This window comes from Streptomyces sichuanensis, from assembly GCF_020328095.1.
Classification (GTDB): domain Bacteria; phylum Actinomycetota; class Actinomycetes; order Streptomycetales; family Streptomycetaceae; genus Streptomyces; species Streptomyces cinnamoneus.
Map to the genome: position 1 here is coordinate 55,916 of NZ_JAIXMK010000028.1, position 51,087 is coordinate 107,002.

A 51,087-nucleotide genomic window follows, 5' to 3' on the forward strand; every position below is an offset into this window, starting at 1 on the left:
CCCCGCCGGGCAGCCGGTTCTCGAAGCGGTGGCCGAGGCCGTGGCCGACGACGCGCAGGGCGCAGGTGCGGTTGTCGGGGCCCCAGGCGACGGCGGTGGGGGCGAAGGAGCCGGGGCGGAAGCGCTTGTAGGAGTTGATGTTCGGTGCGTAGAGGAGGGTGAAGTCGCGCAGGGCGGCGAGCTGGCCGGCGAGGAAGTGGCGCATGGTCTTCGACATGCCGTACGGGCCGTCGTCGTCGGCGAGCACCGGCCGCCCCGCCTCGTCGCGCAGCGAGAGGTGGATGTGGCAGGAATTACCCTCGCGTTCGTCGTACTTGGCCATGAACGTGAGGGCCATGCCCTCCTGCGCGGCTATTTCCTTGGCGCCGGTCTTGTAGACGGCGTGCTGGTCACAGGTGGTGAGCGCCTCGTCGTAGCGGAAGGCGATCTCGTGCTGGCCGAGGTTGCACTCGCCCTTGGCGGACTCCACCGTCATTCCGGCGGCGCCCATCTCGTTGCGGATGCGGCGGAGCAGGGGCTCGACGCGGCCGGTGCCGAGGACGGAGTAGTCGATGTTGTACTGGTTGGCGGGTGTCATGCCGCGGTAGCCGCGGCTCCAGGCGTCCTCGTAGGTGTCCTTGAAGACCATGAACTCCAGCTCCGTGCCCGCGTAGGCACTCCAGCCGTGCTCGGCGAGCCGGTCGAGCTGGCGGCGCAGGATCTGGCGCGGTGAGGCGAGGACGGGCGATCCGTCGTGCCAGGCGAGGTCGGCGGTCATCAGGGCGGTGCCGGGGTTCCACGGGGTGCGGCGCAGGGTGCTGACGTCGCCGTGCAGGGCGAAGTCGCCGTAGCCGCGTTCCCAGGACGACATGGCGTAGCCGCCCACGGTGTTCATGTCGGTGTCCACGGCGAGGAGGTAGTTGCAGCCCTCGGTGCCGTGTTCGAGGGTGTCGTCGAGGAAGAACCTGGCGGCGAACCGCTTCCCCTGGAGCCGTCCTTGCATGTCCGTGAAGGCGAGGACGACAGTGTCGATCTCCCCGGTGTCGACGAGCCTGCGCAGCTCGTCGACCGTGAGCGGGGGCATGCGGTCTGCCACGGTGTTGCCTCCTGTCGGTGCGACCGGGGGTCTTAAGGTAGGGCCGTAGACCATTGATTGGGAAGGGGGAAGATGAACGAGCATGCGGCGGACCGGCTCTCACCGGTCCTGCGGCCGGTCCGTGCGGGCAACGGCTTCGAGGAGGCCCTGCAGCAGATACTCCAAGTCATGCGGCTGGGTCTGGTGGCGCAGGGGGAACGGCTGCCTGCGGAGCGCGAGTTGGCCGAGCGGTTGCAGATCAGCCGGGTGACGCTGCGCGAGGTGCTGAAGGTGCTGGCGGACCAGGGCCTGGTGGAGAGCCGGCGCGGCCGGTACGGGGGGACGTTCGTGCTGGCCAGGCCGGCGACGGCGGGCGAGGACGAGCTGCGCCGGCGCGTGGCGGCCGTGGACGTGGAGGACGTCCTGCGCTTCCGCGAGGTGCTGGAGGTGGGGGCGGCCGGGCTGTGCGCCGCGTACGGCCTGGGCGGCGAGGACGCCGGGCGGTTGCGGGCGGCGCTGGCCGCCACGCACGACGCGCCGCTGGCCGACTACCGCCGCCTGGACACGATGCTGCACCTGACCCTGGCCGAGCTGTCCGGCTCCGCGACGCTGGCGGCGCAGTACGCCGCGGTGCGGGCGACCGTCAACGACCTGCTGGACTGCATTCCGCTGCTGGTGCGGAACCTGGAGCACTCCCAGCAGCAGCACACCGCCCTGGTGGAGGCGGTGCTCGACGGCGATGCGGAAGGTGCGCGGGAAGTGATGCGGGAGCACTGCTGCGGCACGGCGGCGCTGCTGCGGGGGTTTCTGGCCTAAGTAACCCGGGTTTAACGCAAGGGGGTTGCCTTTCGGCCTCCGCCGAGGCAAAGGTATGGCGCAAAACCTTTGCCTCCCGGCACCTCCAGGCAGGAGCGGCTCATGGCCGATCGCACGGACACCCCCAGCGCGCCACCCGACCGGCCGGCACCCCCGGACGGCGCCCCCGGCTACCTGGAGAAGCGCACCCTGCGCCGGGGCAGCGCGGGCCCCCTCCTGCTGACCGGGCTGGGCGTCGCCTACGTCGTCTCCGGTGACTTCTCCGGCTGGAACTTCGGCCTCGCGCAGGGCGGTTTCGGCGGGCTGGCCGTCGCCGCCGCGCTCATGGGCCTGATGTACACGTGCATGGTCTTCGCCCTCGCCGAACTGGCCGCCATCCTCCCCACGGCCGGCGGCGGTTACGGCTTCGCCCGCCGCGCGCTGGGCCCCTGGGGCGGCTTCCTCACCGGCACGGCCATCCTCATCGAGTACGTCCTGGCCCCGGCCGCGATCTCCCTGTTCATCGGCGACTACGTCGAGTCGCTGCACCTGTTCGGGCTCACGTCGGGCTGGCCGGTGTACCTGGCGTGCTTCGTGATCTTCATCGGCATCCACCTGTGGGGCGTCGGCGAGGCCCTGCGCTTCAGCTTCGTGGTGACGGGCGTGGCGGTCGCCGCCCTGGTCGTCTTCGCCGCCGGCGCGTTCACCGAGTTCGACGCGGGGCGGCTGAACGACATCCCGGCCGACCCCGGTGCGTTCGGCTCCTCCTCCTGGCTGCCGTTCGGGCTGCTCGGCATCTGGGCGGCGTTCCCCTTCGGCATGTGGTTCTTCCTCGGCGTCGAGGGCGTGCCGCTCGCGGCCGAGGAGACCCGCGACCCGGCCCGCACGCTGCCGAGGGCCATGGCCACGTCCATGGGCATCCTGCTCGTCCTGGCGCTGCTGACGTTCCTCGCCGCGACCGGGGCCGGCGGGGCGGAGGCGATGAAGGACGCGGGGAACCCGCTGGTCGCCGCGCTGGAGGGCGACGGGCAGGGCCGCGTCCTGGCCCGCATCGTCAACTACGCCGGCCTGGCCGGTCTGGTGGCCTCCTTCTTCTCCCTGATCTACGCCGGCTCCCGGCAGCTGTTCGCCCTCTCCCGGGCCGGATACCTGCCCCGCTTCCTCTCCCTCACCAGCCGCCGCAAGGCTCCCTGGCTCGGGCTGGTGGTGCCGGGCGCGCTCGGCTTCACGCTGGCTGCGGCGACGGGCGACGGGGCGCGGATGCTCAACGTCGCGGTGTTCGGCGCCACCATCTCCTACGCCCTGATGTCGCTCTCCCACATCGTGCTGCGCCGCCGCGAACCGGGGCTGGAGCGCCCCTACCGGACGCCGGGCGGCGTGCTGACGTCGGCGGTGGCCTTCGTCCTCGCCTGCGCGGCGCTGGTGGCCACGTTCCTGGTGGACGTCACCGCCGCCCTCATCGCCCTGGGCGTCTACGCGGTCGCCGCCGCCTACTTCGCCCTCTACAGCCGGCACCGGCTCGTGGCGAGCGCGCCGGAGGAGGAGTTCGCGGCACTGGCCGCGGCGGAAGCGGAACTTGCCCGAGAATGAGTCACCGGGACGAAAGGACACGGCACGTGAGCACTCGGCCACGCCCCCTCATCGGCGTCACCACCTACCTCGTCCGGGCCCGCTGGGGAGTGGCCTGGGACCTGCCCGCCGCCCTGCTGCCGGCCGCCTACCACGAGCAGGTCCAGCGCTCCGGCGGCCTGGCGGCGATGCTGCCGCCGGACGACCCGGCCCTCGCCGCGTCGCTGGTACGGCGGCTGGACGGCCTGATCATCGCGGGTGGCGAGGACCTGGACCCCGCCCTGTACGGCGAGCGGCCGCATCCGCGCGCGGGGACGCCCGTACCGGCACGCGACCGCTGGGAACTGGCCCTGCTGGACGCCGCGCTGGAGCAGGGTCTGCCGGTGCTGGGCATCTGCCGCGGCATGCAGGTGATGAACGTCCACGCGGGCGGCACCCTGATCCAGCACCTGCCGGACGAGGTGGGCCACGAGACCCACAACCCGGTACCGGGGGCGTTCAGCGACCACACCGTCAAGGCCGTGCCCGGCACGCTGACCGGCAGCCTGCTGCCCGGCCACACGCTGGACGTGGCCACCCACCACCACCAGGCGGTGGACCGGCTCGGGGCGGGTCTGATCGCCACCGCCCACGCGGAGGACGGCACCGTGGAGGCCCTGGAGTACGCGGACGGCCGCTTCGCCCTGGGGGTGCAGTGGCACCCGGAGCCGAAGGACGACCTGCGGCTGACGCAGGCGCTGGTGCGGGCGGCCGGCGGCAGCGGCGACTGACCGTCGTACCGGCCGGGGTGCTCCGTGGGGACGTGCCGCGCACCCTACGGAGCCGCGTCCTCCGGCGTCTTCTCCCCCTCGTCGCGGCGGCGTCGCCTGCGCGTCAGCAGGTACGTCGCCGTCGAGGCGAGCGCGGCGGCCAGGACCGCCGTGCCGGTGATCACCGCGGCCAGTTCGCCGAGGCTCACGCCCTCCTCGTCCTCGTCGTCGTCCGGCGCCGTCTCGCTGGTCTTGTCGGCCACTTCGTCGTAGCTGCGTGGGCTCTCGCAGAACTCCCGGTTGCCCGGGTCCATTTCGGCGACGACCGTCAGCTCGGCCGTGTCCGCCGGCTCGTCCTCGCCGCCGTCCTTGAGCTCGACGGAGTACGTCCCGGGGGCGACGTCGCAGAGCACCATGCCGGCGACCTGGGTGTGGAGCATGGCGTCCTTGCCCTCGCGGAAGCGCTTCGCCTTGAGGGTCAGCTTCTTGGTGAAGGCCGGTGACTCGACGGTGAGGTAGCCGTCGTGGGCGTCCAGCGTGTCCTGACTGGTCGTCACCGTGAAGACGGCCTCGCGGCCGCGCTGAGCGGGGCCGCCGCCCGACAGGGAGGACTCCGAGTCGGAGGAGTCCGGGGAGGCGGAGGCCGGTGCGGCCTCGGCGGGGGCCGTCATGACGAGGGCCGACGCGGCCAGGGCCGCCAGGGCTGTCCGGGCACGATTCATGCGGGCGAGAATAACCCCGGTCCCCCGCCGACGGGCATTCAGGCGGCCGCCGCCTCCGGGCCGCCCTCCTGCTCGGCCTCCACCTGCCGGTTCCATTCGCGCTTGGACGCCTGCCAGCCGTCCTCGTCGTGACCGCGCCGCCAGTAGCCGGAGATGGACAGCCGCTCCCGCGGCACCTCGCGCTCCATGCGCAGGTGGCGCCGCAGCTCCCTGACGAAGCCCGCCTCGCCGTGGACGAAGGCGTGCACGGCGCCGGCGGGGAAGTCGAGCGAGCGGACGGCCTCGACCAGCAGCTCGCCCACGGGCCGGCCCCCGCGGTGCAGCCAGGTGACCTCCACACCCGCGGGCAGCCGGAGCTTCTGCTCCTCGTCGGCGTCGGCGACCTCGACGAAGGCGTGGACGACCGCGCCCTCGGGCATCTGCTCCAGGGAGGCGGCGATGGCCGGCAGCGCGCTCTCGTCACCCGCCAGCAGGTGCCAGTCGGCGGCGGGGTCGGGGGCGTACGCGCCGCCGGGGCCCAGGAAGAGGATCTCCTCGCCGGGCCGGGCACCGGCCGCCCAGGGGCCGGCCAGGCCCTCGTCGCCGTGGTGGACGAAGTCGATCGTCAGCTCGCACGCGGCGCGGTCGAAGGAACGCACCGTGTACGTGCGCGTCCGGGGCCACTGGTCGCGCGGCATGTCACGGCGGACGGCCTCGATGTCGAAGGGCTCGGGGTAGACGACGCCCTCCACGGGGAAGAGCAGCTTGACGTAGTGGTCGCTGTACTCGCCGGTGCCGAGCCCGGCCAGGCCGTCGCCGCCCAGCACCACGCGGACCATGTGCGGCGTCAGCCGCTCCGTGCGGATCACCCGGGCCCGGTTGAGCTGCGGCTTGTTGCGGACCGGACGCTCTGCCATCGCTGTCTCCCCTGATCCCCTGATCAACGCAAGTTAGGTACGCCTAACCTAACAGATCAGGCGGCGAGCGTGGACAGCAATCGCTGGAGCGCGCCGCCCAGGCCCCACCTCCGGGCGAGTTCGTCCAGCCCCTGCGGGTCGCGGGGCGAGGAGGGCAGCGCCGCGTCGAAGGGCGCCAGCGGCACGTCGGAGGCGACCCGCACCACCGTGGGGGCGACCGCCAGGTACGGGCGGGCCTCGTCCAGCCGCCTGCGCTGGGCGGGGGTCAGCCTGGCCGCCGGGTCGTCGACGGCGGCCAGGATCCCGGCGAGGTCGCCGAAGGACGCCAGCAGCTTGGCGGCCGTCTTCTCGCCGACGCCCGGCACGCCCGGCAGCCCGTCGCTGGGGTCGCCGCGCAGCAGCGCCAGGTCGGCGTAGCCGGGCCCGTCCACCCCGTACTTCTCGCGCAGCACGGCCTCGTCCACCACCTGCAGCGTGCCCACCCCCTTGACCGGGTAGAGCACCCGCACGCCGCGCCGGTCGTCGACGAGCTGGTAGAGGTCGCGGTCGCCGGTGACGATGTCCACCGGGCCTGCGGCCCGGGCGGCCAGCGTGCCGATCACGTCGTCGGCCTCGTAGCCCACGGCTCCGACGCGGGCGATGCCGACGGCGTCCAGCACGGCCTCGATCACCGGCACCTGCGGGGAGAGCGTGTCGGGCGTCTCCTCCTCGTCGGGCGCCCCCTCGATCTCCTCCGCCACCCGGTGCGCCTTGTAGGAGGGGATCAGCTCCACCCGCCACTGGGGGCGCCAGTCGAAGTCCATGCAGGCGACCAGGTCGTCGGGGTGGTGGTCCTGGACGAGGCGGGCGATGAAGTCCAGCAGGCCGCGCACCGCGTTCACCGGGGTGCCGTCGGGGGCCTTCACCGATTCCGGCACCCCGAAGTAGGCGCGGAAGTAGAGGGAGGCGGTGTCGAGGAGCATCAGGCGTCGGGTCACGCACCGATCATGCCGCACCCCGCTGACGGCACCGCCGACAGCACCCCGCCGGCATGTGAACCGGATCACGGTTCCGTTTGCCCCGAATGATCGGGGGCAGGCGCGGCGCCGGAGCGGCCCTGCCCCTGGGGGGTGGCGGGACCGCCGTCCGATGTTGTCCGACCCGAGAGGTTTATGTGTCCAGGCTGAAGGCCGAGCACCTGTACAAGGTGTTCGGCAGACGACCCGAAGCAGCCGTCCGGCGGCTCGCCGGCGGTGCCGACCGCGACGAGCTGCGTGCGGACGGCACCACCGCGGCGGTGATCGACGCGTCGTTCGAGGTCGAAGCCGGCCAGATCTTCGTGGTGATGGGGCTCTCCGGATCCGGCAAGTCCACCCTCCTGCGCATGCTCAACGGGCTGCTCGACCCGACCTCGGGGCGCGTCCTGTACGACGGACGGGACCTGACCGCCCTGTCCCCGCGCGAGCTGCGCGACGTGCGCTCGCGGAACATCAGCATGGTCTTCCAGCACTTCGCGCTCTTCCCGCACCGCAGCGTGCTGGAGAACGCCGCCTACGGCCTGGAGGTGCGCGGCGTGCCGCGCGCGGAGCGCGAGGAGCGGGCCGCCGAGGCGCTGGAGCTGGCCGGCCTCAAGGGCTGGGAGAAGTCCTGGCCCGACGAGCTGTCCGGCGGCATGCAGCAGCGCGTCGGCCTCGCCCGCGCGCTCGCCACCGATGCCGACCTGCTGCTGATGGACGAGTCCTTCAGCGCGCTCGACCCCCTGATCCGCCGCGACATGCAGGACCAGCTGCTGGACCTGCAGAAGCGCCTGAAGAAGACCATCGTGTTCATCACCCACGACCTCAACGAGGCCATGCGCCTCGGCGACCGCATCGCCGTCATGCGCGACGGCCGGATCGTCCAGAACGGCACCGCCGAGGACATCCTGGTCCGCCCGGCCAACGACTACGTCGCCTCCTTCATCCAGGACGTCGACCGTTCCCGGGTCCTCACCGCGGGCTCGATCATGACCGGCTCCGCGGCCCCGGCCGCCGGCCTGCCGGACGGCGCCACGACCGTCAGCGCGGACACGCCCGTGGCCGAGCTGTTCAGCCCCTTCGCGCGCAGCGGCGAGCCCGTCGCCGTCACCGGCGAGGACGGCGAGCTGACCGGCGTCGTCACCCGCGACGGGCTGCTGGCCGCGCTCGGCGACCAGCCGCAGGGCGCAGCAGGCGCCGCCCCCCGGGCCACGGATCCCGAGCCGGAGGTGACGGCCCATGCCTAGGATCCGTCTCGGCAGCTGGGCGGAGAGCGCCGTGGACTGGCTGCAGTCCCACCTCTCCTGGCTCTTCGACGCCGTCAACACCGTGCTGACCGGCATGTACGACGGCGTGAACGCCGTCCTCGGTGCGCCCGACGCCCTGCTCATGGCGGGCATCCTCGCCGTCGTCGCCTGGTGGCTGCGCGGCCTGCTCGCCGGTGCCCTCGCCTTCGCCGGGCTGGCGCTCGTCGACTCGTTCGGCCTGTGGGACGAGGCAACGGCGACGCTCTCGCTCGTCCTCGTGGCCAGTGTCATCACGCTGGTGCTCGCCGTGCCGCTGGGCATCTGGGCGGCCCGCAACCGCCGGGTCAGCGCGGTGGCGCGGCCCGTCCTGGACGTCATGCAGACGATGCCCGCCTTCGTCTACCTGATCCCGGGCGTGATGTTCTTCTCGATCGGCCCCATCCCCGGGCTGATCGCCACCATCGTCTTCTCGATGCCGCCCGGCGTCCGGATGACCGAGCTCGGCATCCGCCAGGTCGACGGCGAACTCGTCGAGGCGGCCCGGGCCTTCGGCACCACCCCGCGCGACACCCTCGTCCGCGTCCAGCTGCCGCTGGCGCTGCCCACCATCATGGCGGGCGTCAACCAGGTCATCATGCTGGCCCTGTCCATGGTCGTCATCGCCGGCATGGCCGGCGCGGGCGGCCTCGGCGAGTCCGTCTACGCGGCCGTGACCCAGGTGAACATCGGCGGCGGCGTCGAGAGCGGCCTCGCGGTCGTCGTCCTCGCCATGTACCTGGACCGGATGACGGGCGCCCTCGGCCGGCGCGTCTCCCCGCTGGGCCGCCGCGCCGCGGCCAAGGACTCCGCCTCCGCGCGCACCTCGGCCCCCGCCGCGTTCCTGCGGTACCGCCCGGGCACCGCCGTCGCCACCGTCGGCGTCGTCGTCCTCGCGCTCGTCGCCGGCGGCATGCACCTCACCCGGGGCGGCGACGGCCGGCAGGCCGTGGCCGCGGGCAAGAACGTCGGCCACGGCAAGAAGGTCCGGCTCGGCTACTTCCCGTGGGACGAGGCCGTCGCCACCACCTACCTGTGGCAGAACGTCCTGGAGGACCGCGGCTACGCGCCGGACGTCAAGCAGCTCGACCCCGGTCCCCTCTACACCGCGCTGGCCCAGGGCCAGATGGACCTCCAGTTCGACTCCTGGCTGCCCACCACGCACAAGCAGTACATGGACCGGTACGGCGACAGGCTCAGCGACCTCGGCTCCTGGTACGGCCCCACGTCCCTGGAGCTGGCCGTGCCCTCCTACGTCGAGGGCGTCGACTCCCTGGCCGACCTCAAGGGCAAGGGCGGGCGGTTCGGCGGGAAGATCGTCGGCATCGAGTCCAGCGCCGGCATGATGGGCACGCTCAACGACAAGGTCCTCAAGGAGTACGGCCTGGAGGGCGAGTACAAGGTCGTCTCCTCCTCGACGTCCACGATGCTCGCCGAGCTGGACCGGGCGATCAAGAAGAAGGAGCCCGTCGTCACCACCCTGTGGTCGCCGCACTGGGCGTACGCCAAGCACGACCTGAAGAAGCTCAAGGACCCCAAGGGCGCCTGGGGCAAGGGCGAGGAGATCCACGCCGTCGGCAAGAAGGACTTCACCGCCGACTTCCCGGAGATCGCTCAGTGGGTGAAGGACTTCAGGATGTCCGAGAAGGACCTCGCCTCCCTGGAGGCCGAGATCCAGAGCGGCGGCAAGGGCAAGGAGAAGGACTCCGCCCGCCGCTGGCTGGACGCCCACCCGGGCTTCGCGGACAAGCTGGCGCCTGTCGGGGCCTGACGAACAGGCGTACGGTGGGGCGGTGAGCTCGCTGAGCGGCCGCCCCGCCGTACGCCGTGTCGTCTCCCTGGTCCCCTCGCTCACCGAGGCCGTGGCCCGGTCCGCGCCCGGGCTGCTCGTGGGCGCCACCGACTGGTGCGAGCACCCGGCCGGCCTCGACGTCGTCCGGGTCGGCGGCACCAAGAACCCCGACGTGGCGCGGATCGCGGCCCTCGCGCCCGACCTCGTCCTCGCCAACGAGGAGGAGAACCGCGCCCCCGACCTCGGCGCGCTGCGCGCCGCCGGACTGGAGGTGCTCGTCACCGAAGTCCGCACGCTGGAGCAGGCGTTCACCGAGCTGGAGCGGGTCCTCGTGCGCGGCTGCGGGCTGGCCCGGCCCGCCTGGCTGGACGACGCGCGCGACGCCTGGCGCGACGTGCGGGCCGCCGGCCCGCTGACACCGGCCGTCGTCCCCGTCTGGCGCAGACCGTGGATGGTGCTGGGCCGGGACACCTTCGCCGGCGACGTCCTCGCCCGGCTCGGCGTCGCCAACGTCCACGCCGGGCACGCCGATCGCTACCCGCGCATCCCGCTCGACGAGCTCAACGCCTGCGGCGCCGAGCTGGTCGTCCTGCCCGACGAGCCGTACCGCTTCGGCGCCGACGACGGGCCGGAGTGCTTCCCCGGCCTGCCGTCGGCGCTCGTCAGCGGCCGTCATCTCACGTGGTACGGGCCCTCGTTGACGCAAGCACCGGCGCTGCTGGGCGCGGCGCTGCGAGCAGCTTCCCGCTGACCAGGCCGGCCAGGGTGCGGGCCCCGGCGACGGCCCAGGCCGCCACCAGCAGGACGTACAGTCCCACCGCCAGCCAGGTGAAGGCGTCCAGGCCGGTGCGGCGCGCCAGCGCGGCGGCGCCCGTGACGCACGTGCCGACGGGGAAGGTGAAGGCCCACCACGTCATCGCGAAGCCCATGCCGTGCCGGAAGGCCCGCACCACCATGGCCGCGGCCAGCACCAGCCAGAGCATCGCGAAGCCGAGGACGGGCACGCCGTAGAGGAGGGCGAAGCCCGCCATCGCCTGCGCCGCGGGGGCCGCGACGGCATCCGGTGCGGCGTCGGCGAGGTTGCCCACGGCCGTCGTGGACTGGCCCAGCGGGCCCAGGACGAGGAACAGCGCCGGCGTGAGCGCGAGCGGCAGCGGGCCGTGGTGGAGGAGCCGCGCGAAGACCAGCGGCAGGATGAGCAGCGTCGCCAGCAGGCTGATGCCGAACAGCGCGTAGCAGCCGAGCAGCATCGCCTGCTGCCACTGGCCTGCGGGCAGGTGGGGGACGAGCGCGGGGCCCAGCGCGGCGGAGACCATGGGCGGGACGACGGCCAGCAGCCACACCGGCGAGGCGTCGCCGGGGGCTATGCGGTGGCGGGTGACCATCAGGTACGGGACGGCGGCCGCGGCGGCGAGGCCGACGACGGTGCCGGCCGTCCACAGCACGGCGTCGGTGGCCACGGCGGCGCGTGCACCGATGACGCCCGTGCCCACGGAGAGGGTGGCGCCGCCGACGGCCAGCAGGGCCATGGCCAGACAGCCGTAGAAGGGGGCGACGGCGGGGTCGGCCAGGTGGCGCCTGGCCTGGTCGGGGTGGCGGGCCCAATGGGCGGCGCGCGCGGCGAGCAGGGTGAGCAGCAGCAGCGCGGCCAGCGCCCACACCACCTCATACGCCCCGCGCAGCCCCGTCCGGTGCACGGGCAGGGCCGCGCCGGCGGAGGCGACGATCGCGGTGCCCATGACGGTGGCGTACCAGTTGGGGCCGAGGTGGCGGAGGGGACTGCTGTGCGTGCTCATGACTCCACCGTCGCCCGGGCGGGCCCGCCCGGCCAGGGGCTTTGGCCGTATGAGGACATAAGCTGGGTTTATGACCATGGAGCCGGTTCCCTCCCCGCTCGCCCACCGGGTGCCCGACCTGGGCTCGCTGGAGCTGCTGCTCGCGGTGGCCCGGCTGGGCAGCCTCGGCCGGGCGGCACGCGAGCTGGGCATCACCCAGCCGGCGGCGAGCGGGCGGCTGCGCGGCATGGAGCGGCTGCTCGGCGTCGCCCTCGTGGAGCGCTCGCCGCGCGGTTCGCGGCTGACGGACGCCGGCGTGCTCGTCACGGACTGGGCACGGCGGGTCGTGGAGGCGTCGGAGGCGTTCGACGCGGGTGTGCAGGCCCTGCGCGGGCGGCGCGACGCGCGGCTGCGGGTCGCGGCCAGCATGACCATCGCGGAGTACCTGCTGCCCGGCTGGCTGGTCGCCCTGCGGACGGAACGGCCGGGCACGGCCGTCTCCCTCCTGACCGGCAACTCCACGGCCGTCGCAGAACGGCTGCTGGCGGCGCAGGCGGACCTCGGCTTCGTCGAGGGCCTGGACGTGCCGCCCGGCCTGGACGGTGCGGTGGTCGGCCACGACCGGCTCGTGGTCGTCACGGCCCCGGGCCATCCCTGGGCGCGCCGCCGCGCGCCGCTGGCCGCGGCGGAGCTGGCGGCGGCGCCCCTGATCCTGCGGGAACGGGGTTCGGGGACCCGCCAGGTCCTGGACGCGGCGCTGGCCGCCCACGGCGGCCTGGCCGAGCCGCTGCTCGAACTTGCCTCGACGACGGCGGCGAAGGCGGCGGCGGTCAGCGGCGCCGGCCCGTCCGTCCTGAGCGAACTCGCGATCGGCGAGGAACTGGCGGCACGGCGCCTGGTGGAGATCCCGGTCGCGGACCTGTCGCTGCGGCGCACCCTGCGGGCCGTCTGGCCGCGCGGCCACCGCCCGACGGGCCCGGCGCGCGACCTCCTGGGACTGACGCGCTCGCCTGCGGCGGGCGGGTAGCGGGATTCAGCCCCTCCCCGCCCTTTCACCGTTTCCTGTCCTCAAGCTCCCCCGGCTACCGCTGGGAGGTGCCCCCGGACGGGCTGATTCTCAGCCCGCCCGGAGCGTGAGGACCGGTTACGGCGCTCACCCCACCGACGAGTACGCCACCACGCCCCGCAGCAGCCCGTCGACCGCCTTGCGGGCGTTCCGCGCGACGGGGCTGCCGGCCGGGGCCGCCGCCGCGATCTGGCCCAGGACGTCGATCAGCTGCTTCGACCAGCGCACGAAGTCGCCCGCCGGCATGTCGATCTCGCGGAGCACCTCGTCCAGGCCGTGGCCGGAGGCCCACCGGTAGGCGGGCCAGGCGAAGCCGAGGTCGGGCTCGCGCTGGCCGACGCCCTCGGCCTGGTTGATCTTGTGCTGCTCCTCCAGGGCGTCCAGCCGGCCCCAGATGCGGACCATCTCGGCGAGCGCCTCCTTCGCCGCCCCCGCGGGCAGCTTCGGCGGCACCGCGTCGTCGGCCGCGCGGGCCTCGTACACCAGGGCCGACGCACAGGCGGCCAGCTCCGCCGGGCCCAGTCCGTCCCACACGCCGTCGCGCAGGCACTCGGAGGCCAGCAGGTCCAGCTCGCCGTAGAGGCGGGCCAGCCGGCGGCCGTCCTCGGTGACCTCGTCACCGTGCAGGTAGTCCAGGTCGGTCAGCAGCGCGCAGATGCGGTCGAAGGTGCGCGCGATGGTGTTCGTACGGCCCTCGATGCGCCGCTCCAGCTGGCGGGTGTCGCGCTGCAGGCGGTGGTAGCGCTCGGCCCAGCGGGCGTGGTCCTCGCGCTCGTCGCAGCCGTGGCAGGGATGACGGCGGATCTCCGCGCGCAGGCGGGCGATCTCGGTGTCGTCGGCGGCCTCCGACCGCGACTTGCGGTGCCGGTCCGGCACGATGTGCCCCGCCTTGGTGCGCAGGGCGGAGGCCAGGTCACGCCGGGACTGGGGGCTGCGCGGGTTGAAGGACTTGGGGATGCGCATCCGCTCCAGCGGCTCCACCGGCACCGGGAAGTCGATCGGGGCGAGCCGCTTGACCTGCCGCTCGGCCGTGAGGACCAGCGGGCGGGGACCGTCGTAGTGGTCGAAGCCGCGCTGGCGGTCGGTGCGGCCGGGCGCCACGCCCGGGTCCAGCACCAGCGCCAGGCCCGCGAACTTGCCGGTCGGCACGTGGATGACGTCGCCCGGCTTGAGCCGCTCCAGGGCGGCCGCCGCGGCGGCCCGCCGCTGGGCCGCGCCCCGCTTGGCCAGGTCGTTCTCCCGCTCCTTCAGCTCGCGGCGCAGGCGTGCGTACTCGTCGAAGTCGCCCAGGTGGCACTCGATGGCCTGGCGGTAGCCGGCCAGGCCCTCCTCGTTGCGCTGCACCTGGCGGGAGATGCCGACGACCGACTTGTCCGCCTGGAACTGGGCGAAGGAGGTCTCCAGCAGCTCCCGCGAGCGGTGCCGCCCGAACTGCGAGACCAGGTTGACGGCCATGTTGTACGACGGCTTGAAGCTGGAGCGCAGCGGGTACGTGCGCGTGCCGGCCAGGCCCGCCAGCGCGGCCGGGTCCATGGCGCGCTGCCACAGCACCACCGCGTGGCCCTCGACGTCGATGCCACGGCGGCCGGCGCGGCCCGTGAGCTGGGTGTACTCGCCGGGGGTGATGTCGGCGTGCTGCTCGCCGTTCCACTTGACGAGCTTCTCCAGCACCACCGTGCGGGCGGGCATGTTGATGCCCAGGGCCAGGGTCTCGGTGGCGAAGACCGCCTTGACCAGGCCCTTGACGAAGAGCTCCTCGACGACCTCCTTGAAGGTCGGGAGCATGCCCGCGTGGTGGGCGGCGATGCCGCGCTCCAGTCCCTCCAGCCACTCGAAGTAGCCCAGGACGTGCAGGTCCTCGTCGGGGATCGGGGCGCACCGCTCCTCGACGATCTCACGGACCCTGGCGCGGGCCTCGTCGTCGTTGAGCCGCAGGCCGGCGTAGAGGCACTGCTGGACGGCGGCCTCGCAGCCGGCACGGCTGAAGATGAAGGTGATCGCGGGCAGCAGGCCCTCGGCGTCGAGCCGCTCGATGACCTCGGGGCGGCCGGGGGTCCAGATGCGGCTGCGCTGGCGGCGCTCGCGCTCGCGGTCCGCCTCGCGCACCATCTTGCCGCGGCGGCGCTCGCGCGGGTTGTAGGTGCGGCTGTTCTCCATGCGGGCCATGCGCAGCAGGTCGGGGTTGACCTCACGGCGGGCGGCGCCGCGGCCGCCGTGGTCGGTCTCCTCCTCGAACAGGTCGTACATCCGCCGGCCGGCGAGCACGTGCTGCCAGAGCGGGACGGGCCGCTCCTCGGAGACGATGACCGCGGTGTCGCCGCGGACGGTGTCCAGCCAGTCGCCGAACTCCTCGGCGTTGGAGACGGTGGCCGACAGGGAGACCAGGGTCACCGACTCGGGGAGGTGGATGATCACCTCTTCCCAGACGGCGCCGCGGAAGCGGTCGGAGAGGTAGTGCACCTCGTCCATGACCACGTGCCCGAGACCTATGAGGGCCTGCGAGCCGGCGTAGAGCATGTTGCGCAGGACCTCGGTGGTCATCACGAGCACCGGGGCGTCGGGGTTGACGCTGTTGTCACCGGTCAGCAGGCCGACCTTGGCGGCGCCGTAGCGCCTGACCAGGTCGTTGTACTTCTGGTTCGACAGCGCCTTGATGGGCGTGGTGTAGAAGCATTTGCGGCCCTGGGTGAGGGCCAGGTGGACGGCGAACTCGCCCACGATGGTCTTTCCGGAGCCGGTCGGCGCCGCGACCAGCACCCCCTTGCCGGCTTCCAGGGCCTTGCACGCCTCTATCTGGAAGGGGTCGAGCTCGAATTCGTACATCTCGCGGAAGGGGGCGAGCGCGGTGGCCTGCTCCGCGGCGCGGTGCCGTGCCAGGGCATAGCGCTCAGCAGGGGACATGTCCTCGGTCATCTTGTCTACGAGCCTACCGGGGACCTCCGACAGCCACCCGATCTTTATCGAGCTCCCAGCAGGCGCACGGCCCCCGGCACGGTCTCGGCGGTGACCGGCAGCAGGCCCAGCCGCTCGCCGTCGGCGTAGCCGGTGACGGGATCGCCGTGCGGGAGGGCGCCGGGGTCCACCGTCAGCGTCACCTTGGCCGCGCGGTGGGTGGTGACCTGTGGGTGGCCGAGGTGGGTGCCCCGGTAGACCTTCGGGAAGACGGTGAGCAGCGTGGAGCGGCGGCAGGGGCCGACCACGGTGACGTCGAAGAGCCCGTCGTCCAGCCGGGCGCCGGCGCAGATGCGCATGCCGCCGCCGTAGGAGCTGCCGTTGCCGACCGCGACCAGCGTCGCCTCGACCAGCTGCTCCGGCCCGTCGTCGAGCCGCATGCGGTAGGGAACGGTCCGCAGCGCCGCCAGCTCGGCGACCAGCGCCACGTCGTAGCGCAGCCGCCCGGTGGGGAAGCGCATGCGGTTGCCCCGGTCGTTGACCCGTGAGTCGAAGCCGGAGGCGAGGACGGTGCCGAACCAGGTCTCCCCCACCCTGCCGAGGTCGACGGGCCGGCCGCCGTCGCCCTTGAGGGCCGTGGCGACGACCCGGGCCGCGGCCACGGGGTCGCGGACGGGCAGCCCTGCGGCGCGGGCGAAGTCGTTGCCGGTGCCGACGGCCACCACGCCGAGCGGGGTCCGGGTCCCGGCGACGGCCTGCAGCGCCAGCGAGGTCATACCGTCCCCACCGACGGCGATCAGCGCGCCGGTGCCGCCCGCGACGGCCTCGCGGGCGCGGCGCAGTGCGTCGGGGGCGTCCGCGCCCAGGACGGTGCGGACGGAGAATCCGGCCTCGCGCAGCACCCGGGCCGCGGGCTGGGCCGCGCGGGCGCCGCGGCCGCGGCCGGCGGAGGGGTTGACGAATAACGTGATGTCGCTGGTCACGCGGGGACACTACCGGGTGGGGCTGGTGGGCATGAACACGACGGGGCGGGCGCCGTTGCCGGCGACCGCCCCGGGTCCGGGTGCCGCGGGGAGCCCGCGTGCCGGATCGGCTCAGGTCACGTCGTCGTAGCCGCTGCGCTGGTGGCTCTGCTCGGGCAGGGCCGGCATCGGCTCGCTGTCGCCGACCGACTGCGGCGTGAGGTCCAGCGGGGACGCCTCGTCGTCGTCGAGCAGGCGGTCGGGGTTGCGGCGCGCGCGGCGCTTGTCGTTGAGGATCGAGAAGCCGACCGCCCCGAAGTACAGGATGATGATCGGCACGGCCAGCACGCACATGCCGAACGGGTCGGTGCTCGGGGTGGCGACGGCCCCGAAGACGAAGACGCCCATCACGACGCCCCGCCACCACTTGACCATGGCCTGGCCCGAGACCATGCCGGCCAGGTTCATCATGACCAGCAGCAGCGGCAGCTCGAAGGCGAGGCCGAAGACGAGGATCATCCGGACGCTGAAGTCGAGGATGTCGTCCAGCGCCAGGGTGTTGGCCGCGGAGTCCGGGGTGATGCTCAGCAGCACCTGCATGCTGGTGGGCATGATCAGGTACGCCAGGTAGGCGCCCGCGAGGAAGAGCGGTGCCGCGGTCGCCACGAAGGCGATCGTGTACTTCTTCTCGTTCTTGTGCAGCCCCGGGGCGAGGAACGCCCACAGCTGGTACAGCCAGATCGGCGCCGAGACGGTGACGCCGGCGAGCAGGCAGACCTTCACGATCGTGGTGAAGGGCGACGTCAGGTTGCTGAACACCAGGACGGCGCAGTTGCCGCCGTGGCTCTTGGCGAGATCACGGTCGGGGCACTGCGGCACGGGGCCGGACAGGAAGTCCATGATCTGTTTGTTGTAGAACGCCGCGACGACGGCGACCACGACGATCGCGAGGACCGCCTTCGCCAGCCGGTTCCGCAGCTCACGAAGGTGCTCCGTGAGGGGCATCCGCCCCTCGGGGTCCTTCTCCTTCTTGCGGGCAGACGTGCGCAACCCACCGTCCCTATCTCGTGCGGCAGACGGACGCCGTCCCGGCGGCCGTCTCAGTCTGTCCGGGGGTCAGCGCTGGGTCGTGCGGTCGGTCTGCTCGGTGACCGGGCGGGAGGTGACGTCGCCCGGGGCCGCCTTGATCGTGCGGGGGGCCTCGGTGGCCGGCGGGTCGGCGGGGGCCGCGGCGTTGTCCTGGCCCTCCGACTTCATCGCCTTCGCCTCGCTCTTGAGGATGCGGGCGGACTTGCCGAGGGCGCGCGCCATGTCCGGAAGCTTCTTCGCACCGAACAGCAGGACGATGACGACAAGAATGAGGATGATCTCGGTGGGGCCGAGCCGTCCGAACATGTGGTTTACCTTCTCACCGAAGCGGCATGGGTATGGGGGTCCGGGCGACCGATCGGACATTTGTCCATCAGTCGTACGGCAGCGATCGTAACGCGCAGGGGTAAACGCCGGGCAATCCCCGTGCATACTCCCGGTCGCGGCCCTCCGCCTCGTCCGCAGGGCCACCCGGACCAGCGTACCGTCCGCCTCCGGAGCCCAGCAGGGCACCGGACGCGGCCCCCCGGCCGCAGGGCCCGCCGGAAACGGCCGGAAACAGCCGTTCGGTGTCAGTCCTGGCGCAGCGCGTGCGCGCCGTGGGCGGCCAGCGGCGTCGCGGCCCGTTCGAGGTCCTCGGCCGCCCGGGTGATGCGCCCGGACGCCTCGGACACCTGCCGGGCGAGCCGCCGCGTCTCGACGAACACGCGCGCGGCCAGGACGCCGAGCACGGCGATGCCGCAGAAGCCGAGGGCGATGGCGAGCATGGGCCAGAACATGGGACGAGCCTATCGGGGGGACGGGAGGGAAGCGGTGGCGCTCAGGCCGTGATGTGCAGGCGCAGCGTGCGCACGCCGCCGCCCGTGAGCAACTCCACGATCCGCTCGCCGGCCGGCTTGCGGACGGCCGCGCCGCAGTCGGGGCAGGTGAAGGAGTAGAAGGTGGTGCGGTCGCTGGCGCCGATGGCCAGCCGCAGGGCACCCGCGGCCAGCTCGAAGCAGCCCCGGCAGTCGGGGCACGCGGCCTTGAAGACGGCGGCTGCCGTCGTCCTGGCGTTCCTCACGTCTCCTGACCATTCCACTGTGCGGTTCCCCTTCACTCTCCGTACGCCGCGAGCGCCTCGCGGGCGGCGTCCCGTGCGCTGTCGGCCAGGTCGGCCGGGGCGGTGATCCGCCCGTCCCGGCCGAGCCGCAGCGCCAGCCGCCGCAGGGAGGCCGGGTCGGGGGTGCGCAGGGTGATCCGCAGACCGCCGTCGGCCAGTTCCTCGGCGCTGTCGTGCGGGTAGTACTCGGCGACCCAGCGGCCGCCGGGGCCGACCTCGATGACGACCTCGGGGTCCTCGGCGGCCGGCTGGACCAGCCCCTCGGAGAGGTCGCGCAGCTCGACGGGCGGCGGGTCGGAGGGCTCGTCGAGGATCCTGATCTCGGCCACCCGGTCGAGGCGGAAGGTGCGCCGCGCCTCGGAGAGCCGGCACCACGCCTCCATGTACGTGTGGCCGACGGCGAACAGCCGGATGGGGTCGACCTCCCGCTCGGTCAGCTCGTCGCGGGCGGGCGAGTAGTAGCGCAGCCAGACGCGGCGGCGCTCGGAGATGGCCCGGTCGGCGTCGGCGAAGACGCCGCCCTCGGACTCGAAGGTCACCGACAGCCGGGAGCTGGCGCCCGCCGCCTCGCCCGCCGCCGCCTCGATCTTGGCGGTGGCGCGCACCAGTGCCTGCCGGTCGCTCTCGCGCAGCCCGGGCAGGGTCGCCACGGCGCGGGCGGCGACGAGCAGCGCGGTGGCCTCGTCGGCGGCGAGCCGCAGCGGCTCGCCCGTGCTGGTGCCGGAGGCGTCGGGGTTGTGCCACCAGATGCGGTCGCCGTCGGTGTCGATGTCCAGCAGGTCACCGCCCCGGAAGCTGGTGCCGCACATGGGCAGCACGTCGAGGTCTCCGATCAGCTCGTCCTCGGTGATGCCGAAGGCGCGGGCCACGTCGGTGACCCGGGCGCCGGGGCGCTCGCGGAGGTAGGTGACCAGCGAGAGCATCCGCCGGGTCTGGTCAATGGCGTTGGTGGCCATCAGGGGTCGCTTCCGTTCCTCTCAGCCCTTGGCGACGGCGCGCAGCCGGTCGATCACTTCGGCCCGCAGCTCGGCGGGTTCCAGCACGATGACGTCGGGCCCGAACTCCACGAGCCAGGCGTCCAGCCCGTGCCCGTAGGGGATCTCCAGCTCGTCCCAGCCGTCGCCGAGGTCGCGCGTGGCGAGTGCGCGGGCGCGCAGCGGGTAGCCGTGGCCCGCCCGTACCTTGATCCGGGCCGTGCCGGTGGCCTTCTCGCCCGCCCAGCTCTCGACGGTGGTGCGGACGGTGACGTGGTCGGGCACGGGCGCGGTGAACGGCAGGGCGCGCGAGCGCACCTTGCCGGTGATCCGGGAGAGCCGGAAGACGCGCTCGGCCTGCCGGTCGCGGTCCCAGCCGGCCAGGTACCAGTGACCGCGCCAGCACTCCAGGGCCCAGGGCTCGACGCGGCGCTGCTCGGGGCGGGCGGCGTTGCTCTTGCGGTAGTCGAAGACGACGGGGCGGCGGTCCCGGGCGGCCAGCATGAGCGGCTCGAAGGCGGCCTCGTGGACCGGGATGCGGGTCTCCAGGGCGCTGTGGGTCCCGTACGGGTCCTCCGCCAGCGGCATTCCGGCCGCCGCCAGCTTCTGCAGGGCGCCGCTGGCGGCGGCGGCCAGCCGGGCCTGCTGCCACACCTTGGCGGCCAGGCCCAGGGCCGCGGCCTCCTCGACGTCGAGGGTGATCGCGGGGAGACGGTTGCTGTCGCGGCGGGCGAGGTAGCCCGTCTCGCCGTCCAGGCCCTCGACGGTCTCGATGATCAGACCGAGCTCGCGGAGGTCGTCCTTGTCGCGCTCGAACATCCGGTTGAAGGCGTCGTCGTTCCCGGGGTCGTCGCCGGCCGCCGCGCCGCCGGCCCCCTTGCCGGCTTCGATGTAAGCCTCGATCGAAGCCCGCAGCTCACCCTTGCTGAGCGGACGGCGCGTCCCCAGCAGGCACAGCGCCAGGTTCATCAACCGCTCGGCCTTGGCAATCGCCATCGACGCCCTCTCTACTTGTGCTCTCAACCGTTGACCGTACCGCTCACGGCTCCCACGGCAAAAGCCGAGGGCCCGTGCCAGTCAGGCACGGGCCCTCGGCCTTCGTTCGGGGTGTCTCAGACGCCCATCAGGTCGCAAACGAAGATCAGCGTCTCGCCCGGGGCGATCTTGCCGCCGGCGCCGCGGTCGCCGTAGGCGAGGTGGGCGGGGATGACCAGCTTGCGGCGGCCACCGACCTTCATGCCCTGGATGCCACGGTCCCAGCCCTCGATGACCTGGCCGGCGCCGAGCTTGAACTCCAGCGGACCGCCGCGGTTCCAGCTGGCGTCGAACTCCTCACCGGTGGAGAAGGAGACGCCGACGTAGTGGACCTTGACGAAGTCGCCGGCCTTGGCAACCGGGCCGTCGCCCTCCCAGATCTCGGTGATCTCCAGGTCGGACGGGACGTCGCCCTCGGGGAAGTCGATCTCGGGCTTTTCGATGTTCACGAACGTGCTCCTACGAATGAATCATGTAGACAACCGTGCAATTCTGGCAGACCCCGGTCCGGGGATCAGACCTTGCCCACGATGTCCACGACGAAGACCAGGGTGTTCTTGTCGAGTCCGCTCTGCGCCTGGCCCTCGTAGCCCAGCTTCGGCGGGATCACCAGCTCGACCCGGTCCCCGACGTGCTTGCCGACCAGGCCCTTGTCCCAGCCCTGGACGACCGAGCCGGTGCCGATCTGGAAGGCCGTGGCGCCGGCGTGGTCCCAGGAGGAGTCGAACTTCTTGCCGTCCTCCCACTTCACACCGGTGTACTGGGCGATCAGGCCGTCCCCGGCCTTGATCTCCGCGCCGTCACCCTTGATCAGCACCTGCTCCTTGAGCTCGGTCGGCGCCTTGGTGTCCTTGGGGATGACGATCTCGGCGGCCTTCTGCGCATTGGGCTTGACCTCGGGCATGCCCTCCTCGGGCTTGGCCTGCTCGCCCTTGGCCTCGCTCTTCGCATCGACCTTCTTGGCCCCGACGACGTCGATGACCCACACCAGGCCGTCCTCGGGCTTGACGCCCGCCTGCGGGTTGAGCTGATCACCGATCAGGGCCTTGGCGGTGCCCTCGACCTCGATGCGCGACCCCGCCTTCTGGCCGATCACCGCGTCCAGCACCTTGGCCGGCATCTCCTGGCTGGGCTGGCCGAGCTGCTGCACCATCTGACGGCGCGGCGCGTCGGGCTTGGCCGTCTTGTCCTGGGTCGCCCAGGTGCCGCCGAGCGGCTTGTTGTCCTTCATCGTCTGCCCGGCGAAGTCGAGCCGGACGAAGGAGCCCTTCTCCGCCTTCTCGCCGGTGCCCTCGGTCAGGGTCTTGACGACGAGCTTGTCCGCCGGCTTGGCGTCGTCGGGTACGGAGATCTCGGGCTTCTCCCCGAACGCCCCCTTCACCGTCACCTTGGCGTCGGAGGACCCGCCGGCGTCCTCGGACCCGCACGCCGCGGCGGTCAGCAGCAGGACGGGCACGGCCAACGCCGCGGCGAGGCGACGCGCGTTCTTCGTGTGGTTCATGAAGTCCAACTCGGGCTATAGGGGTCGCTGGGCAGTGCCCGTCACTCTACGGCCTGCGCCCGGCCGATCAACCCCGTCCGACACGGATGTGCGCCGGGTACGGTGAACCCGGCGCACATCCGTGCCTTTTGCGACGTCCGGCGCCGCTCCTCACATCCCGGCGATCAGCTTCTCCACCCGGTCGTCCACCGACCGGAACGGGTCCTTGCACAACACCGTCCGCTGCGCCTGGTCATTGAGCTTGAGGTGCACCCAGTCGACCGTGAAGTCCCGGCGCTGCTCCTGCGCGCGGCGGATGAAGTCGCCCCGCAGCCGGGCACGAGTGGTCTGCGGCGGCACCGACTTGCCCTCGAAGATCTTGAGGTCGTTGCACACCCGCGCCGCCTGGCCGCGCTTCTCCAGGAGGTAGTACAGGCCCCGGCGGCGGTGGATGTCGTGGTACGCGAGGTCTATCTGCGCGATCCTCGGGTGCGACATGGTGATGTTGTTCTTCGCCCGGTACCGCTCGATGAGCTGGTACTTCATCACCCAGTCGATCTCGGTGGCGATGCGGTCCAGGTCCTCGTCCCGGATGGCCTCCAGCGAGCGGCCCCACAGCTCCAGCACGCGCTCGACCGTGCCCGTGCGGATGCCCCGGCGCTCACAGAAGTCCACGGCCTTCTCGTAGTACTCCTGCTGGACCTCCAGCGCCGACGCCTCGCGCCCGCTGGCGAGGCGCACCTTGCGCCGCCCCGTGACGTCGTGGCTGACCTCGCGGATGGCCCGGATCGGGTTCTCCAGCGTCAGGTCGCGCATGACCGTACCGGCCTCGATCATGCGCAGGACCAGGTCGGTGGCGCCGACCTTGAGCAGCATGGTCGTCTCGGACATGTTGGAGTCGCCGACGATGACGTGCAGCCTGCGGTAGCGCTCGGCGTCGGCGTGCGGCTCGTCCCGGGTGTTGATGATCGGCCGGGAGCGGGTGGTGGCGGAGCTGACGCCCTCCCAGATGTGCTCCGCGCGCTGGCTGACGCAGTAGACCGCGCCCCGCGGGGTCTGGAGCACCTTCCCCGCCCCGCACAGGAGCTGCCGGGTGACCAGGAAGGGGATGAGGATGTCCGCCAGACGGGAGAACTCCCCGTGCCGCGCGACGAGGTAGTTCTCGTGGCAGCCGTAGGAGTTCCCGGCGGAGTCGGTGTTGTTCTTGAAGAGGTAGACGTCGCCCGCGATCCCCTCCTCGTGCAGGCGCCGTTCTGCGTCGACGAGCAGGCCCTCAAGGATGCGCTCGCCCGCCTTGTCGTGGGTGACCAGTTCGGTCACGCTGTCGCACTCCGGAGTCGCATACTCCGGGTGCGAGCCCACATCCAGGTAGAGACGGGCGCCGTTGCGCAGGAAGACATTGCTGCTGCGGCCCCAGGAAACAACGCGGCGGAAGAGGTACCGCGCCACTTCGTCAGGGGACAGGCGGCGCTGTCCTCTGAAGGTGCACGTGACGCCGTACTCGTTCTCCAGCCCGAAAATGCGGCGGTCCATGCCTGAACATTACGCCTGATGCTCCGCGCTGAAACCGGGTTCGACAGCACCGTTCCGATCATTTTCCGACCGGGCCACGACCGTCGAGGCGGCTGCGGGGGCCTGCAGGGAGCGCCGCGCGAGCAGGAGGACGAGCGCGGCGGCGAGGCCGCCGCCCACCGCGACGACGAACCCGGCGGTGGCACCGCCGTATTCGACCGCCGGTCCCACGAAGGCGGTGCCGATCGCGGCGCCCACGCCGAAGGAGGTCACCAGCCAGGAGAACGCCTCCGTCACGGTGCCGCTGGGGGCGTGCCGGTCGACGACGACGAACGCGCAGGCGAGGCAGGGGGCGAGGAAGAGGCCCGCCACGACGGCCAGCGTCGTCATGGCCACCACGCCCGGCACCAGCAGCAGCGGCACGTAGAACAGGGCCAGCCCGCAGACCAGCACCCGCAGCCGCTGCTCGGGGCTGCCGCCCCACTGCCGGGCGCCGTAGACGGAGCCGCCGATCAGGGCGCCGACGCCCAGGGCCGAGAGGAGGTAGCTGGCGACGTTGCCGCCGCCGCGGTCGTCACCGTAGGCCACCGCCGCGACGGCGATGGAGCCGAGGGCGGAACCGATGAAGAAGAACGTGCCCAGCAGCACCAGCAGCCCGCGGGAGCGCAGCGCGCCCAGCCAGTGCGCCTCACGGGGCGCGCTGCGCCACTTGCGGGAGGGCGGCGAGCTGACCACCGCGAGGGCGCCGATGACGCCCAGCAGGTGCAGGGCGTTCAGCGCGGCGGCCTCGGACCACAGGGCGACGATCCGGGTGACGATCAGCGGACCGACCACGTAGATCAGTTCCTGCGCGATCGCGTCCAGGGAGTAGGCGGCGTGGAGGTCGTCCTCGTTCTTGAGGACGGAGGGCCACAGGGCCCGCAGCCCGCCCTCCAGCGGCGGCGCGAACAGACCCGCGAGGATCATGGCACCGTAGGACAGGGGCAGCGGGTCCAGGCCGACGACCGTGAACAGTCCCATGCCCAGCGCGGTCAGCACGGCGGAGGGGAAGATGACGCGGGGCTGGCCGTAGAGGTCGACGGCCCGGCCGAGCAGCGGCTGGCCGACGGCGTTGGCCACGCCGTAGACGGCGGAGAGCGCACCGGCGAGGGTGAAGCTGCCGCCCTCGGCACGGACGAAGAGGACGATCGCCAGCGCGGCGGTGGCGTTGGGAAGCCGGCCCACCAGAGTGCCGGCGAGCAGTCGCGCCGCGTGCCGCGTCTTGAGCATCTCGACGTAACCGCCGCCCGCCGCCGCCATTGTCCGCCTCTCGTAGCGATCCGGCGGTCGTGCGCCGGTCGTCTTTGACCGAGCCATCCCGGTTTTACGTATAACTAGCTCGTTATACGTACCATGGCCGCAGCCTGCGGGTCCAGCCGCGGGGCACGGCGGCAGCGGAGAGGGGCGTCACAGCGGTGGCTGCAGACGAACGCGAGGTCGGGCAGGACGACGACGGGGGCGGAGGGCGCTGGCCGACCGTCCGGGGGCGGCACGCGGCGGCCGCCCGGGCCACCAGTCGCGACGTGGCGCGTGCCGCGGGCGTCTCCCAGGCTACGGTCTCGCTGGTCATGGGCGAGAAGTGGCGGGGCCGGGTCTCCGAACCGACCGCCGAGGCCGTGCGCGGGGCCGCCCGCGACCTGGGCTACCGGCCCAACCTCGCCGCCCGCACCCTGCGGCTGGGCCGCACCCGGACCGCGCTGCTGGTCGTGCCCGCCCTCACCAACGAATTCTTCGCGCGGCTGTACACCGGCGCGGCCCGGGCCGCCGCCGAGCACGGCGTGGGCGTGGTGCTCTACCCCTCCCCCGAGGGCACCGGCCCCGCCCGCGACCCCTTCGCCTCGGCGCGGGCCACCCTCGACGGCGTCATCGCCTCCTCCATGGCGGCGGACGCCCTGACCGACCTCCGCGAGGGCGGCCTGCCCCTGGTCATGCTCGACAGCGACCCCGAGCGGACCGACGCCGCGGCCACGGTCAACCTCGACATCGCCGACGGCATGCACCAGGTGGCCCGGCACCTGCTCGGCCTCGGCCACCACCGCATCGCCCACATCGCGGCGGGCATCGACTCCTGGACCTTCCGGGTACGGGCCCGGGCCCTGGCCGGTGCCCTGCAGGGCACCGGCGCGGAGGTCGTACGGACCGAGCACGCCGCCCTGGACGTCCATGCCGGCCGCCGCGCCGCCGAGCGCGCGCTGACCGGCCCCGGGCCGCGCCCGACGGCCCTCATCTGCGACGGGGACGTGCTGGCCGCGGGCGCCTGCAAGGCCGCCCGGCGGCTGGGCCTGCGGGTGCCGGACGACGTCGCGGTGACCGGCTTCGACGACCTGCCGCTGGCCACGGCACTGGAACCGGAGCTGACCACGGTCCGGCTGCCGGCCGAGGCGGTGGGCGAGGCGGGCATGCGGGCCCTGATGGCCGTCCTGGACGGCAAGCCCGTCGAGGCGACGGCCCTGCCGGTCGACCTGGTGGCCCGGGGGTCCACCGGCCCCGCGGCCGGGAGGTGAACGCCGGACGGGCCGGGTGCCCCGGCCCGTCCGGCGGTGCGGAAACCGCGCTCAGTCCTCGGCGCTCTCCGAGGACCCGGCGCCCTCGGAGGATCCGGCGGAGCCGGCCTCGGAGCCGGAGCCGCTGCCCTCCTCCAGCAGCCGGGACAGCTGCCGGCCGAGGAGGCGCTTGAACTTGCGCTGCTGCGGACGCCTGCGGTCCAGGACCGCGACCTCCAGCTGCTCGGCGGTCAGCGTGCGCTCGCTGCCGTTGGTGTCCCGGGCGAGGGACTCCACCGCCAGCTTGAGCGCCTCGGCCAGCGTCATCCCGTCCCGGTGGCGCTGGTCGAGATAGCTGCTGATCTGATCGGCGTTGCCGCCGATGGCGACCGAGCCGTGCTCGTCCACGATCGAGCCGTCGTGCGGAAGCCGGTAGATCTGGTCGTCCTCGGGGCCGGCCCCGACCTCGGCGACGATCAGCTCCACCTCGTAGGGCTTCTCGGCCGCACTGGAGAAGATCCCGCCCAGCGTCTGGGCGTAGACGTTGGCCAGACCACGGGCCGTGACGTCGTCCCGGTCGTATGTGTAGCCGCGCAGGTCGGCGTAGCGGACGCCGCCGATGCGCAGGTTCTCGAACTCGTTGTACTTGCCGACCGCCGCGAAGGCGATCCGGTCGTAGATCTCGCTGACCTTGTGCAGGGCCCGGGACGGGTTCTCGGCAACGAAGACAACGCCGTCGTTGTACTGGAGGACCACGACGCTGCGGCCGCGTGCGATGCCCTTGCGGGCGTACTCGGCGCGGTCGGCCATGGCCTGCTGGGGTGAGACATAGAACGGCGTCGACACCGCTATCCGTCCCTTTCTGTTGGTGACGAGGGCATCACAGCAGCGCGGCCCGCGGGCCGTCCGGCTCGTCGAGGCGCCGCTCGTGGATGGCGCGGACGATCTCGGAGCACTGGGCCTCGGTGAGCTTGCGGAAGCCCTCGTCGGTGATGACGATGACGAGCGGGTAGATGCGGCGCGCGAGGTCGGGCCCGCCGGTCGCCGAGTCGTCGTCGGCGGCGTCGTAGAGCGCCTGGACGACGAGCGTGGTGGCCTGCCCCTCCGTGAGGTCGTCGCGGAAGAGCTTCTTCAGCGAACCGCGCGCGAACAGCGAGCCGGAGCCCGTGGCCGCGAAGCCGTGCTCCTCGGAGCGGCCGCCGGTGACGTCGTAGGAGAAGATGCGGCCCTTCTGGCGGTCCACGTCCCAGCCCGCGAAGAGCGGCACCACGGCCAGGCCCTGCATGGCCATGCCCAGATTGCTGCGGATCATGGTCGAGAGGCGGTTGGCCTTGCCCTCCAGGGAGAGCTGGGCGCCCTCCACCTTCTCGAAGTGCTCCAGCTCCAGCTGGAAGAGCTTGACCATCTCCACGGCAAGGCCGGCCGTGCCCGCGATGCCCACGGCCGAGTACTCGTCGGCCGGGAAGACCTTCTCGATGTCCCGCTGTGCGATGACGTTGCCCATCGTGGCCCGGCGGTCACCGGCGAGCACCACGCCGCCGGGGAACGTCGCGGCCACGATCGTCGTCCCGTGCGGCGCCTCGATCACGCCCTGCGCGGGAAGCTGCCGGTTGCGCGGCAGCAGCTCGGGCCGGTGGGCGCCGAGGAAGTCCATGAACGACGACGAACCGGGCGTCAGGAAGGCAGCCGGCAGACGCCCCGTACCAGGAAAGTTGGCTTCCACTCGATTCCTTCGAAGAGATCTTGAAATGCTGCTCGGACGATACCTTCGGGCCGGCGAACCGTCCGTCCCGCACCCCTCGCCGGGGTGCGGGACGGGAAGCTCGCGCTACTGCCCACCCTTTTGCACGAACGAGCGTACGAAGTCCTCGGCGTTCTCTTCGAGCACATCATCGATTTCGTCCAGCACGGAATCCACGTCGTCCGACAGCTTCTCCTGGCGCTCCTTGAGGTCCTCGGACGCCTGCGCGTCCTGCGCCTGCTCCTCGACCTCTTCCGTCGAACGCGTGGCCTTCTGCTGCCCGCCGCCGGTGTCCTTGGTCGCCATACCCCTCACCCCGCTCGGTTTCGACGTACACGTACACGAGACGTACAAGATCAGACCCTACAAGCAGGGTCCGCGATCGGCCCTGCACTTCCTACAACGTCCCGGAACCACCGTGATGATTCCCGGTTCCCGCACTTCTCAGACCCTCCACTAGCCGCCCGAGAGCACCCGCACGAGGTCCTCCGCCGTGCGGCAGCGGTCCAGGAGCTCCTTGACGTGGTTGCGGGTGCCGCGCAGTGGCTCCAGGGTGGGGACCCGCTGCAGGGAGTCACGGCCGGGCAGGTCGAAGATGACCGAGTCCCAGGAGGCGGCGGCCACGTCCTCGGCGTACTGCTCCAGGCAGCGGCCGCGGAAGTAGGCGCGGGTGTCCTCCGGCGGCGCCGTGCGGGCGCGGGCCACGTCGTCCTCGTCCAGCAGGCGCTTGATCCTGCCCCGGGCCGCGAGGCGGTTGTACAGGCCCTTGTCCGGGCGCACGTCGGCGTACTGCAGGTCGACCAGGTGCAGCCGGGCCGCGTCCCACCCCAGGTCGTCACGGCGGCGGTAGCCCTCCAGCAGCTCCCGCTTGGCGACCCAGTCGAGCTCGCCCGCCAGACTCATGGGGTCGCGCTCCAGCCGGCCCAGGACGTCCTCCCAGCGGGTCAGCACGTCCTTGGTCTGCTCGTCGGCGTCCGCCCCGAAGCGGTCCTCGACGTACTTGCGGGCCAGCTCGCAGTACTCCATCTGCAGCTGGACGGCGGTCAGCGTGCGACCGCTGCGCAGCGTGACCAGGCGTCGCAGCGAGGGGTCGTGGCTGACCTGGTGCAGGGTGCGCACGGGCTGTTCGACGGCGAGGTCGGTGGTGATGAAACCGTCCTCGATCATGGACAGGACCAGGGCGGTGGTGCCGAGCTTGAGGTAGGTGGAGATCTCCGAGAGGTTGGCGTCGCCGATGATCACGTGCAGGCGGCGGTACTTCTCGGCGTCGGCGTGCGGCTCGTCGCGGGTGTTGATGATGGGCCGCTTGAGGGTGGTCTCCAGGCCGACCTCGACCTCGAAGTAGTCGGCGCGCTGGCTGATCTGGAAGCCGTGCTCGTGACCGTCCTGGCCGATGCCGACCCGGCCGGCGCCGGTGACGACCTGGCGCGAGACGAAGAAGGGGGTCAGGTGGCGCACGATGTCCGAGAAGGGGGTCTCCCGCTTCATCAGGTAGTTCTCGTGCGTGCCGTAGGAGGCGCCCTTGTTGTCGGTGTTGTTCTTGTAGAGGTGGATGGGCTGGGCTCCGGGCAGCTGGGCGGCGCGCTCGGCGGCCTCGGCCATGATGCGCTCGCCGGCCTTGTCCCACAGGACGGCGTCGCGGGGGTTGGTGATCTCCGGCGAGCTGTATTCGGGGTGGGCGTGGTCGACGTACAGACGTGCGCCATTGGTGAGGATGACATTGGCCAGGCCGATGTCCTCGTCCGTGAGCTGGCTGGAGTCCGCCGCCTCGCGGGCGAGGTCGAAGCCGCGGGCGTCCCGCAGCGGGTTCTCCTCCTCGAAGTCCCAGCGGGCACGGCGTGCCCGGTGCATCGCGGCCGCGTAGGCGTTGACGATCTGGGACGAGGTGAGCATGGCATTGGCGTTCGGGTGACCGGGGACGGAGATCCCGTACTCCGTCTCGATGCCCATTACTCGCCGTACGGTCATGCGGCCCTCCTTGCCCGGCGACGCCCCGTGGTGGGGTCGGCGCTCAAGTACCGCTGCGCTTCCGGTCCGTATACGGTCCCCGATCCCCCACTGCGCTGTGCGGTGGTACCGAAGAGCCTAGAACGGCTTTGCGGCGCTGGGGAGATCATTACAGTCATTGCTCCGGTTCTGGCGGTGCGCGGATCAGGTCGACGTGCGCGTCCCACAGGTGGGGCAAAACGCGTCCGGCTGCGGACGCCCCGGTCTCCCCCGCCCCGTGAGCGGGAGGATGACAACAACAGGGACATCCGCAGCCGGACGGCGGTGTTACAGGTACTGGCCGGTATTGGCCACGGTGTCGATGGAGCGGCCGGTGTCCGCGCCCTGCTTTCCGGTGACGAGGGTGCGGATGAAGACGATCCGCTCGCCCTTCTTTCCGGAGATGCGGGCCCAGTCGTCCGGGTTGGTGGTGTTGGGCAGGTCCTCGTTCTCCTTGAACTCGTCGACGCAGGCGGCGAGCAGGTGGGAGACGCGCAGACCCTTCTGGTTGTGGTCGAGGAACGCCTTGATGGCCATCTTCTTGGCGCGGTCCACGATGTTCTGGATCATCGCACCGGAGTTGAAGTCCTTGAAGTAGAGGACTTCCTTGTCGCCGTTGGCGTACGTGACCTCCAGGAAGCGGTTCTCCTCGGACTCCGCGTACATCTGCTCGACGACGGACTGGATCATGCCGTCGACGGCCGCGCGGGCCGATCCGCCGTGCTCGGCGAGGTCGTCCGCGTGCAGCGGGAGGGTCTCGGTGAGGTACTTCGAGAAGATGTCCTTCGCGGCCTCGGCGTCCGGGCGCTCGATCTTGATCTTCACGTCGAGCCGGCCGGGGCGCAGGATGGCCGGGTCGATCATGTCCTCGCGGTTGGAGGCGCCGATGACGATGACGTTCTCCAGGCCCTCCACGCCGTCGATCTCGGAGAGCAGCTGGGGGACGATGGTGTTCTCCACGTCCGAGCTGACCCCGGAGCCGCGGGTGCGGAAGAGGGAGTCCATCTCGTCGAAGAAGACGATCACGGGCGTGCCCTCGCTGGCCTTCTCCCGGGCCCGCTGGAAGATCAGCCGGATGTGCCGCTCGGTCTCGCCGACGTACTTGTTGAGCAGCTCGGGGCCCTTGATGTTGAGGAAGAAGCTCTTCCCCGCGGGCTTGCCGGTGACCTCGGCGACCTTCTTGGCAAGGGAGTTGGCCACGGCCTTGGCGATGAGCGTCTTGCCGCAGCCGGGCGGGCCGTAGAGCAGCACGCCCTTGGGCGGCCGCAGTTCGTGCTCCTTGAAGAGGTCGGGGTAGAGGTAGGGGAGCTCGACCGCGTCGCGGATCAGCTCGATCTGGTTGCCCAGGCCGCCGATCTTCGTGTAGTCGATGTCCGGGACCTCTTCGAGGACGAGCTCCTCGACCTCGCTCTTGGGGATGACCTCGTAGACGTAGCCGGAGCGGGCGTCGAGCAGGAGGGCGTCGCCGGGGCGGATGGTGGTGTCCAGCAGCGGCTCGGCGAGCCTCACCACCCGCTCCTCGTCGGTGTGCCCGATGACCAGGGCGCGTTCGCCGTCCTCCAGGATCTCCTTGAGGGTGACGATGTCGCCGTGCCGCTCGAACGCCATGGCCTCGACCACGTTGAGCGCCTCGTTGAGCATGACCTCCTGGCCGGGCCGGAGGTCCTCGGCCTCGACGCCGGGGCTGACGTTCACCCGGAGCTTGCGGCCCCCGGTGAAGATGTCGGCCGTGCCGTCCTCGTTCGCCTGCAGGAAGACACCGAAGCCGGCCGGCGGCTGGGCGAGCCGGTCCACTTCCTCCTTGAGGGCCACGATCTGGTCGCGGGCCTCGCGGAGGGTGTTCGCGAGCCGTTCGTTCTGAGCGGAGACGCCGGCCAGGTTCGTCTGGAGCTCGACGATGCGCTCTTCGAGAATCCTCGTGTGGCGCGGAGAGTCGGCGAGCTTGCGTCGCAGGACGGCGATCTCCTGCTCAAGATAGGCAACCTGGCCCGCGGGGTCGTCAGACCCTCGTCCCGGCCGGATGCCGCGGTTCATGTCGTCGTCGTGGGCTGCCACGGTCCTCACCTCCTCCAAGGGGAGCTGGACGCTTCCTGACCCTACCTGGGCCGGTGCAGGTTGAAACCCCTAGATCACAAACCCGGTCGGAGTGTGTCCGATCTTCACCCTTGCGCACGTCCTCACGTCAGGGGGATACCCACCCACCAACATCGGAAAGCGGGCGGTTGTATCGTCGACTCGGTCAACACCCGTCAGGGCTGGCTCCAATTGATTCACATACGTAGGGACGGCAGGCGAGATGACCGTGCACGAAGACGGACTCGGCGAACTGGAAGTCTGGATCGACCAGGACCTGTGCACCGGCGACGGCATCTGCGCGCAGTACGCCCCCGAGGTCTTCGAGCTGGACATCGACGGTCTCGCGTACGTGAAGAGCGCCGATGACGAGCTGCTCCAGGACAAGGGTGCCACCACGCCGGTCCCGCTGACGCTGCTGAACGACGTCCGGGACTCGGCGAACGAGTGCCCGGGCGACTGCATCCACGTCCGGCGCGTCTCGGACAAGGTCGAGGTCTACGGCCCCGACGCGGAGTGACGTCCTAGACACTCCCCGCGACCGGCTGGGCGGCCAGGACGAACTTCCCGTCCCGCCAGTGCCACTTGACCACGCGCCGCCGGTCCGGGCAGCAGCGCGGGACACCGGGGCCGGAGTAGCCGAGCAGAGTGGCCGAAAGGGTCCCTCCGGCCGCCACCAGGCCGGTGACGCTCATCCCCTCGCGGGGGTCGACGAGGGTCGCCGCGACGCGCGGTGCGCTCCCGCCGGACGCCGGACGGGCGAGGACGTAGACGCCGCTGGGCCTGGTGCCCGCCCCGGAGGGGCAGCGCACGACCACGGCCGTCTCGGCCCGCCCGTCGCCGTCGAGGTCCGCGGGGGCCTGCCGGACGACCTCGGCGCTCGCCCGCCCGCAGTCGACGGGGTAGTGCGCGGCGTACGGGTCCGGGGCGGTGGTGGGGGCGGGGCGGCCGGCCGTGGCCGTGGCGTCGCCGGGGCCGGCGAGGACCGCGCCGCCGAGCACGGCGGCCAGCGCGGCCGCGGTGGCGAGCCAGTGGACCGGGCGGGTACGGGAGTGCGGGTGGGGCGCGGGTCCTGCTGGCTGCACGCTCGCTGACTCCTGTGAGAGACGCGGGGACGAGGATCTTCCGCATCGTGCCACACCACCGCCCGCCGCGCAGCAGGGGGCCGGGTGCCCGCGTCGCCCAACGACCACGCGCCGCCGCCGAGTTCCGCGTGATGCGGTACCCGGCGGCGGCGCGCTGAGGTGGTGCGGGCGTCAGCCCTTGTTGGGGCCCTCGTAGTCGTCGCCGTAGGCGCCCTTGGCGGGGCGGCGGCGGCGCATCGGGGGCTCCACGCCGTCGGCGAGACGGCGGGCGGTGACGAGGAAGCCGGTGTGGCCGATCATCCGGTGGTCCGGGCGGACGGCGAGGCCCTCCACGTGCCAGTTGCGGATCATGGACTCCCACGGCTGCGGCTCGGCGAAGCAGCCGATCTCACGGATGGACTCGACCGTCCGCGCGAGCTGGGTGGTGGTCGCCACGTAGCAGCAGAGGATGCCGCCGGGGACGAGCGCCTTGGAGACGGCCTCCAGGCACTCCCACGGGGCCAGCATGTCGAGGATGACCCGGTCGACGTCGGTGTCGGAGAGGTTGTCCTGCAGGTCGCCGACGGTCAGCTGCCAGGCCGGGTGCGGGCCGCCGAAGTAGCGCTCCACGTTCGCCTGGGCGATCTCGGCGAAGTCCGCGCGGCGCTCGTAGGAGTGCAGCATGCCCTGGTCGCCGATGGCGCGCAGGAGGAAGGCGCTGAGCGAGCCGGAGCCCACTCCCGCCTCGACGACGCGCGCGCCGGCGAAGATGTCGGCGAAGGCCAGGATCTGCCCCGCGTCCTTGGGGTAGACCACGGCGGCACCGCGGGGCATGGACAGGACGTAGTCGGGGAGCAGGGGGCGCAGCGCGAGGTAGGCGACGTTTCCCGTGGTACGGACAACACTGCCCTCGGGAGCACCGATCAGCTCGTCGTGCGGGAAGGAACCCTTGTGGGTGTGGAAGTTCTTCCCGGCTTCGAGCGTGAAGGTGTAGTGGCGTCCCTTGGGGTCGGTGAGCTGGACCTGGTCCCCGACCTGGAAGGGCCCGCGACGGCGGGCGGCACCGGTCGGTTCGGACATGTGACCAGCCTACCGGGCCCGCGGAGGGCCGGGCACCACGAGCCTCAGGAGGAGGGCCGGGCCATGGCCGCGACGAAGGCCCGCTCGACGTCGGCGGCGGACAGCACGCCGTAGACCTCGCCGCTGTCCTCGACGACCAGGTACTCGGTGGCGGGGGTGGCGCGCAGGACCTCCAGGAGCTCCTCGCCGGCGAGCTCGGCGGGCACGCGCATGCCGTCCTTGAGGTCCTGGGCGAGGGTGCCGACGGCGACCCAGGGGCGGCGGTGCTCGGGCACGCCGACGATGGCCGCCTCGCGGACGAGCGCGGCGGGGTGGCCCTGGCCGTCGACGACGACCAGGGCGCGGGCGCCCGCCTCGTTGGCGCGGCGCAGGGCCTCGGAGAGGGGGGTGGTGGCCTCGACGGGGACGGCGCGCCGGGTCAGGGCGCGGGCGCGCAGGGCGGGGAGGTGCTCGCGCAGGCGGGCCATGCGCAGGCTGTTGCCGGCACCGGTCCAGATGATCGCCGCGAGGATGGCGGCGAGGAGGGCGTCGGTGAGCATGTCGACGCCGCCGAAGTCCTCGGAGTCGCTGCCGCCGAGCCCGCCGCCGTGGGTGAGCAGCGGGAGGCCGACGAGGACGGAGACGGCGAGCGCCCGGCCGACCCAGGCGGCGGCGACGGTGCCGGTCATGGGCTTGCCACTGATCTTCCAGACCACGGCCCGGAGCATCCGGCCGCCGTCCAGGGGCAGGCCGGGCAGCAGGTTGAAGACGGCGACCAGGAGGTTGGAGACCATCAGTCCGGCGAGCAGGACGCCGGGGACGGACTCGGGCTCGACGGCGAGCAGGCCGAGGTAGAAGGCGCCCGCCAGGACCAGCGAGAGCAGCGGGCCGACGAAGGCCAGCACGAACTCGCGGCCGGGGGTCTCGCTCTCCTTCTCGATCTCGGAGACGCCGCCGAAGAACTGGAGCTGGATGCGGCGCACGGGGAGCTTGAAGCGCAGGGCGGCGACCGTGTGGGCGAGCTCGTGGACCAGGACGGAGGCGTAGAAGGCGACCGCGAAGAAGAGCGCGACCAGGTAGCGGGCGCGCCCGAGCTCGGGCAGGACGCGGTCCAGCTGGCCGCCGAAGACCCAGGTGATCAGGGCGGCGACCAGGAACCAGCTGGGGGCCACGTAGACGGGCACGCCGAAGGGCCGGCCCATGAGGATGCCGCCGCCGGCCTCCTTGGGGCGCTGCGGCCCGCGGTCCCCGGGTCCGGCCGGTCGGCCCGCGCCCCCGCCGCCGGATTGGCCCTGCCGGCTGTTGTCCACGGTGTCCCCTCGTCGGATCCGTTCCCCCCGCACCCGCCCGGTGCGCTGTCACGATCATGCAGTGCCAGGGGGTCTACCGTCGATGGTATGTCGCCGACTGTCAGTGACGGGCCGTAGGGTCTGTGTCATGGATACCGCCACCGACCATTCCGCCGGGCAGGGCAGCGGGCCGGCCGGGGACCGCTCCGCCGCCCCGTCGGGCGCCGTGCCGCCGTCGTCGCTGTCGCCGTCCCGTGCGGCCGATTTCATGCGGTGCCCGTTGCTCTACCGCTTCCGGGTGATCGACCGGCTGCCGGAGAAGCCGAGCCCTGCCGCCACCCGGGGCACGGTGGTGCACGCGGTGCTGGAGCGGCTGTTCGACGCCCCGGCGGCCGAGCGCACGGCGCCCCGGGCGCGCGGGCTGCTGCCGGGCGAGTGGGAGAAGCTGCTGGCGGCCCGGCCGGAGCTGGCGGAGCTGTTCCGGGCGGAGGACGGCACGCACGACGCCCAGCGGCTGGCCGCGTGGCTGGCGGACGCGGAGCGGCTGGTCGACCGCTGGTTCGAGCTGGAGGACCCCACCCGGCTGGAGCCGGCCGAGCGGGAGCTCTTCGTCGAGACGGTCATCGAGGGGGCCGGGGCCACGGAGCTGAAGCTGCGGGGCATCGTCGACCGGATCGACGTGGCGCCGTCGGGCGATCTGCGGATCGTGGACTACAAGACCGGCAAGGCCCCGTCCCCGCAGTACCGCGGGGACGCCCTGTTCCAGATGATGTTCTACGCGCTGGTGATCTGGCGGCTGCGCGGCCGGGTGCCGCGCCGGCTGCAGCTGGTGTACCTGGGCAGCGGCGACGTGCTGACGTACGACCCGGTGGAGGCCGAGCTGCTGGGGGTGGAGCGCAAGCTGCGCGCCCTGTGGGAGGCGATCTCGCTGGCCACGGAGACGGGCGACTGGCGGCCGCGGCCGACGAAGCTGTGCGGCTGGTGCGACCACCAGGCCGTCTGCCCGGAATTCGGCGGCACTCCCCCGCCGTACCCGCTGCCCCTGCCGGCGCAGCGGGCGGGCGGTGCGGCCGGTCCGGATGCCCCGGGCGAAGCGGGTCAGGGCAGAATGGAGCCGGTCTAGCGAAGGAGTTCTCCTGTGGCGATCCGCGTCCTATTGGTCGACGACCAGCCGCTGCTGCGCACCGGCTTCCGCATGATCCTGGAGGCCGAGCAGGACCTGGCGGTCGTCGGGGAGGCCGGGGACGGTCTGCAGGCGCTCGACCAGGTGCGTGCGCTGCAGCCCGATGTGGTGCTGATGGACATCCGCATGCCCCGCATGGACGGTGTGGAGGCGACCCGGCAGATCACCGGCCCGGAGCGGAACGGCCCGGCGAAGGTGCTGGTGCTGACGACGTTCGACCTCGACGAGTACGTGGTGGAGGCGCTGCGCGCGGGGGCCAGCGGGTTCCTGCTGAAGGACGCGCCCGCCCATGAGCTGGTGCAGGCGATCCGGGTGGTGGCGGGCGGCGAGGCGATGCTGGCGCCCAGCATCACGCGGCGGCTGCTGGACAAGTACGCCGGACACCTGCCGTCGGGCGAGGAGCCGCTGCCGGACACGCTCCACACGCTGACCGACCGTGAGGTCGAGGTGCTGAAGCTGGTGGCCCGCGGCCTGTCGAACGCGGAGATCGCGGCGGATCTGTTCGTCAGCGAGACGACGGTCAAGACGCACGTGGGTCACGTGCTGACGAAGCTGGGCCTGCGGGACCGGGTGCAGGCCGCGGTCTACGCGTACGAGAGCGGGCTGGTGCGGCCCGGCGCGCAGTAGCGGCCGCCTCCTCGGCACGACGAACGACGAACGCCCCGGCGCGCTGCGCGCCGGGGCGTTCGTCGTGTGCGGGGTGTTCCGCCGGGTCAGGAGTCCTTGGCGGCCTTGCTGATCTCCCAGAAACGGAAGACGGTCGAGGCGTCGAGGGTCCACTGGAGACCGGAGATGCGGCTGTTGGCCACGGCGTACTGCTTGCCCTGCCACAGCGGCAGCAGGGGCACCTCGTCGGCGACGGTCTTCTGCAGCCGGATGAAGTCGCTGACGGTCGCCGGACGGCTGCCCTGGGCGGCCGTGGCCGGGAGGATGCCGGCTATCTCCTTCGACTGGTAGTTGTTGGCGAGGACGTTGTCCTCACCGAAGAACGGCGCGGTGAAGTTGTCCGGGTCCGGGTAGTCGGGGATCCAGCCCTTGACGTAGATGCCGTACTTGCCGGCCTCGATGTCCTTCTCGTACTGCTCCAGCGGGACGCTCTGGACGTCCGCCTCGAAGAGGCCGCTGGCGTTGAGCTGCTTGGCGATCTCCTGGAACTCGGCCACGGTGGCCGGGCCGTAACGGACCGGGGTGGCCCACAGGGTGAGCTTGACCTTGCCGCTGATGCCGGCCGACTTCAGGGCGTCGGCGGCCTTGTCCGGGCGGGGCCGGTCGCCGTACATGTCGAAGAACGGCGTCTTGTGGCCGGTGACACCGCTGGGGACGACGGAGTACAGCGGCTCGGCGGTGCGCCGGTAGACGTCGCGGACGAGCGTGCTGCGGTCGATGAGGTAGGCGATGGCCTTGCGCACGCCGACCTTGCCGACCACCGGGTCCTTGACGTTGAAGACCAGGTGCTGGACCTCGGCGCTGGTGCCCTCGACGACCCGGAGGCTGTTCTTGTCGCCGGGTCCGGCGGCGTCGAGGTCGGCGATGTCCTTCATGGCCAGACCACGGTAGGCGAGGTCGACGTCGCCCTTCTGGACGGCCGCCTTCAGCGCGTCCTGGCTGCCGTGGAAGAACTTCAGCGTCATGCCGCTGTTCTGCACGGTGGCGGGGCCCTGGTAGTCGCCGTTGACCTTGAAGACGGCCTTGGTCTTGTCGTAGGAGTCCAGCTTGTAGACGCCGGAGCCCACGGCCTTGCCGTCGTTGCGGAGCTTGTCCGCGGGGTACTCGGTGTGGTCGACGATCGAGCCGGCGCCGGAGGCGATCTTCTGCGGGAAGGTCGCGTCCGGGCGCTTCAGATGGAAGACGACGGTCGCCTTGTCCGGGGTCTTGATGTCCTGGATCGAGGACAGCAGCGACGCCGCCGGACCGTTCTTGTCGTTGATCTTCAGCGTGCGGCGGAAGGAGAAGGCGACGTCCTCGGAGGTGAGGGCGTTGCCGTTGGTGAACTTCAGTCCGTCGCGCAGCTCGCACTGGTAGACGGTGCTGGTCTCGTTCTTGAACTTGCAGTTCTTGGCGGCTTCCGGGACGGGCGTGGTGCTGCCCTTGGGGAAGCTCATCAGCGACTGGAAGACGTTGTTGAAGAGCAGCCAGGAGCCCGGGTCGTAACCGGATGCCGGGTCGGTGGCGAGCACCTCGTCCGACATACCCATGACCACCGACTGCCCGGTGCCGGCCGCCTTGCCGTCTTCCGATCCGCACCCGCTGAGCAGGGCGGCGGCAAGCCCCGCGCCGAGCGGGGCGGCGAGCCACTGGTCACGTTTCCTCACGTGCGTGTTCCTCACACTTCTTTGTTCGCTGAAGAGACCGTCTGTAGCTGAGAACTCGTTCTGTGGAGCTGGTGGAGCTGGTGTATCGGGTGGTGCGCCGGAGCGGGTGTGCTCCGGGTGGTGCCTGACGGAGGGGTCAGGCGCCGCGGCCGAGCTCCCACGGCTGCAGCTCGGAGGAGGCGTTGAGGGCCCACTCCGCACCGGTGATCTTGCTGCGGACCGCGACGTACTGCTTGCCCTGCCACAGCGGGAGCACCGGGACCTCGTCGGCGACGATCTCCTGGACCTGCTGGAAGTACTTGGCGGCCCCGTCGCGCTGCGACGTCTGGCGCGACTGGGGAATCAGGTCCTCGATCTTGGAATTCCGGTAGGCGGAACCGAGGAAGTTGTCCGGGCCGACGAACGGGGCGACGTAGTTGTCGGGGTCCGGGAAGTCGGGGAACCAGCCCATGCCGTAGACGGCGTACTTGCCCTTGGCGGCCTCGGGGCGGAAGTCCGCCCACTTGACGCCCTGGAGCTTGACGTTGAACAGGCCGCTGGAGTTCAGCTGCTTCTGCAGCGTCTTGAACGCCTTCTCGGTGCCCTGACCGTAGTGGTCCGTGGTGTAGGTGAGGGTGATCGGCACCGCCGAGGTGACGTTGGCGCCGCGCAGGATGGAGCGCGCCTTGTCCACGCTGGGCTCGCCGTACTTGTTGGCGAACGCGTTCTGGTGACCGGTGATGCCGGTGGGCACCAGCGAGTACAGCGGCTCGCTCGTACGGTTGTAGTTGTCGCGCGTCAGGGACTGACGGTCAATCAGCTGTGCCATGGCCTGGCGCACCGCCTTGGGCTTCACCGAGGGGTCCTCGGTGTTGAAGGCGAGGTAGCTGATCTCCTGACCGGGCGACTCGATCAGGCGGACGCCCCGGTCCGCGGAGGAGCGCAGCCGGTCGATCTGCTCGGGCAGGATGGCGCGGTTCATGATGTCGATGTCGCCGTCGGTGAGCGCCTTCTCCATCGAGGTGGAGTCGTCGTAGAAGCGCATCTCGACCTTGTCGTTCTGCATCTTCACCGAACCCTTGTAGTCGGGGTTCCTGGTGAAGGTGGCCTTGACGACGCGGCCGTCCTTCTGCTCGGTCTTCAGGGTGTACGGGCCGGAGCCGACGGTCTTGAAGCCGCTGCCGAGCTTGCCCTTGTCGTAGGACTCGCTGTCGACGATGGCCGCGGCCGGGGTGGCGATCTTCTGCGGGAAGGTCGCGTCGGGCGACTTCAGGTGGAAGACGACCTCGCGCTCACCGGGGGTCTCCACGGTGTCGATGTTGTTGAGCAGCGAGACGGGGCCGTTCTCGAAGTTGATGGCCCGGGCGCGGTCGATGGAGAACTTGACGTCCTCGGCGGTCAGCGCGTTGCCGTTGGAGAACTTCAGGCCGCTGCGCAGGGTGCAGCGGAACTGCTCGCTGTTGCGGTCGGCGAAGGAGCACTTCTCGGCCGCGTCGGCGACCGGCGCCGCGCCGGAGCGGGGCAGTCGCAGCAGGGTCTGGAAGGTGCTGTGGAGAACGTTCCAGGCACCGATGTCGTACGCGGCGGCCGGGTCGAAGGGCGCGGGCGCGTCGGTGGTCGCCTCGAACCGGTCGGTGGTCCCGACGACGATGGCCTTGCCTCCGCCGGCGCCCTCGCTCCCGCCGCAGGCGACGAGCACGGGGGCCAGCAGACCTGCCACGGCGGGCAGGACCATCGTCTTGCGGTTCATTGTCTGGGGCTCTCCCTGTGGTGCGTTCGGCTGCCCGGACCCTACCGATACCTGATGTGCTGGTCATACAGGCGGCCGTGAAGTTCTCGCGAAAAGATTAGTGCGCGTGGCCACGGGAGCCGGAACGGGATGAAGTTGAGGCGATATCACATGGTGATAACGGTCGATGGATGTCCGATATCCGGATGCAGGAACGATTCCGACACCTGGCGACCAAACGGGACACAAGGGCGGGCTTCGCGCCGCACGGAGCCGCTTTTCGAGGTGCGCAAGCCGACGCGCGGGCGACGGAACCGGTGACGAACGTCACTTCTTTGCGGGCGGCCCGGCCCGGGGGAATTCAGCCGCCGTATTCGTCACGGAAAACAATCGCCCAAGCGCTGAGAGTTCTTGGTCATTCGCACTGCACGCTCGGTGCACGTGCGGCGATCAGACCGTGATCAGGCCGCGGAGAAAAGAAAGATCGACTTCTTCCAGTGAGCCGACGACCGTGCGGCCCGCGGCCGGCGGGATCGGCGCGAGGGAGGGCACGGCCACCACGCGGCAGCCCGCCGCCTCGGCGGCGGTCACGCCCGTCATGGTGTCCTCCACCACGGCGCAGCGCGCCGGGTCCGCCCCCAGCCGGGCGGCGGCCAGCAGGTACGGGTCGGGGTGGGGCTTGGTGCGCGCCAGCTCGTCGCCCGCGACGGTCAGGGTGAAGTGCTCGGGGCCGAGGGTGTGCAGCACGCGGTCGATGATGCGCCGGTGCGAGGCCGAGACCAGCGCCGTGGGCACCGAGTGGGCGGCGAGCTCCGCCAGCAGCCGCCGGGCGCCCGGCATGAGCGGCACGCCCCGGACGATCAGCTCGGCGAAGCGGGTGTTCAGCAGGGCGCTCAGCTCGGCGAGGGCGATCTTCGCGCCCGTCGCCTTGATCAGGAAGGCGGCGCTGCGCGTCATCGGGCCCCCGACGACGACCTCCCGCCACTCCTCCAGCAGCTGGTGGCCCAGCTCGGCGAAGACGGCGACCTCCACCTCCCACCAGAAGCCCTCGGTGTCGACCAGGGTGCCGTCCATGTCGAGCAGGACGGCCTGCAGGGCCGGTGCCGCCGAACGGGTGTCGACAGCGGGGATGCTGCTGGTCATCCGCACACCTCCTGAGGGGACGAGAAGGCCGGTCCGCGCACCCTGTGACAGGTGGCGCGAACCGGCCTTCACCGGACCGACAAGTGTACGACCGACCGTTACGGTGCGTCGCGTCGATATTCCGCTGTCCGTGCCGATCGCCCGCAGCGGCGGGGATCAGCCCTCGTCGTCCGGGCCGTCGTCCTCCTCCGGGCCCTTGCCCGCTCCCCCGTCCTCGTCACGGGCCGGCGGGCGCGGCGGGCGGGTGCGGCCGCTGGAGGTGTCGCGCAGGTAGGAGGCGTCCTTGCCGCCCTCGGCGAGGCCCGGCTCCGCCGCGAGGCCGCCGGGCGGGCCCGGCTGCGCGGGCCCCGGCTGGCCGTCCCGGCGGCGCAGGTAGCGCTCGAACTCGCGGGCGATGGCCTCGCCGGACGCCTCCGGGAGGTCGGCGGTGTCCCGCGCCTCCTCCAGCGACTGCACGTACTCGGCGACCTCGCTGTCCTCGGCCGCCAGCTGGTCGACCCCCAGCTGCCAGGCCCGGGCGTCCTCGGGGAGCTCGCCCTGCGGGATGCGCAGGTCGATCAGGTCCTCCAGGCGGTTGAGCAGGGCCAGGGTGGCCTTCGGGTTGGGCGGCTGGGAGACGTAGTGGGGCACGGCGGCCCACAGGCTCACCGCCGGGACGCCGGCGTGGGTGCACGCCTCCTGGAGGATGCCGACGATGCCGGTGGGCCCCTCGTAGCGGGACTCCTCCAGGTCCAGGGTGCGGGCGAGGTCCGGGTCGGAGGTGACGCCGCTGACCGGAACCGGCCGGGTGTGCGGGGTGTCACCGAGCAGCGAGCCCAGGATCACGACCATCTCCACGCCCAGCTCGTGCGCGAAGCCCAGGATCTCGTTGCAGAACGAGCGCCAGCGCATGCTCGGCTCGATGCCGCGCACCAGGACGAGGTCGCGGGGCGCCCCCTTGCCGCCGGTCCCGCCCGTGCGCACCACGGAGAGCCGGGTGGTCGGCCAGGTGATCTTCCGTACGCCGCCGTCCAGCCAGACCGTGGGCCGGTTGACCTGGAAGTCGTAGTAGTCCTCGGCGTCGAGCGCCGCGAAGACCTCGCCCTTCCACTCCCGGTCCAGGTGTGCGACCGCACTGGACGCGGCGTCACCGGCGTCGTTCCAGCCCTCGAAGGCACAGATCATGACCGGGTCGATCAGCTCGGGAACCCCCTCAAGCTCGATCACCCAGCGCCTCCTTCCGACCGGGGCGCACGGGTGGCCCGTGGCACCGCCGGTTGCCGTTCCGTGCAGTTGCGGTTGTTCTTGCGTGTGCCCCAAGCCTACGACTTCGACGACCCCCGTTCGCAGTCCCTGAGGGGGAGGGACTTTCAGCCACGCACGCCCCATCCGGCGCGGTAGGCACGCCAGTCGGCTTCGGTGGCCGCGAAGTCCACGTAGAGCGCCAGCCCGAACCGCTGCCGGTGCCGGTCCTCGCGGCTCAGCCCGAGGCGGGTGCCGCGCACGGCGGCCGCGGCCGTCTCGGCCCTGCTCTGGTGGCCCCAGTCGTCCGTGTGGTAGAAGGGCACGCCCATCAGCAGGTCCGTTCCCCTGGGGGTGGCCTGCAGGGCCAGAGCGGTCTGCCGGGCCACGTAGCCGCCGTAGAGGTTCTCCCACGGCAGGGCGGTGTCGTAGGACATGACGGCGATCTGGTCGGTGCGGCGGGCGACCTTGCCGAAGTAGTTCTGCGTCCACCACTTCTTGCTGCCCAGCATGCCCGAGGCGCTGTGCATCGAGGGCAGCGGGTCGATCTGCTGGGCGGCGACCGACAGGACGCCGCCGGCCGAACGCACCGCCGGGCGCAGGCCGTCCAGGAGGGCGAGGAAGTCCTCGTCGCCGGTGGGCACCGGCTCCACGTCCAGGTGCACGCCCTCGAAGCCGGCCGCCATGACCTGACGGGCGCTCGCCACCACGGCCGCGCGGGCCGGCGCGGAGGACAGCCGCAGCCCGCCGCCGCCCTCGCGGACGAGCTTGTCGCCCAGCCACGCCTGCACCCGTACGCCCGGCAGTTCGTGGTGCACGGAGTCGATGAGCCAGCGCGCGTTGCGGTAGGCGGAGGCGGGCAGCGTGCCGTTGTGCTCCAGCGGTCCGGCGTGCACGTACAGGTCGCGCATGCCGGTGTCGCCTATGCGCCGCTTCAGCCGGGCGAGGTCCGCCGCGCCGTGCCGGCCGTCCACCCAGGCGTGGCCGAGCCAGACCGCGTCCCGTCCGCGGGTGACGGCCTCGTCGGCGGGCGCCCCGGCGTAGGCGGCCCGCAGCGCGCTGCCCGCCGCCACGACGGGCGTCAGCGCCACCAGGACCAGCGTCAGGGCGATGCGCGCCACCAGGCGTTTGCGCGGCAGTCGGCGGCGGATGGTCGGCCGGTTCATGTCGTCCCCCTCTTTCCCTTCGAGGGACGAGCCCGGGAGCGCGTTGGTTGCCTGCGGGAACGCGCGCGGGGGAGGGACGCCCGAGGCGTCCCTCCCCTGTGCGGTCCTGCCGGCGGATCAGCCGCGGTCGCCGAGCATGTCCTTGACGCGCGTGCGGACGTCCTCGTCGTCCAGACCGCGGATGGTCAGGGTGGTGCGGCGGCGCAGCACGTCCTCGACCGTCTCGGCCCACTCGTGGTCGCGGGCGTAGGCGACCTGGGCCCAGATCTCCGGGCCGTCGGGGTGGATCCGCTCGCCGAGCTCGGGGTTCTCGTTGACCATGCGGGCGATGTCGAAGGACAGCGAGCCGTAGTGCGTGGCCAGGTGACGTGCGGTCAGCGGGTCCATGCGGCTGCCCGGCTCGCGGTCGACGAGCAGGCGGTGGGCGACCGCGTTGGGGTTGGCGACGCCGGGCAGCGGGGTGCGGCGGACCAGGCTGGAGACGGGCTCCATGTCCTCGGTCAGCGGGCTGCCGGGCACCTGGGCCAGCTTCTTCATGACCGTGCGGCCGATGTGGCGGTAGGTGGTCCACTTGCCGCCGGCGACGGAGAGCATGCCGCCCTTGCCCTCGGAGACGACGGTCTCGCGCTTGGCCTGGGCCACGTCGCCCGGGCCGCCGGGCAGCACGCGCAGGCCGGCGAAGGCGTACGTCATCAGGTCGCGGTCGAGGTCCGCGTCCTGGATGGAGAAGGCCGCCTCGTCGAGGATCTGCTGGATGTCCTCCTCGGTGGCGCGCACGTCCGCCGGGTCACCCTCGTACTGGGTGTCGGTGGTGCCCAGGAGCAGCTGGTCCTCCCAGGGGAGGGCGAAGGTGATGCGGTACTTGTCGATCGGGGTGGCCATGGCGGCCTTCCACGGCGACTTGCGCTTCATCACGATGTGCGCGCCCTTGGAGAGGCGGATCGACGGCGCGGCGCCCTTGTCTTCCAGCTTCCGCAGGTGGTCCACCCACGGGCCGGTGGCGTTGAGGACGACGCGCGCGTCGATGCCGAACTCGGCGCCGTCGATGCGGTCCTTCAGCTCCGCGCCGGACACCTTGCCGCGCGTGAAGCGCAGGCCGGTGACCTCGGCGTGGTTGAGGACGACGGCACCGGACTCGACCGCCGCGCGGACCGTCATGACGGCCACGCGGGAGTCGTTCATCTGGTGGTCGTAGTAGACCGCCACGGCCTTGAGGTTGTCCGTGCGCAGGCCGGGGTTGTCGGCCTTGGCCTTGGCCGGGGAGATCACCTTGCCGACGCCGTCGCCGAAGGCGGACAGCGCCGAGTAGGCGAACACACCGGCACCGAGCTTGGCCGCGCCCACCGGGCCGCCCTTGTAGACGGGCAGGTAGAAGGTGAGCGGGTTGACCAGGTGCGGGGCCACGTCCTTGGCCAGCACCCGGCGCTCGTGGTGGTTCTCCGCGACCAGCTTGACCGCGCCGGTCTGCAGGTAGCGCAGACCGCCGTGGACGAGCTTGGAGGAGGCGGAGGAGGTGGCGCCGGCGAAGTCGCCGGCGTCCACCATGGCGACCCGCAGTCCGGACTGCGCGGCGTGCCAGGCCACCGAAGTGCCCAGGATGCCGCCGCCGATCACCAGGAGGTCGTACGTCGCCTTGGACAGCCGTTCCCGGGTCTCCGCGCGGCCCGGGTTGGTACCGGCAGCCGGGTGCGTTCCCAGGGTCGGAACGCTCTGCGGGGTTGTCATGATTACTCCTCGTCCTCGATCCAGCCCATGGTCCGCTCGACGGCCTTGAGCCAGCTCTTGTACTCGCGGTCACGCGTGTCCGCATCCATGCGGGGGGTCCACTCGGCGGCCCGGCGCCAGTTGGCGCGCAGCGCGTCGGTGTCCGGCCAGAAGCCGACGGCCAGGCCGGCGGCGTAGGCAGCGCCGAGGCAGGTGGTCTCCGCGACCATCGGGCGCACCACGGGGGCGTCCAGGAAGTCCGAGAGCGTCTGCATCAGCAAGTTGTTGGAGGTCATGCCGCCGTCGACCTTGAGCGCGGTCAGCTCGACGCCGGAGTCCTTGGTCATGGCGTCGGTGATCTCGCGGGTCTGCCAGGCGGTGGCCTCAAGCACGGCGCGGGCGATGTGCGCCTTGGTGACGTAGCGGGTCAGGCCCGCGATCACGCCGCGCGCGTCGGAGCGCCAGTAGGGGGCGAACAGGCCGGAGAAGGCCGGCACGAAGTAGGCGCCGCCGTTGTCCTCGACGGAGCTGGCCAGCGTCTCGATCTCGGCCGCGCTCTTGATGAGGCCCATCTGGTCGCGCATCCACTGCACGAGGGAGCCGGTGACGGCGATGGAGCCTTCGAGGGCGTAGACCGGCTTCTGGTCGCCGATGCGGTAGCCGACGGTGGTCAGCAGGCCGTTGTACGACTGGACGGGCTCGTCACCGGTGTTCATCAGCATGAACGTGCCGGTGCCGTAGGTGGACTTGGCCTCGCCCTTGTCGTAGCAGGTCTGGCCGAAGAGGGCCGCCTGCTGGTCGCCGAGCGCGGAGGCGACGGGCACGCCCGCCAGGGCGCCGTCCTTGGCCGTGCCGTAGACCTCGGCGGAGGAGCGGATCTCCGGCAGCACGGCGGCCGGGATCTCCATGGAGGAGAGGATGCGCTCGTCCCACTCCAGGGAGCGGAGGTTCATCAGCATGGTGCGGGAGGCGTTGGTGACGTCCGTGACGTGGACGCCGCCCTCGACACCACCGGTGAGGTTCCAGATGACCCAGGAGTCCATGGTGCCGAAGAGGATGTCGCCGCGCTCGGCGCGCTCGCGCAGGCCCTCGACGTTGTCCAGCAGCCAGCGGACCTTGGGGCCGGAGAAGTAGGAGGCCAGCGGCAGGCCCGTCTCGCGGCGGAAGCGGTCCTGGCCGACGTTGCGGCCGAGCTCCTTGCACAGCGCGTCGGTGCGGGTGTCCTGCCAGACGATGGCGTTGTAGACCGGCTCGCCGGTGTTCTTGTCCCACATCAGCGTGGTCTCACGCTGGTTGGTGATGCCGATGGCCTTGACGTCGGCGGCGGTGATGCCGGCCTTCTCCACGGCGCCGGCCACGACCTCCTGGACGTTGGTCCAGATCTCGGTGGCGTCGTGCTCGACCCAGCCCGGCTTGGGGAAGATCTGCTCGTGCTCCTTCTGGTCGACGGAGACGATGCGGCCGTCGCGGTCGAAGACGATGCAGCGGGAGGAGGTGGTGCCCTGGTCGATCGCCGCGATGAACGGGCCGTGGCCGTGGCTGCCGGTGGTGTCGGTCATGGTGTCTGTGCTCCTGGGAGTCTGAAGGTCTCGGCTGTTGCTGCTCAGAATGCGAGCTTGTGGATGCCTGCGGCCAGAGCGGCGCCGACGAGCGGGCCGACGACCGGCACCCAGGCGTAGCTCCAGTCGGAGCCGCCCTTGTTGGGCAGCGGCAGCAGGGCGTGCACGATGCGGGGGCCGAGGTCACGGGCGGGGTTGATCGCGTAGCCGGTCGGGCCGCCGAGCGAGAGGCCGATGCCGACGACGGCGAGCGCGACCATCAGGGTGCCCGTGCCGCTGACGGCCAGGCCCTTGGTCAGACCCAGGGTGAGGATGAACAGCACCAGGACCGCGGTGGCGATGATCTCGGTGACGAGGTTCTGCACCACGTTGCGGACCTCGGGACCGGTGGAGAAGATGCCCAGCACCGGGCCGGCCTCCGGCGTGGCGGTCTGGTCGACCATGCCCTCGCGGGGGTTGAGCGAGGCGACGAGCTCCGGGTCCGTCAGGTGGGCCTGGAACTGGCCGTAGTAGGTCAGCCACACCAGGGTGGCGCCGATCATCGCGCCGAGCATCTGGGAGCCGATGTAGAGCGGCACGTCGCTCCACTCGACCGCACCGTCTATGGCCAGGCCCAGGGTGACGGCCGGGTTGAGGTGCGCGCCGGACTTGGTGCCGATGTACGCACCGGCCAGCACGGCGAAGCCCCAGCCGAACGTGATGGCGAGCCATCCCGCGTTCAGCGCCTTGGAACGCTTCAGGGTGACGGCGGCGCACACGCCGCCGCCGAGCAGGATCAATACTGCGGTACCGATGAGCTCACCGGTGAAGATGTCGGAGCTGGACACCCGCGACTCCTTTGTCCTTCGTCCAGGGGAAGGCGAACCCCGGGTCCCTCCGGTGGTCCGCGCCCTCCGTGAGGGCGTTGATCGGTCCCGCGGCACTGCACACCATAGCGAATATTGTCGTCAGGTGTTCGACAATGCCGACCGATGAACGGCAGCTTCCTGCACGGTTAAGGGCGCGTCAAGGGCTCTGTGACCGGAAACTCTCGGCCAATAGGCCGGAAATGTACGTTCGGATACCGACCGGTAACGAGCCGGTCTCGGGGACCGGGAATCCGCTCCGCAACCCGACCGGACCACCGGTTTCGCGGGCCCCTCCGAGCGCCCTTTCCGGCGCCCGTCGCGGCGCTCGCCTCAGAAGCGTCCGGCGCCCAGGTCGCGGGAGACCGCCCGCGCGCAGTCGCGGACGGCGGCGACGAGCCGCGCCCGGAGTTCGCCGTCCTCGCACACGCGCTCCACGGCACCGGTGATGCCCACGGCGCCCACCGGCATCCGGCGGCGGTCGTGGATCGGGGCGGCGACGGACGCCACGCCCGCCCAGGTCTCCTCCACGTCCGCGGCCCAGCCGCGGGCCCGGGTCAGGTCCAGGACGCCTTCGAGGTCGGGCAGGGCCGTGACGGTCCGCGGCGTGAACGCCTCCCGGTCGGCCTCGGCGACCTCGGCGTGCGCCACCGGGTCGTAGGCGCAGAGCACCTTGCCCAGCGCGGTGCTGTGCAGCGGCTGCATCGCACCGACCTCCAGCACCTGACGGCTGTCGTCGGGACGGAAGACGTGGTGGATGACGAGGACGCCCTGCTGGTGCAGCACGCCGAGGTACACGCTCTCGCCGCTGGAGCGGGCCAGATCGTCCGCCCAGACCAGGGCGCGGGCCCGCAGCTCGTGCACGTCGAGGTAGCTGTTGCCCAGCCGCAGCAGCTCGGCACCGAGCTGGTAGCGCCCGGACGCGGGGTCCTGCTCGACGAACCCCTCCTGCTGCAGCGTCCGCAGGATGCCGTGGGCGGTGCCCTTGGCAAGGCCCAGCGCGGAGGCCACGTCGGACAGGCCGAGCCGCCGCTCGCCACCCGCGAGCAGACGCAGCATGGCCGCCGCCCGTTCGAGCGACTGGATGGTCCGTGCCATCGAGCAACCTCCTTATGCGCCGTCCGGCTGTCCGTTCGGCAATGCTGAACACTATCGGCCGATGCCGACCACGGGGTACCTGACAGCAGCCACGACCATGATCATCGAGGGTGGCCCCCCTGGCCGAATCCGGGTGGCTGACTCCATGGTGACGGAGTCCCGCACGCACCGGTCCGCAGGGTGGGACACCCCCTCCTTCCGGCGATCCCGCCAGCTACGCTTGCCGCGTACGCCTTCTGCAGGGAGGGCGTAAAGCCGACAGCCGTCGCACACCCGGGAGCACTTCCATGGCCTCGTACACGCCATCGACCCCTCTTTCCGCCCGAGTCGCGCAGTTGCGCGAGGCGCTCGCCACCCGCGTGGTGGTGGCCGACGGGGCGATGGGCACGATGCTCCAGGCGCAGGACCCCAGTCTCGACGACTTCCAGCAGCTCGAAGGCTGCAACGAGGTCCTGAACGTCACCCGCCCCGACATCGTGCGCTCGGTGCACGAGGCGTACTTCGCCGTCGGCGTGGACTGCGTGGAGACCAACACCTTCGGCGCCAACCTCGCCGCCCTGGGTGAGTACGACATCCCCGAGCGCATCGTCGAGCTCTCCGAGGCGGGTGCCCGCATCGCCCGGGAGGTCGCCGACGAGTTCGCCGCCGACGACGGCCGCACCCGCTGGGTGCTGGGCTCGGTGGGCCCCGGCACCAAGCTGCCGACCCTGGGCCACGCCCCCTACGACCGGCTGCGCGACGCCTACCAGCGCAACGTCGAGGGTCTGGTCGCGGGCGGTGCCGACGCGATCCTGGTGGAGACCACCCAGGACCTGCTGCAGACCAAGGCATCGGTCGTCGGCGCCCGGCGCGCGATGGAGGCGGCCGGCGTGGACCTGCCGCTGCTGGTCCAGGTGACCGTCGAGACGACCGGCACGATGCTGCTGGGCTCCGAGATCGGCGCGGCGCTCACCGCCCTGGAGCCGCTCGGCATCGACATGATCGGCCTGAACTGCGCCACCGGCCCCGCCGAGATGAGCGAGCACCTGCGCTACCTCGCGCGGCACGCCCGCACCCGCGTCTCCGCCATGCCCAACGCCGGCCTGCCGGTCCTGGGCAAGGACGGCGCCCACTACCCGCTCACGCCCGGGGAGCTGGCGGACGCGCACGAGACGTTCGTCCGCGAGTACGGTCTCTCCCTGGTCGGCGGCTGCTGCGGCACCACCCCCGAACACCTGCGCCAGGTCGTCGAGCGCGTGCGCGGCATGCAGCCGGGCGAACGCAGCCCGCGCCCCGAGCCGGGCGCCTCCTCCCTCTACCAGACCGTGCCCTTCCGTCAGGACACCTCCTACCTGGCCATCGGCGAGCGGACGAACGCCAACGGCTCGAAGAAGTTCCGGGAGGCCATGCTGGAGGGCCGCTGGGACGACTGCGTCGAAATGGCCCGGGACCAGATCCGCGAGGGTGCGCACCTGCTCGACCTGTGCGTGGACTACGTGGGCCGCGACGGCGTCGCGGACATGTCCGAGATCGCCGGCCGCTTCGCGACCGCCTCCACGCTGCCCATCGTGCTGGACTCCACCGAGCCCGCGGTCATCCGGGCGGGCCTGGAGAAGCTGGGCGGCCGGGCCGTGATCAACTCCGTCAACTACGAGGACGGCGACGGGCCCGACTCCCGCTTCGCGAAGATCAC

General features: G+C 71.8%; 46 protein-coding genes (1 of these 46 running past the window's edge). 12 read left to right on the forward strand and 34 right to left on the reverse strand.

All coding sequences use genetic code 11. From position 1 onward, the window contains the following. Positions 1-1,075: the 5' portion of a glutamine synthetase family protein gene (locus LE181_RS11590; protein WP_225661139.1), read on the reverse strand. It extends 293 nt beyond the left edge of the window; the window shows 1,075 of its 1,368 coding nt (coding positions 1-1,075); its start codon is at positions 1,073-1,075; its stop codon lies beyond the left edge, outside the window. Positions 1,076-1,147: 72 nt separating this feature from the next. On the opposite strand from LE181_RS11590, the gene LE181_RS11595 reads away from it, so the two are divergent. The 3 genes from LE181_RS11595 (at position 1,148) to LE181_RS11605 (ending at position 4,188) form a co-directional block, all read left to right on the forward strand. After that, the gene (locus LE181_RS11595) at positions 1,148-1,870 is read left to right on the forward strand and encodes a FadR/GntR family transcriptional regulator (protein ID WP_225661140.1); all 723 of its coding nucleotides are present in this window, start codon (positions 1,148-1,150) and stop codon (positions 1,868-1,870) included. 102 nt (positions 1,871-1,972) lie between these two features. Then, positions 1,973-3,439 (forward strand): ethanolamine permease, encoded by a 1,467-nt coding sequence (eat, locus tag LE181_RS11600; RefSeq protein ID WP_225661141.1) that lies wholly within the window; start codon positions 1,973-1,975, stop codon positions 3,437-3,439. Positions 3,440-3,465: 26 nt separating this feature from the next. Further along, positions 3,466-4,188, forward strand: a complete 723-nt coding sequence (locus tag LE181_RS11605; protein WP_225661142.1) for a gamma-glutamyl-gamma-aminobutyrate hydrolase family protein — start codon at positions 3,466-3,468, stop codon at positions 4,186-4,188. A 44-nt stretch (positions 4,189-4,232) separates the two neighbouring features. Here LE181_RS11605 and LE181_RS11610 read toward each other — a convergent pair whose 3' ends face one another. The 3 genes from LE181_RS11610 to LE181_RS11620 are packed head-to-tail and all read right to left on the reverse strand — an operon-like array spanning position 4,233 to position 6,747. Continuing rightward, positions 4,233-4,889: a hypothetical protein gene (locus LE181_RS11610; RefSeq protein ID WP_225661143.1), complete on the reverse strand. Its 657-nt coding sequence runs from the start codon at positions 4,887-4,889 to the stop codon at positions 4,233-4,235. Between the two features lie 38 nt (positions 4,890-4,927). Next, complete coding sequence (locus LE181_RS11615) at positions 4,928-5,785, reverse strand: siderophore-interacting protein (RefSeq protein ID WP_225661144.1); 858 nt, start codon at positions 5,783-5,785, stop codon at positions 4,928-4,930. 56 nt (positions 5,786-5,841) lie between these two features. Next, entirely contained in the window at positions 5,842-6,747 is a 906-nt protein-coding gene (locus LE181_RS11620) for a 5'-3' exonuclease (RefSeq protein ID WP_225661181.1), read from the reverse strand. Between the two features lie 191 nt (positions 6,748-6,938). On the opposite strand from LE181_RS11620, the gene LE181_RS11625 reads away from it, so the two are divergent. From LE181_RS11625 to LE181_RS11635, 3 genes are read left to right on the forward strand one after another with little or no spacing between them, the layout of a single operon-like run. Continuing rightward, on the forward strand, positions 6,939-8,027 hold the full coding sequence (locus LE181_RS11625; RefSeq protein WP_225661145.1) for a quaternary amine ABC transporter ATP-binding protein: 1,089 nt from the start codon (positions 6,939-6,941) through the stop codon (positions 8,025-8,027). Then, complete coding sequence (locus LE181_RS11630) at positions 8,020-9,834, forward strand: ABC transporter permease/substrate binding protein (protein WP_225661146.1); 1,815 nt, start codon at positions 8,020-8,022, stop codon at positions 9,832-9,834. Before LE181_RS11625 ends, LE181_RS11630 begins: the two co-directional genes overlap by 8 nt. A 31-nt stretch (positions 9,835-9,865) precedes the next feature. Then, positions 9,866-10,606, forward strand: a complete 741-nt coding sequence (locus LE181_RS11635) for a helical backbone metal receptor (protein ID WP_225661182.1) — start codon at positions 9,866-9,868, stop codon at positions 10,604-10,606. Here LE181_RS11635 and LE181_RS11640 read toward each other — a convergent pair. Further along, the gene (locus tag LE181_RS11640; protein WP_225661147.1) at positions 10,533-11,651 is read right to left on the reverse strand and encodes a TDT family transporter; all 1,119 of its coding nucleotides are present in this window, start codon (positions 11,649-11,651) and stop codon (positions 10,533-10,535) included. The two genes, LE181_RS11635 and LE181_RS11640, sit on opposite strands and share 74 nt — an antisense overlap. Before the next feature lie 70 nt (positions 11,652-11,721). Here LE181_RS11640 and LE181_RS11645 point away from each other — a divergent pair, with 70 nt between their 5' ends. Then, positions 11,722-12,657: a LysR family transcriptional regulator gene (locus tag LE181_RS11645; protein WP_225661148.1), complete on the forward strand. Its 936-nt coding sequence runs from the start codon at positions 11,722-11,724 to the stop codon at positions 12,655-12,657. A gap of 126 nt (positions 12,658-12,783) precedes the next feature. On the opposite strand, the gene LE181_RS11650 is transcribed toward LE181_RS11645, so the two are convergent. The 12 genes from LE181_RS11650 to LE181_RS11705 form a co-directional block, all read right to left on the reverse strand. Beyond that, positions 12,784-15,609: a DEAD/DEAH box helicase gene (locus LE181_RS11650; RefSeq protein WP_225661149.1), complete on the reverse strand. Its 2,826-nt coding sequence runs from the start codon at positions 15,607-15,609 to the stop codon at positions 12,784-12,786. A 44-nt stretch (positions 15,610-15,653) separates the two neighbouring features. Continuing rightward, the gene (locus tag LE181_RS11655; protein ID WP_225661150.1) at positions 15,654-16,571 is read right to left on the reverse strand and encodes a diacylglycerol kinase family protein; all 918 of its coding nucleotides are present in this window, start codon (positions 16,569-16,571) and stop codon (positions 15,654-15,656) included. Positions 16,572-16,682: 111 nt separating this feature from the next. Then, positions 16,683-17,555 (reverse strand): twin-arginine translocase subunit TatC, encoded by an 873-nt coding sequence (gene tatC, locus LE181_RS11660; protein ID WP_225661183.1) that lies wholly within the window; start codon positions 17,553-17,555, stop codon positions 16,683-16,685. 111 nt (positions 17,556-17,666) lie between these two features. After that, the gene (tatA, locus tag LE181_RS11665) at positions 17,667-17,945 is read right to left on the reverse strand and encodes a Sec-independent protein translocase subunit TatA (protein ID WP_225661151.1); all 279 of its coding nucleotides are present in this window, start codon (positions 17,943-17,945) and stop codon (positions 17,667-17,669) included. 266 nt (positions 17,946-18,211) lie between these two features. Beyond that, positions 18,212-18,418, reverse strand: coding sequence for a hypothetical protein (locus LE181_RS11670; RefSeq protein ID WP_225661152.1), 207 nt, complete (start codon positions 18,416-18,418; stop codon positions 18,212-18,214). 41 nt (positions 18,419-18,459) lie between these two features. Next, positions 18,460-18,702: a hypothetical protein gene (locus LE181_RS11675; RefSeq protein ID WP_225661153.1), complete on the reverse strand. Its 243-nt coding sequence runs from the start codon at positions 18,700-18,702 to the stop codon at positions 18,460-18,462. Between the two features lie 32 nt (positions 18,703-18,734). Further along, positions 18,735-19,697 carry a helix-turn-helix transcriptional regulator gene (locus LE181_RS11680; RefSeq protein ID WP_225661154.1) on the reverse strand — a complete coding sequence of 321 codons (963 nt, stop codon included), beginning with the start codon at positions 19,695-19,697 and terminating at the stop codon, positions 18,735-18,737. Positions 19,698-19,718: 21 nt separating this feature from the next. Then, the gene (locus LE181_RS11685; protein ID WP_225661155.1) at positions 19,719-20,711 is read right to left on the reverse strand and encodes a helix-turn-helix transcriptional regulator; all 993 of its coding nucleotides are present in this window, start codon (positions 20,709-20,711) and stop codon (positions 19,719-19,721) included. Between the two features lie 116 nt (positions 20,712-20,827). Further along, positions 20,828-21,199: an FKBP-type peptidyl-prolyl cis-trans isomerase gene (locus LE181_RS11690; protein WP_225661156.1), complete on the reverse strand. Its 372-nt coding sequence runs from the start codon at positions 21,197-21,199 to the stop codon at positions 20,828-20,830. 65 nt (positions 21,200-21,264) lie between these two features. Beyond that, a complete protein-coding gene (locus LE181_RS11695) occupies positions 21,265-22,251 on the reverse strand; it encodes an FKBP-type peptidyl-prolyl cis-trans isomerase (RefSeq protein ID WP_225661157.1) in 987 nt (328 codons plus the stop codon). Between the two features lie 150 nt (positions 22,252-22,401). Next, positions 22,402-23,763: a Pup--protein ligase gene (pafA, locus tag LE181_RS11700; protein WP_225661158.1), complete on the reverse strand. Its 1,362-nt coding sequence runs from the start codon at positions 23,761-23,763 to the stop codon at positions 22,402-22,404. 9 nt (positions 23,764-23,772) lie between these two features. Then, the gene (locus LE181_RS11705) at positions 23,773-25,041 is read right to left on the reverse strand and encodes an MFS transporter (RefSeq protein ID WP_225661159.1); all 1,269 of its coding nucleotides are present in this window, start codon (positions 25,039-25,041) and stop codon (positions 23,773-23,775) included. A gap of 263 nt (positions 25,042-25,304) precedes the next feature. Between LE181_RS11705 and LE181_RS11710 the strand changes: the two genes are divergently transcribed. Continuing rightward, on the forward strand, positions 25,305-26,285 hold the full coding sequence (locus LE181_RS11710; protein ID WP_225661184.1) for a LacI family DNA-binding transcriptional regulator: 981 nt from the start codon (positions 25,305-25,307) through the stop codon (positions 26,283-26,285). A gap of 51 nt (positions 26,286-26,336) precedes the next feature. Here LE181_RS11710 and prcA read toward each other — a convergent pair whose 3' ends face one another. The 5 genes from prcA to arc all read right to left on the reverse strand — a co-directional run bounded on the left by prcA (position 26,337) and on the right by arc (position 32,046). Further along, entirely contained in the window at positions 26,337-27,110 is a 774-nt protein-coding gene (gene prcA / locus LE181_RS11715) for a proteasome subunit alpha (RefSeq protein ID WP_225661160.1), read from the reverse strand. 34 nt (positions 27,111-27,144) lie between these two features. After that, positions 27,145-27,987 (reverse strand): proteasome subunit beta, encoded by an 843-nt coding sequence (prcB, locus tag LE181_RS11720; protein WP_225661161.1) that lies wholly within the window; start codon positions 27,985-27,987, stop codon positions 27,145-27,147. Between the two features lie 105 nt (positions 27,988-28,092). Further along, complete coding sequence (locus tag LE181_RS11725; RefSeq protein WP_016325855.1) at positions 28,093-28,311, reverse strand: ubiquitin-like protein Pup; 219 nt, start codon at positions 28,309-28,311, stop codon at positions 28,093-28,095. A gap of 150 nt (positions 28,312-28,461) precedes the next feature. Next, entirely contained in the window at positions 28,462-29,973 is a 1,512-nt protein-coding gene (gene dop, locus LE181_RS11730) for a depupylase/deamidase Dop (RefSeq protein WP_372458318.1), read from the reverse strand. Positions 29,974-30,279: 306 nt separating this feature from the next. Next, positions 30,280-32,046, reverse strand: a complete 1,767-nt coding sequence (gene arc, locus LE181_RS11735) for a proteasome ATPase (RefSeq protein WP_225661162.1) — start codon at positions 32,044-32,046, stop codon at positions 30,280-30,282. 241 nt (positions 32,047-32,287) lie between these two features. On the opposite strand from arc, the gene LE181_RS11740 reads away from it, so the two are divergent. Next, on the forward strand, positions 32,288-32,584 hold the full coding sequence (locus LE181_RS11740) for a ferredoxin (RefSeq protein WP_225661163.1): 297 nt from the start codon (positions 32,288-32,290) through the stop codon (positions 32,582-32,584). A gap of 4 nt (positions 32,585-32,588) precedes the next feature. On the opposite strand, the gene LE181_RS11745 is transcribed toward LE181_RS11740, so the two are convergent. From LE181_RS11745 to LE181_RS11755, 3 genes are all read right to left on the reverse strand, one after another. After that, positions 32,589-33,149, reverse strand: coding sequence for a hypothetical protein (locus LE181_RS11745; protein WP_225661164.1), 561 nt, complete (start codon positions 33,147-33,149; stop codon positions 32,589-32,591). Positions 33,150-33,320: 171 nt separating this feature from the next. Continuing rightward, positions 33,321-34,208 (reverse strand): tRNA (adenine-N1)-methyltransferase, encoded by an 888-nt coding sequence (locus LE181_RS11750; RefSeq protein WP_099202134.1) that lies wholly within the window; start codon positions 34,206-34,208, stop codon positions 33,321-33,323. A gap of 44 nt (positions 34,209-34,252) precedes the next feature. Then, positions 34,253-35,497, reverse strand: coding sequence for a site-2 protease family protein (locus LE181_RS11755; RefSeq protein WP_225661165.1), 1,245 nt, complete (start codon positions 35,495-35,497; stop codon positions 34,253-34,255). A 127-nt stretch (positions 35,498-35,624) separates the two neighbouring features. Between LE181_RS11755 and LE181_RS11760 the strand changes: the two genes are divergently transcribed. Beyond that, on the forward strand, positions 35,625-36,599 hold the full coding sequence (locus LE181_RS11760; protein ID WP_372458319.1) for a RecB family exonuclease: 975 nt from the start codon (positions 35,625-35,627) through the stop codon (positions 36,597-36,599). Between the two features lie 15 nt (positions 36,600-36,614). After that, positions 36,615-37,286, forward strand: a complete 672-nt coding sequence (locus LE181_RS11765; RefSeq protein WP_087928839.1) for a response regulator — start codon at positions 36,615-36,617, stop codon at positions 37,284-37,286. Positions 37,287-37,372: 86 nt separating this feature from the next. Here LE181_RS11765 and LE181_RS11770 read toward each other — a convergent pair whose 3' ends face one another. The 9 genes from LE181_RS11770 to LE181_RS11810 all read right to left on the reverse strand — a co-directional run bounded on the left by LE181_RS11770 (position 37,373) and on the right by LE181_RS11810 (position 49,415). Beyond that, positions 37,373-38,971, reverse strand: a complete 1,599-nt coding sequence (locus tag LE181_RS11770) for an ABC transporter substrate-binding protein (protein WP_225661167.1) — start codon at positions 38,969-38,971, stop codon at positions 37,373-37,375. A gap of 136 nt (positions 38,972-39,107) precedes the next feature. Further along, positions 39,108-40,700, reverse strand: coding sequence for an ABC transporter substrate-binding protein (locus tag LE181_RS11775; protein ID WP_225661168.1), 1,593 nt, complete (start codon positions 40,698-40,700; stop codon positions 39,108-39,110). Between the two features lie 429 nt (positions 40,701-41,129). Further along, positions 41,130-41,822, reverse strand: a complete 693-nt coding sequence (locus tag LE181_RS11780) for an HAD family hydrolase (protein WP_225661169.1) — start codon at positions 41,820-41,822, stop codon at positions 41,130-41,132. A 156-nt stretch (positions 41,823-41,978) separates the two neighbouring features. Next, positions 41,979-43,028: a PAC2 family protein gene (locus LE181_RS11785; protein ID WP_225661170.1), complete on the reverse strand. Its 1,050-nt coding sequence runs from the start codon at positions 43,026-43,028 to the stop codon at positions 41,979-41,981. Between the two features lie 143 nt (positions 43,029-43,171). Next, positions 43,172-44,209 carry a glycoside hydrolase family 18 protein gene (locus LE181_RS11790; RefSeq protein ID WP_225661171.1) on the reverse strand — a complete coding sequence of 346 codons (1,038 nt, stop codon included), beginning with the start codon at positions 44,207-44,209 and terminating at the stop codon, positions 43,172-43,174. A 117-nt stretch (positions 44,210-44,326) separates the two neighbouring features. Continuing rightward, positions 44,327-45,934 (reverse strand): glycerol-3-phosphate dehydrogenase/oxidase, encoded by a 1,608-nt coding sequence (locus LE181_RS11795; protein WP_225661172.1) that lies wholly within the window; start codon positions 45,932-45,934, stop codon positions 44,327-44,329. A gap of 2 nt (positions 45,935-45,936) precedes the next feature. Beyond that, positions 45,937-47,472 (reverse strand): glycerol kinase GlpK, encoded by a 1,536-nt coding sequence (glpK, locus tag LE181_RS11800; RefSeq protein ID WP_225661173.1) that lies wholly within the window; start codon positions 47,470-47,472, stop codon positions 45,937-45,939. Between the two features lie 44 nt (positions 47,473-47,516). After that, positions 47,517-48,299 (reverse strand): MIP/aquaporin family protein, encoded by a 783-nt coding sequence (locus LE181_RS11805; protein WP_190108888.1) that lies wholly within the window; start codon positions 48,297-48,299, stop codon positions 47,517-47,519. Between the two features lie 351 nt (positions 48,300-48,650). Next, the gene (locus LE181_RS11810; RefSeq protein WP_225661174.1) at positions 48,651-49,415 is read right to left on the reverse strand and encodes an IclR family transcriptional regulator; all 765 of its coding nucleotides are present in this window, start codon (positions 49,413-49,415) and stop codon (positions 48,651-48,653) included. 287 nt (positions 49,416-49,702) lie between these two features. Here LE181_RS11810 and LE181_RS11815 point away from each other — a divergent pair. Continuing rightward, positions 49,703-51,087: homocysteine S-methyltransferase family protein (locus tag LE181_RS11815; RefSeq protein ID WP_225661175.1), on the forward strand; the 1,385-nt coding region annotated here is incomplete at its 3' end.

Excerpts from the sequence above, each read along its gene's own strand:
- LE181_RS11790 (WP_225661171.1), bottom strand. The coding sequence starts at position 44,209 with ATGAACCGGCCGACCATCCGCCGCCGACTGCCGCGCAAACGCCTGGTG.
- pafA (WP_225661158.1), bottom strand. The coding sequence starts at position 23,763 with ATGGACCGCCGCATTTTCGGGCTGGAGAACGAGTACGGCGTCACGTGC.
- LE181_RS11780 (WP_225661169.1), bottom strand. The coding sequence starts at position 41,822 with ATGACCAGCAGCATCCCCGCTGTCGACACCCGTTCGGCGGCACCGGCC.
- LE181_RS11775 (WP_225661168.1), bottom strand. The coding sequence starts at position 40,700 with ATGAACCGCAAGACGATGGTCCTGCCCGCCGTGGCAGGTCTGCTGGCC.
- LE181_RS11610 (WP_225661143.1), bottom strand. The coding sequence starts at position 4,889 with ATGAATCGTGCCCGGACAGCCCTGGCGGCCCTGGCCGCGTCGGCCCTC.
- glpK (WP_225661173.1), bottom strand. The coding sequence starts at position 47,472 with ATGACCGACACCACCGGCAGCCACGGCCACGGCCCGTTCATCGCGGCG.
- LE181_RS11680 (WP_225661154.1), bottom strand. The coding sequence starts at position 19,697 with ATGGCCACCAACGCCATTGACCAGACCCGGCGGATGCTCTCGCTGGTC.
- LE181_RS11630 (WP_225661146.1), top strand. The coding sequence starts at position 8,020 with ATGCCTAGGATCCGTCTCGGCAGCTGGGCGGAGAGCGCCGTGGACTGG.
- eat (WP_225661141.1), top strand. The coding sequence starts at position 1,973 with ATGGCCGATCGCACGGACACCCCCAGCGCGCCACCCGACCGGCCGGCA.
- dop (WP_372458318.1), bottom strand. The coding sequence starts at position 29,973 with ATGACCGTACGGCGAGTAATGGGCATCGAGACGGAGTACGGGATCTCC.
- LE181_RS11795 (WP_225661172.1), bottom strand. The coding sequence starts at position 45,934 with ATGACAACCCCGCAGAGCGTTCCGACCCTGGGAACGCACCCGGCTGCC.
- tatC (WP_225661183.1), bottom strand. The coding sequence starts at position 17,555 with ATGCCCCTCACGGAGCACCTTCGTGAGCTGCGGAACCGGCTGGCGAAG.
- LE181_RS11595 (WP_225661140.1), top strand. The coding sequence starts at position 1,148 with ATGAACGAGCATGCGGCGGACCGGCTCTCACCGGTCCTGCGGCCGGTC.
- LE181_RS11620 (WP_225661181.1), bottom strand. The coding sequence starts at position 6,747 with ATGCTCCTCGACACCGCCTCCCTCTACTTCCGCGCCTACTTCGGGGTG.
- LE181_RS11685 (WP_225661155.1), bottom strand. The coding sequence starts at position 20,711 with ATGGCGATTGCCAAGGCCGAGCGGTTGATGAACCTGGCGCTGTGCCTG.
- LE181_RS11760 (WP_372458319.1), top strand. The coding sequence starts at position 35,625 with ATGGATACCGCCACCGACCATTCCGCCGGGCAGGGCAGCGGGCCGGCC.
- LE181_RS11725 (WP_016325855.1), bottom strand. The coding sequence starts at position 28,311 with ATGGCGACCAAGGACACCGGCGGCGGGCAGCAGAAGGCCACGCGTTCG.
- LE181_RS11670 (WP_225661152.1), bottom strand. The coding sequence starts at position 18,418 with ATGTTCTGGCCCATGCTCGCCATCGCCCTCGGCTTCTGCGGCATCGCC.
- LE181_RS11615 (WP_225661144.1), bottom strand. The coding sequence starts at position 5,785 with ATGGCAGAGCGTCCGGTCCGCAACAAGCCGCAGCTCAACCGGGCCCGG.
- LE181_RS11740 (WP_225661163.1), top strand. The coding sequence starts at position 32,288 with ATGACCGTGCACGAAGACGGACTCGGCGAACTGGAAGTCTGGATCGAC.
- LE181_RS11640 (WP_225661147.1), bottom strand. The coding sequence starts at position 11,651 with ATGAGCACGCACAGCAGTCCCCTCCGCCACCTCGGCCCCAACTGGTAC.
- LE181_RS11810 (WP_225661174.1), bottom strand. The coding sequence starts at position 49,415 with ATGGCACGGACCATCCAGTCGCTCGAACGGGCGGCGGCCATGCTGCGT.
- LE181_RS11750 (WP_099202134.1), bottom strand. The coding sequence starts at position 34,208 with ATGTCCGAACCGACCGGTGCCGCCCGCCGTCGCGGGCCCTTCCAGGTC.
- LE181_RS11705 (WP_225661159.1), bottom strand. The coding sequence starts at position 25,041 with ATGGCGGCGGCGGGCGGCGGTTACGTCGAGATGCTCAAGACGCGGCAC.
- tatA (WP_225661151.1), bottom strand. The coding sequence starts at position 17,945 with ATGTTCGGACGGCTCGGCCCCACCGAGATCATCCTCATTCTTGTCGTC.
- LE181_RS11645 (WP_225661148.1), top strand. The coding sequence starts at position 11,722 with ATGACCATGGAGCCGGTTCCCTCCCCGCTCGCCCACCGGGTGCCCGAC.
- LE181_RS11695 (WP_225661157.1), bottom strand. The coding sequence starts at position 22,251 with ATGAACCACACGAAGAACGCGCGTCGCCTCGCCGCGGCGTTGGCCGTG.
- LE181_RS11650 (WP_225661149.1), bottom strand. The coding sequence starts at position 15,609 with ATGACCGAGGACATGTCCCCTGCTGAGCGCTATGCCCTGGCACGGCAC.